The following is a 57,671-nucleotide window of genomic DNA, read 5'->3' on the forward strand; positions in this document are numbered from 1 at the left end:
GCAGAGGAACGAGTAAAAATATTTCGTTTAGCTTGGGATCTAACGATGAGTTCATTTGGAACAAGACAAACCCAGTATGAGCGATACTTTTTTGGAGACCCGATTCGATTATCCAGCGATTTATATAAGAAATATCCAAAAAATGAATATGTAAAGGTAATTAGTAATTTCTTGAATCTTAAAAAAGAAGAGTAATAGAAATTCAATTATTGCCTTAAGTGAATACAGGTTAAATAATTCCTTTTTAGGATCAAAATACTACGCTCAATCTTTTTATACATTGAGCGTCCTGCTATTTTTGCAATGATTCCATGCTATTTTAACGATATTTTAGCTTTCTTTAAATCCTCTAAAACAACATTAAATGCAATATGTTTTTATGAAACGTGGTAAGGGATTTCTGATCCTTCCCTACCTATAACCAATCCAACTCTCTTCTTCTTTAATTCAATAAAGCTGCTCTATTATCTTTCATAAAGTATAAGACCTAATTTTTTATAAAACTCTATTAATACTTGTAAATTTCCTAGTAATAAAAAACTTTCATCTCACGCAAAGGTCTAATATTATTTAATTTTGTTCTTCTATTCTAATCCTTCTTCAACTAACCTGCGCCGTTAGTTTAAGTACATTTCTTCACAATCTTTATAGTTACATTAACATAAATATCCAACAAAAAATCATCTAATCTCTAAGAAATCTACAGAGGAGAGATGATTTTAATCAAACTTTATTACAAATTATCGATCTTTATTATAAATAATCAATCTTTATTACAAAGCACACAAGGTCCCCCCTCAAAATTCAGCGAATTGAGAGATTAACTGCCCGTAAAAGCCCGATTGGTGAAGACCCCAAAGGATTAACGTTTCACTTTATTTAATCTGCTTGAGATGAAAATCGCACTTGAGAAAATAAAGATACCTGTACATAGCCACATCGTAATTCCATTCCATTGACCATTTAATAATGTGATGTTCGTGAGGATGATAATTGCATGAAACAAGTTGCTATATAAAGAGCTAAGGGATAGTTCATGTAACCACCTCCATTTCGAAGTATTCCATTTATTATATGATTCAACAACTATTTTAAAAATCCTTTATATAGAGAACAAAAGTACTGCAATGACTTTTTGCAGTACTTTTAAATCGAGTGGATTAGCTTCCAAATGCAAAAATAAGCTCTGTCTCACAAGCTATTTCTCCGTCAACTGTTGCAATTCCACGGCCTTTACCAATAGCACCCTTTAAGCGTGTAATTTCCACTTCAAGACGCAATTGATCACCAGGTTTAACTTGTTTTTTAAAGCGACAACTATCAATACCTGCCAGTAATCCAAGTCGCCCTTGATTTCCTTCTTTTGTGAGCATAATAATTGCACTTACTTGAGCTAACGCTTCAACAATTAACACACCTGGCATCACTGGATAATTAGGAAAATGTCCATTAAAAAATTCTTCATTGATCGTTACATTTTTAATGGCTACCGCTCTCTTCCCTTCTTCTAATTCCAATACTCTATCCACTAACAGAAAAGGATAACGATGTCTAATAACTTCTTGTATTTGTTGAATATCTAGCATCAAAAAAACCTCCAAAAATATTATCACCTAATTCTATCATTAAATATTAGTAGTTGGTACTATTTTTACGTCGAATTACAAAATATAAGCCACATCAGCTTACATGCGACTAAAATAAATCTTATAATAGAAACAAAAAACTTTCGGATTTCAAGCATTCTACCGTTTATTCACCAAAACCTTCACCAAATTTTATGGAATGTGGTTGTCCTCTAGTTGCCCAATTGTCTCGATCGTTTTCATCAAATATGACCGTAACCCATTCTTCCTTAGTATTTAATGTTCTGACTGCCTCATTAGTCACTGCCTCAACAAATTGTTGTTTTTGTTCACTAGTTCTTCCCTTTGCTAACTTTACAGTAATCACAGGCATAAAAATCCTCCTATCTTAATCCGTTCACTATAATTCAATAACATACAACATTATACAAATATCACCAAATCGTTTTCTAAATTATATAAATAGTTATTTTCGCTTCTTTTCAGTAATTCATTATCGACAGGTATATAGAAGATAGAATATAATATTTCTTGCATTCATTAAGTCAATTTTATTATTCTCTTAACTGAATGATTAGTTTATTAGAATAGGATGAGTAAACATGTTATCTTTTATTGCAATAGTTCTTCTTTTATTTTTAATTCCTGGTCCTGCTGTGATCATTACCATTACGCAAACGCTGAAAGGTGGTAAAAAGAACGGTATTTTCACTGCATTAGGCATTGGACTTGGTGACTTAGTTCATACGTCAGCAGCTGTATTAGGATTATCAGCAATTTTAATGAAATCTGCCACTGCGTTTGAAGTAGTAAAATATATTGGTGTTGCATACCTTGTTTATTTAGGTATTCAAATGCTACTAACGAAGCCACAAAAAATAGAAAAACCAACTGTTGAACAAAGTCCGGCAAGTACTTCGTTCCGCCAAGGTTTTTTAGCGGAAATTTTAAATCCAAAAACAGCATTATTTTTCTTAGCGTTTTTACCGCAGTTTGTTCAACATAATGGCCAATCAATAACTGTACAATTATTGATTTTAGGAATAACTTTTGTTGTGATGAGCGCTTTATATACTATTTTGTTAGCTATTATTACAAGCTTTATTGGTGAAAAAATCTTTACGAAAACATCAAACAACGGTTCACGTTGGCTTGAAAAGGCTGTCGGTTTCGTTTATATTGGTCTAGGCGTTAAATTAGCACTTCAAACTCAAAGTAGATAATAGATAGTTTCTTAGGAGAACACGATAATAACGTGCTCTCCTTTTATATTTCAATCCTCACCCCTATTTCTGCTGCTCGCTTTTTGACCAAAGCCATGAATTTACTCCCAATCCCTTTAAACAGTTTAGTTTTGTGTTGACAATCCACATATTATAAAATACTCATATAGAAATATTACTTATTAATTAAAGAAGGTGTAAATGGATGTATGATATTACAGTTATCGGTTCAGGTGTAAGTAGTGTTTTTTTAGCATATACCTTATCTCGAAGTAATCAAAAGATATTAATTCTTGAAAAAGGAAAATCTCTAGAGGAGAGAAATTGTCCTTTAGATCGAGGCAAAACATGCGATTGTAATATATGCGAGAAATATTTTGGTTTTGCTGGTTTGGGTAAATCAGAAGGAAAGTTCAATTATACAAGTGATTTTGGCGGCGAATTAGAGCAAAAAATAGGTAGAGAGAATCTTCTACAATTAATGGATGAAGTGGACGAAATTTTATGCCGTTTTGGTGGAGACTCGGTTATAAAATATTCCACAGCTAATACAGAACTCTCAAAAAGAGCTCAATTATGTAACTTACAGATGTTAACTACTGAGGTGAGGCACCTAGGTACGTCACTTTCAACAAAAATTTTTCAACAAATTTATAAAGTTTTATCAAGCAAGATAGATATTCAATTTGAGGTAGATGTGCAAGATATAAAAAAAGATAACAATTCTTTTACTTTAATAACAAATAAAGGTGATATCCAATCTCAGCAAGTAGTTTTTGCAACAGGTCGATCCGGAACTGATTGGTTAAAAAAACATTGTTCTAGTCTTGGAGTTAAGCAAGGCAAAACTCGTTTAGATTTGGGTATTAGAGTTGAAATGGCAGAACAACAGCTACGTTCAATTTTGGAAGATACTTTTGAAACAAAACTTGCTTATGCACATGGAGATATCATTTCAAATACTTATTGCATGAACCCTAACGGAAGAATCATTCGTAAATATCAAGAAGGTTTAGTCATGCCAGATGGTCAAAACTTTCGAGAGCAAAAGAATGGAACTTCTAACTTGAATTTTACTTTGTTCACTCCAACGTATTTCCCTACTCTTAAAGAAGCAAATACGTATGCACATAAGGTTATCGGTAAAATAAATAAAGGGACCGATCGTATTGTAGTACAACGATTTGGAGACTTAAGGGAGGGACAGTCTACAACAAAAGAAAATATGGATAATAATCGAATTCAGCCTTCGTTAAAAGCTGAATTTGGGGATTTAACTAAAGAAATTCCTTTGCTATATATTCAAATCTTGCAGGGATTTTTTAACCATTTGGAAAAATTTATTGGTGAAGAAATTGATGAGGATACATTGCTTTATGGTATGGACGGAAAGTTTTATTCGCCATCAATAGAAACTGATGGAAATTTCCAAACAAATATTCAAGGATTATATGTAATTGGAGATTGTTCAGGAGTTACACATTCATTATCACAAGCAGCAGCTAGTGGTATTTTCGTAGGTAAATATTTAGCTAGTAATTGTTAATTTTAAGAATTACTTACTTTATTGCAAAATCGTAAAATTTTTTATGTACATGCTTATAGACCAAAAAGTCTATAAGCTTGATGTTGCCTATTTTTATTTACTGTTTTGGTGTATTTGCGGTAAGTGGATTACTGTTTGCAACTAATTGTACTGGTGTCGTGCCTTGCTGAGCAGACTGTGTCATTTGTTGTGCATTGTTCATTAGCCCAAAGCGTTTCAGTACACCAAAAATAGCCGCGCCGCCTATAATCCCCCATGCTAAAAATCTCACTGATGAAAACCTCCTTTCTCATGCTATATATTTTAAAACAGATTTAGTATTGGGAATCCTATACGGTTTATACTGTGTTAGCTATACAAGCTTTTATTAAATTTACATATTATTTGTAAAAATTGCATCATACAGCGGAATTAAATGGTATGGAATTCGAATGGAGGTAGAACTATGATTATTAAAATTGCATCATTTGAAAATATTGGCGCTATTCACTTGTATGACAAACATGGATTTAATGAAACGAGTCGTTCTATGCGCTTAGAACTTTAAAAATAAGTACGATATTAGAGCCTGCATTAAAATACAGCAGGCTCTTTTATATTAGGTCGAATGTTAACATTTCGCTTGTTAATATTAGCTTGTAACCTTCAATATTAAATAAAATCGTTCCACGTAAAATCAATACTTAAAATACCAATTGGAAGCTCATTAGCTATATAGTTTTTTCCAAAGGCCACTTTTGGTTTTCGAAAACACACAAGATTATTATGATAACCAAAAGCTCGGCAAATAGACGGACGTGCTGAATGGATTCCACACTGGTCATTTATTTCGTCATAAAAAATACAGGTTCCATATAAACGTTGTTGATTTTTTAATTCTAAGCTCATTTTTTTAGGCATCGCTATGATTTTCTTTTTTATTTTCTTTAACTCTTTTTCTGTAATCGGAACAGGCCCACAACACATTCCTCTGCAGCCTTTACATGGTAAATCTTCCATAAAATCATCATCTCCTAGAAAAAAGCAAGTGTTAAATTCGTTTATTGATTTGGATTCTCTAGTTCAGTAACTCAATTAAAGCAAAAAAATAGGACTCTCCTGGCCAGGAGAATCCTATTTTACACTTTAAATTAATAAATGTAAATTATAGCATAAATAAAATATTTTGTCAAATAAAACACGCTCAATCTCTTCTTTATTAATTATATTTGTTCCAAAATAATCTTTCCCTTTAATCAAATAAAAATAGAAAATGGACACAAAGTATTTTATTAAAGAGGAACTATTAAACATTGTTCATGAAAAATTAGCAACACGATTTGAACTACAAACTAAAATGACAATAAACATTTTTATGAATTTTCAAAGGTTATAGATAATTTTTTATATAGTTGGTATTTAGACTACTCAAATTAAATGAGTAGTCTCCTTCCGCTTGTATGCTTGGGAAGCGACTGTTATAGTAAGCCCCCTACCAATTTTTTACATTCTCTAATTTAATTATATATAAAGGTGCGTATATTACAATAAAGCAAGGTTAAAACATCAAAATGAGGGCTAGAATGACCTACTTGTAAGTTATTTCAAACGAACTGTTCCATAAAACTAATCTATGCAACAGTTCTTCTTCAACTAAACCCCTCTATAAACATTGATGCATCAATGGTTTCCAGCACTTCGTGATGAAGAAAAAATAATTTTTCACTTCATTTACAAACAGTGTTTTGAATTTATTGTTTTAATTTACCAGTTAGGTATACGCTTCGCTAAAACTAATGGAAATCATCGGAAATTAGCTCTCTTCTAACAGGTGACCTTGCTGCTAGATTAGTTATATGTAGCCAAGTTATGGGTATTATTCGCATCGTTATAGAACTTTCTATAATATAACTTTATTAATGCGATTTGATATACCAATTCGTATGAAAATTGTTAAAAAGACGCTTTATATCAATAAAAAAGGATATCCAAATCATTTCGATGGTAGTGACCCCTTAAAGTTAGAGTTTTTATTATGCAGCTAATTGGCTGGCATAGGTTCGGTATTTTACTGGACTCATGCCAGCCAGTTTTTGTTTAATATGTTCATTGTTATAGTAGTCGATATACCGTTTGATTTTCTTCTTCAATTCTTCATAGGTGATTAATACTTCATCGTAATACATCTCTTGGTTGAGTATGCTAAAGAAGTTTCTCATCGCCGCATTGTCTGCACACGTCGCTTTGTGAGACATGCTTTGGAAAATATTGTATTGTCTTATTATTTTCACCCATGAATTATGTTGATAATGCCAGCCTTGGTCCGAATGAATCGTTGCACGATATGTAGCTTGGTTCTGAATGATTGGCAGAACTGGATGTAGCGATTCTAATACGAAATCCAATGTTGGGCGTTTGGACATACTAAACCCAATAATTTCTCCGTTATAGAGATTTATAATTGGACTTAAATAAAGTTTTTCATTTTCTGTACACTTGAATTCTGTTACGTCTGTCACCCGTTTTTGTAAAGGTTTGGCGTGTCGAAACGGCGATTCAATCGATTCTTTGCGACTTTACCCTCCTTGCCCTTGTATGATTTATTACGAGATTTACGAACGAATTTCACACACTTTAAACCCAATTCCTTCATGATTCGCTGTACTTTCTTGTGATTGATGACGTATCCCAGCGATTTTAATTCTGCATGGATTCGGCGATAACCATATCTACCTTCATGCTTCTCAAATAGCGCCAAAATCAATGTTTTCCATTCTTGATTAGGATCTTCATTCTTTGATGATGAATATGGTAATGATACGTTGCTTCAGGGATTTCAACGATTTTCAAAAACCCCGTTCTAAATTTAGAACGGGGTTAAAATATAGTTGTTTAATTTTCGATATAAGATACTTCACTATAAATAAAAATATAACAATAAAGTCGTTTGAAAATCTAAGATTTATTCAACAATGGCGCCCGATTGTTGAAGTATGGGCTTAGGAAAGATTTATGAATACACGAGGAGCAGCAGTTATTCGTGGCTTTTCTACATCAATTTTGAAATAAACATTGTTGCAATGCCAAAGTAAATAAGTAAGGATAGTATATCATTTAGTGTTGTAATTAATGGACCAGAGGCCACTGCTGGATCGATGTTGAATTTATATAATAGTAGAGGTATAATGGTCCCAGCTAAGGTCCCAATAATTAGAGTCACAACTAATGAACTTCCAACCACTAATCCTAGAACAGGATTTCCTTGCCAAACAAAAGCTATAATGGAAATTAATATTCCACAGGTAATGCCTATTATCAATCCAACTTTAAGTTCTCGAATAATAAGTCTGAAAATAACTCCTTTATCAATATCATTAGTAATTAGACCTCTTACAACAACAGCTAAAGATTGAGTACCTGTATTTCCAGTCATCCCTGCAATCATCGGCATAAAGAAGGCAAGTGCAACAACTTTGGACAACGTTTCTTCAAAACCACTAATAATAGTTCCAGACACTAATCCGATAAATAAAAGTAAAATAAGCCAAGGGAGTCGGCGATATGCAGCCACATGTGCCTTCGTGTCAAAATCAATTGCTTTACCAGATGCCGAAAGTTTTTCAATATCTTCATTTGCTTCCTTGATCACAACGTCAATAATATCGTCAACTGTTACAATTCCTACTAATTCATTATTTTTTTCAACAACAGGAATTGATAAAAAATCATAACGCTCAATAACACGAGCTACTTCTTCTTGGTCCACATCAGCAGTAACAGAGATCACTCTGCTATACATAATATCTTGAATTTTTTCAAATTCCTCACTTATTATTAAATCACGATATGATACAACACCTACTAATTTTTTATCATCATCAATTACATACAGATAGTTAATCGTTTCCGAGAACTCTGCAAATATTTTAAGTTTATCAACTGATTCACTAACCGTATAATGTTGAGGAATCCACACAAAACGGTTTGTCATTATTCGTCCTGCCGTTTCAGGAGGATAGTTCATGATATTTTGAACAATTTTAGATTCTTCTTGTTTCATACCTGAAAGAAGTTCTTCAATTTTTTCAGGAGATAGGTTCTCTAACAATGAAGCTAAATCATCATTATGCATTAGATTCATTATCTGACCAGATTTTTCGATTCCTAATTTATTTAGAACTTTTAATTGATGTTCTTTTTCAAGTTCTTGAATCAGTTCAGCGATTTGTTCAGGAATAAGAAACAATAAGAAACGTGTATGATGTTTTTCTGGTAGCCCCTCAAAAATTCGTGCAATATCATAAGGTTGGAGTTCCTTTAATATTGCTTGGAACTCTTTCTGTTTTCCTTCTTTTAACGCCTTAATAATTTGAAGCGTTATTTGGTCTTCTGGCATGTTTTTAATCATTTTTAACACCACTACTCCTTCATTGAGGAACAAAAAATATTCCACCAACGATAAAACATTCGTTTCGTTATGAAAGATAATTTAAAATTCCTCATGGATATTCTGTGTATTTAGTTCATTTTTATAATACTTCGAGTCTGGTTCTGAATAGTTATCCATTTTCCTCACCTCACAAAAAAATAAAACACCTTCATAACGAATGAAGGTGTTTACACGGTACTATATACGTACATTGATTGCACAACAAATAAATTGTAGCAAATCTACTCCTCCATTCGTAGAGCTTTAGCACTGTGTGGCATAGGACAAAGCCAGCTACATTAAAAACCACCTTATGTCGATGGTTTCTGTTGACCCATTGGCGTCTTTCGACATTTCTGGGCAGTAGCATATCTCCTACACAGGAGCCTCACCTAACGAGGATATTTAATTTACAAATTCACTCTAAAAGAAAACCTTTTAGAAGTCAATGTTTTTATTTGAATTTTATATTGACACCCTAGCACCTCATTCTCGATTAACCTGCTTAATTAATTGCATTTGGATTCACTTTTTTATAATTCTTTCTCCTATATGGCCCGTTTATTGATCAAGAAAAAATCCTTATAGGTGTCCTTTCTTTTTAACAAAATTTATATGTTCAAATACAAAGCCTGGAAAACTTTACTGTTCGTAAAATTTTCCGGGCTTCTTACTATATTTTACTTTTAATCGAGGTTTTGTCCCAGCCTCGTTCTTTTTTACATTAAAATAGTTTAGTTTTTTATGTCCGTGTTTCATCTCTTGGCTTTAAAAATTTTGGACGTTTACTGTATCCTTCTGATGAAAGAAGCAAAAAGGATTTTTCGAAATTGTGCCAACTCAAATTTGCACCCACACTTAAATATGGATAGCCGTATAACCTAAAGAGTGTTATGCTATCATCAAATCAATATTATTTTTTTTCCCCAAAACTAAACAAACAAAATTAAAAAATCTTTTCTCTGCATATTCGAGTACTAAAGTGGCATTGCAGATTTGTTGGATTTTCATATTTACAACTCCTTTTCTTTAAACTACATTTAGTTTATACTATGTCCAATAGTAATTACATAGATCAAATCAAGTCTTTTAGCGATTTGACTTGAATAATGAAAGAAGTTTCTACATGTTAGATAGTACGGATCTGCGTATTAAAGATGAACTTTCCAAGAACAGTCGTATTACGATGAAGGAATTGGGTGAAAAGGTACATTTGACTGGGCAAGCGGCGTCATCGAGAGTGGCAAGACTTGAAGATAATGGTGTTATTGAGAGCTATACTATTAATGTGAATCCAATAAAATTAGGCAGCAATGTCCATGCATTTATAAATATTTATACAAAAAGTCCTTACCATGAACCTTATCTGTCATTTATAAAAACGCAGCAGCAATTTATTCTTAATAACTTTAAAATCAGTGGAGATAGTTGCTATCTTCTTGAATGCAGATTTTCAATTTTCAACTTTTACATAAACGCTACCGAATAACTTCCCATCAATATAGGCATCCAACTTCCACATGCCGGCTTTTGGGAAAGTCATATTGGTTGGGGCATGGTTATCTGCTCCACTGTTCGGCCCAAGTAACTTAACATCTGTAACCAATTCAACTTCTTTTTGTGTTAACTGTACCCTTTACGCTAAGGTAATCTCCTGTTTTGACGCTCTCTCCCCAAAAGTGCCAGGCGTATTTTCCTGTTTTGCTAACAACTATTTTCCCTTCTTTACTATGCGTAAATCCTAATAATTTTGATTCACCAATGAAGCTTAAATTTTCAGATGTAAAGTACTCGCTTTCTTTCCACTCATTTTCCTTCGCTAGTACCTCTCCAACAATACTCGAACCATTATGCTGTTGGATTCTTTATGTGAGCAACCTACTAATACCCATCCGCAAATTGTGACGAAACCTATAATTCTTTTCACAACCATTTCCCCTTTTTATATGTTTACGATTATTTATCATTTTTCGTTATAAAATTTATCATTGTCATTTCCGTTATATTCTAAGTGTAATTGCACAATCTAAACTGTAACTAAACAATAACGGAGGTTATAGCAATGAAAAAATTCTTATATATCGGTGCAATGTCAGCATTCCTATTAACTGCTTGTTCTTCTCATGACGAAGCTCCAGCTAGTGAACAAGCAGAAGCAAAAGAAAAAACCGTCAATGCTGAAACAAAAGAAAATCTTGAGAAAAGTTTTCTATATGAATCGGAAGATCCGTTTACAAAGTGATTGAAGAAGACAGATAACTAATTAAGGTTATCTGTTCTTTATTGTGATTTTCTAAATACATTCTAATAGAATGAAATTGGCGATTTTTAACACACAATTTAGAAAAGATGACCGAAGAGCGGTCTAAATGAACGGCTCTAGAACAAACTAAAATGCTCCAAAGGATATCTGTTCAAGATTACGATATCGTCTACGTAGTCACTGAAATCTCCTCGTTTCTAAATGATACGTCATGGTTAGACGTTTTTAGAGACTTACTATTGATTCAAGAACCTGACAAAAACAATCAATCTTATCATATGGATTTTGATCAGTCATATGCGTATTTTATGCTCTTTATGGATGGAAACTGGATAGATCTTCGTTTTCGTAGTATTGAAACATTTATGCAGGCGTTCCTATCAATGATGATCAAACTTTTGTATAAAATTGCACCGGACAATTTAAAAACTGCACCTCCAAAAATGGGGTGCAGCTCAATATGAATATACTTATTTCACCATCAATTCACACTTAAATTGCTTTGATTTTTCTTTTTAAGAACAACAAACGATATTGCGGTTCCTTGATTTGGTTTACTATTAATTTGAAGTCCCTCACCGTAATGTTGTTTTAAGCGAAGATCTGTATTAAGCAATCCAATTCCCGTTGATGTCTCCAATTTTCTTACAAGTAAACGTTCCATCGTCGCTTCATCCATGCCAATACCATCATCCGACACAGTGATCTCAATGTACATGTCGTAATTTACAATGCGAAGATGAATATTCCCGCCATTTTCACGCGGCAAAATACCATGTTTCAAAGCATTTTCAATCAATGGTTGAATGGTCAGTGATGGTATCATGACGTCTGTAGAAACTTCCACATCCCACGTTACATTTATCCGCTCCCCAAAACGTTCCTTATGAATATATAGATAGGATCGAACAAGATTTAACTCATCCTCCATTGGAACAAGCTCATCAATATTTTGGAACTTAAATGACTCCCTTAAAAAATCACTCAGTGCTTCAAGTAGCTTACTTGTACGCTCGATATCAATTTCACTTAATGTAATGATTGCATTTAATGTATTGAATAGAAAATGCGGTTGTATTTGAGCCTGAAGCCAAGCTGCCTCCATTCGAAGCCTTTCTTGTGCAGATTGTTTAACGTCGGTAAGTGCTTTTACTCTTGACCTTAACTCCAGAGCATCAACAGGCTTTGTGACGTAATCGTTGGCACCAGATAAAAATCCATTTTCAATGTCTTGAGACTGACTTCTTGCCGTAAGAAGTAACACGGGAAGTTCTGTTATTGAAAATTGCTGACGAATTGTACGTACTAATTCGTAGCCAGACATATTCGGCATCATTACGTCTGAAATGACCAAATCCCACTCTTGAGACATTAGTATATCGAGAGCCTTGCTACCACTTGTAACCATTTCTAAGTCATATTTTTCTATTGAAAGTATTGTTTCGATCACTCTTAAGTTAATTGGATCATCATCGACGACCAAAACTCTAGGTCGATTTGCTTCAATGATTGGATGGTTTTCAGTTTTATCATCGTATGAAGTCGCTACTGTTGATTCTTCCTTCGAGTGCAAAGACTCATTTTCTGTAGCATCTTCCTCATCAGGTAAGTTTGATATTGGTAAGGTAAAATTAAATTCAGACCCTTTCCCTACAACTGAATTTGCCTGTAATGTTCCCCCATGTAGTTCAACTAATCGTTTACTAATATTAAGGCCTAGTCCAAATCCACCTTCAATCATTGCCTTACTAAGGGCACCTTGCTCATAAGGTTCAAATATACGTTGAATGGCGTCCTCATCAATACCAATACCAGTATCCGAAATAACAATTTCCGCCATATCATTTTTCACATGACCTGATATTGTCACTTCACCTTCATTCGTGTATTTCACTGCATTATGAAGTAAATTGAAAACAATTTGAATAACCCTATTTTCATCTGCAACTACTTTTGGGAAATTTTCAGGGATATGATTAATTAACTGAATCTGCTTTCCTTCTTTCATAACATAGTGCATATCTAACACACCCGATACAATCGAGTGAATCGAAAAAGTTTTAAGCTTCAGTTTGGGGTTACTGTCTTTTAAGCTCATAACATCTAGTAAATCATTTAACATTAGTGACATACGACGTCCTACAGAGAGTACTGTTTCTAAATCCTTGACACTTTTGTCACTAAGTACACGTTCTTCTCTTTCCAGAACAGCTTTTGAAATGTTAAGGATTCCATGAAGTGGATTTCGTAATTCATGAGACGTATTGGCAAGAAATTCATTCTTTAACTTATCTGTCTTTTGAAGCTTAATAGCAAGTTCTTTCGTATCCGAATGGACTTTAGCATAACCTTTAAACCATAAAATAGCCAAACAAGCCACTGTCATAATAATATCAAACGGATACATGATCATTTTGATTCCAAAAATGAGAAGTAGTCCATCCCAAATAAGATTATTACCAAATGCTAAAATGGCAAGAAGTAAAAAAATATTACTTTTAATCTCTTTAATAGATTCTCGCATTACAGTTAGAATCGTTATAACAATCGGGATTCCTAAAATCATAATGTTAATACCTTGATTGGTTACTACATAGCGAGTAGGAAGTACGATGGTCAACAATGATGCTATACCACAGAAAATACTAAACAAGCGAATATATTTTCTCACATGTTGAGGTAACCAATGTTTTATGCATTGAAGCAGTGAAAAGCCTATGCCGACCATAGAAAGATGAACTAATTTAAAGGCCCAGTCGTAATTAATCGGAAACCAATAAGATAATAATTTGTCATCGCTTCCTAATAGGAAATAAACCATACTGCTAATCGATAATAGAGAAAAGTAAAGTAATCTTTTTTCTTCCTTGTTTCCTACAAAAAATAAAATAATGGAATAGATAGCATGTAGTAAAAAAACCACTGCTACTAGTTGTTGCATATTTATCGACAATTGAGTTTCCCGAGCTAATATATCTTCTTTTCCTAATTTAATGGAGCGAACAATTCCACCGTCGCGAGGGTCCTTAAAGTTAGAAGCCTGAACAATAATTTCAATCTCTTTGTGACCGTTGGCTTCAAAAGAAGCAGTATATGGAACATTATAGGCAACTGTTTTTTCTGCACTTTCCCCTATTGCACCTGATTTTGCCAGCCGCCTGCCATTTACATATATTTCTGAGGAACTCCGAACACTCGGAACTCGAATACTGTAGGTTATGTTGTCTTCAGGATTGACGAGTAATTTTAAGCGATAAGTACCGTAACCATAAGGGCTTCTCTCTCCCTGTTGTAAAGCAGAACTCCACCCTTTAGGAACCTGTATATATTTAGCATTTTTCGCGGATTCTAAATGCTTTTCTTCACTAATCAACCAATTATAAGGATAAAACTCCCACTCTCCATCTAATGTAATAGCATGACCATCATTAAAATTCCAATTTCTTAAATCCATTTGACCTTTTATAGCATGTGGTTGATCTGTATTAATAAATACCTTCAGCCATAAAATTCGTGAGCCTGTTAGAAATATAATAAACAAGCTAATGATGAGAGCAATTTTTCTCTTTTTCATTAAAAATAATTGTCAAAAGGAAGTTTGTGTTTTTCTGTTTTTAACACAAGTCCCTTAGGCCAAACTACACCTCCTACGATATAATATCCTATCATGGTTATAATTACTTTTAAATCTAATTATCTATACAAGACCCAAATTTTACATTGTGCAACATTTAATTTTCCAAAAATATACTTATTCTCTTGAAATTCAAAGTACCCCTTTACAAAAATCACTAAGGCTCAATTTGAGGACCTGATGATTTCAAACTATAGACAAACGCTACTTTGTTTTCATAAAACTGTAGGTTACGGACACCGACATTTGCATTTTGTAAGGAGCGCCGAAACTGTCACGCTTTCAGTTTATGTGAGAGGCTAGTTTGTAGTGAATATTTTAATCATAGCTATAATGCTAGTCTAGTTACTTCCTCATCTTGGGGTAACTTTATTAGAGAATAATTGACAAAAAGGCCAGGTTCTCAATTATTTTGAATACCTGGACCTGCTGTGTGTATGTAACTTACTTACATATAATCAGTAATCTCGGAACAATTTCTGAAAAATACTTCCTACTGTCCCAAGAAGACAATTAAACGATGATCTTTAGTGTTTAATTAGAGAAAAAATATTAGTGTCATACGCAACACCGTTTTGGTGCATATAATTTTTTAATATTCCTTCTTTTTCAAAACCTAACTTTGTTAATAGCATGTTTGAAGCTTCATTTTCGGTAAAAACAATTGCTCCTATACGCATTAAATCCATTTCTTGAAAGCCAAATGATAGTACTCTATTTACGGCCTCCTTTGCATACCCTTTTCCCCAGCTCTCAGGAAAAAGTGCATAGCTGATGTCAGCTCTTTTATGCTCAGTGGACCACTCTTGAAAACCAATAGTACCGATAATACCTTCTTGCCCTTTTAATGTAATTCCCCATTTAATTCCACGTTTTTCATCATAATTCTTTGAAAAATTTTTAATTATTTGTTTAACCTGCTCTATACTTGTTAATGGATTCTGCCCATAATGGCGTAATACATCTGCATTAGAAAAGCAATTTAAAATATCTTGGGCGTCATATTCAGTAAGTTCTCTTAACACTAATCGTTCAGTATCTAAAATAGGAAACAACTTCTTCACTCCACTTCCAAATTAGGTATATGTTAGATTCTATATTAAAAGCGTGTGAGTTACATCACTTATTTTTTTATTATTGGAAACAAAAAGTTTATTCAACACATTAAATAGAGAATGGTAGACTAGCTTCATCACGTTAATAGTCTTATTTCAAACTTTTAGACGGTATATTTTGTAATATAATGGTCTTCATTCCAAACAGCTTATCTATATGACATACGTTTTAACAAAATGTCATCCCAACTTGCAGTGATGAAACAATTTATCATAAATTCAGGATTTAATCCCTCCATACATAAGGTAATTGGCCCTGAGTTCTTTACTTAGTACAACATACTATAAAGATAAAAAGGAAGTTTCATGTGTTTGTGTTTGTGGTTGTGGTTGTAATATTAATTTGCCACAACCATTGTTCCAATAGCACCTTATTCTCTATTTCATCAATGATCTAGTGCGCACCTGAAGGCAGGTCTTAAAAAAATTGTAGCTATCAGTCATTACTTGTGGCGCTTGATTATATGGGACTTGTCGAAGTGGGAAATACCGCATTCGAACGTTTAGAAATTAATTTCAAATGTTCGAAAAGGAAAACTATGTAGAAATAGATGCCTGTAAATGTGAACCACACTTTGAAATAACATTAGAAAATCGACATTAATCCCGTCTTCTCATTGCCCATAGCTGTATTTTATCAATAAAAAGGAAATGTATTATAAAGGATGTGGCATATTGTAACAACCTTTAGTAAAATGTATTACTTTTCCTTTCTTCAAATAATCCTGCTATAAATTTTTATAAGGAGGGGATTGTTTTGAGTTATCCATCTAATGGACTAAATACACCAGGTACAAATTTTGCCTTTGCTATTGTTTTATTCGTTCTATTGATTATTGCCGGTCTTGGCTTGTTTTATTTATTAAGAACTTTAGTATGGACCGGTGTGTAGTAATATCCTAAATGCTCAGAATATAGTCTGTTGAACTACTTATTAACTTGTTTTTGGAAAACAAATTGGTCACCTTAATTTAAGTAGTGTAGTATAGTTTTAATTAATCAAAGCATTAAAACGGGCTGAATTTGACGCTATGTTTGGCTCCATTCTAGGGCTTGCGTAGTATATTAACGGAAGTCCTTTTTTCATGTTTTTACATACTCATATTCACTCTTAAATCCGAAGTATGTTTTTTACTTTTCCCTGATATTATCCTAACTATATAAATGGTTTTATGACAATCCAATAAATATCCTCATACTTAATCGCCTTTTAATTAGTTTATTTAACGATCTACTCAAATAATTATTTAAAATTGATACCCCTTAAATATCTAATTTCATTTTTCTACTTACGCTTTTCATATCAAAATGTTTATAAAAATCAACTGCTTTCTTATTAAATTCCCAAACATTTAATTCGACTGTGTCGACTTCCTTTTCTTTAGACCAAGTTATACAAGCATTAAATAGCATTTTTCCAATTCCTTTTCTTTGTAAATCTGCTTTTACACCAAAATCGTGTATGTAAGCATATTTCCGTTGAACAAGCGACTCAAAAGGTGGAGTAGCCTCAACACTTATGACTGCGAAACCCACTACAATTTCATCTTCCTTCGCAATTAGAACCTCACTCTCTTCGTTGTTCAATAATTCTTTATAATAGGATTCGGGCATTACAGACTCCACACTTTTAAATATCGTTGGTTCCTCCATCACATGCTCTTCATGCCCTTCTTTTACAATCTCATTTACAACAAAATAATCTTCCTCTGCTGCGATAAAAATCTCGATTGTCATCATTTTAACCTCCTCACGCTAATCGCCTATTTTTATGCTTACTAAATATCAGGATATTCTCCCCCATATTATACAAACAAATAAGAGGTTGTGGAATAATACACCAATTTTGTATTATCTTTCTAAGAATCTTATTATTCATGAATATAGTTGTTCTATAGATCTGCTTTTCAACAAAAAATTGGACAAGTAAAGGTCATAAAAACGTGATAGTACAAGGGAAAATGGAATTTTTAGCGAATTAATCTTATATTTACTAATATTCATATTTGGAGGTAGAATTTATGAATCCTATAAAGTCGGAACAATTTTTATTCCTGTTAGTAGTATTGAAAAATCACGAAATTGGTACTGTGACATATTAGGGTTACCAGCAGATGGTGAGATATTATTTGGTCATTTATTTATAATACCTATGAATGGAACGGGAATTGTATTAGATAGCAAGATTTATTCAGAGGAAAATAAATTCAAAACCCCAAAGCGGACTATTAATAATATTAAACAACGAATTAACATTATTGATTTTTTAAATAAAAAATTTTAATTTTCATTATTTACATTTCCGATTCCTCATTATATAATCGAATCAACTAAAAGGAAGGGATTTCATTATGGCTTATAAAGTAATCACAAATTGTCCTGTCTGCAGTAAAACATTAAAAATTACAAAGTTACAGTGCTCTCATTGTCACACTACGATTGAAAATGAGTTTGAATTATCTAAGATAGCATCCTTATCAAAGGATCAGCTTCATTTTGTGGAAGTATTTTTAACATGTAGAGGGAATATCAAAGAAGTTGAAAAAGAACTAGGGATTTCGTATCCAACGGTTCGAGGCAAGCTAACAGACATCATTTCATCCCTTGGCTATGTGCAGAAGAAGAAAAATGAAGTAGACGAGAAAAATGTTGTCACCATGTTGGAAAATGGCGAAATTACACCAGAAGAAGCGATTAAGCTCTTAAAAGAGGAATAGGGAGGAATTTATCATGAAAGAGGAAATTTCAAGAGTGTTAACAATGGTTCAAGAAGGAAAGATTGATGCTGAAAAGGCATCAGAGCTGATTCAAGTATTAAAAGAGAAAGAAGAAACAGCTAAAAAGCTTTCTGAAGAGCCGACTAAATATTTAGATAAAACATTAAAAATTCGTGTTGTCTCAGCTGAAAATGATAACGTCACGGTCAATTTGCCTTTAAAACTTGTCAAGGTAGTATTAATGGCTGGACACAGCATCGCAGCGAGTATTCCTCAATCGGAAAAATACGTTAAAGATATAGACATAAACCTTATTATTGAAGCAATCGAAAACGAATTAGATGGCCAAATTGTTGATATTAAATCGGCAAACGGGGATACCGTTTCGGTCATCATTGAATAGTGATTCGCTTATGATGCATGTAAAAGTGAAAGCAAAAGACGTTCGGTTTACAATCCCAATTCCATATGCTTTTTTAAACATCGCTATTTCAATTTTGTCTTCAAATTTTTTACAGAAACATGTAAACAAATGGACAAAAGAGCAGTTCGAAAGAAAAAATCTGGACTTTACTTTTCTGCTAATAGAGAAAAAAACGCTAAAGCCTATTGTCAAGGAACTGAGAAATTATAAGGGCATCGTGCTAGTAGATGTCAAAGCTAAGGACGGCACTGAGGTTAAGGTTAGACTATAGCTGATGATAGAATACACCGACCGCTAACTGATATTTTGTAGAAAAAGCCTAATTTCCAACTTGCAATAACTAGAAAATTAATAGAAGCTCAAACAAGCATAACCCCGTTCTAAATTAGGACGGGGTTAAAAATATGATGAAAAATGAATCCTAGTATTAGCTAACACCTACTTACTTACCCACGACCAGCTTGGAATTCAGGATATAAAGTCATTCCACCATCCGCAAATAGAGTAATTCCTGTCACATAACTAGCCTGTGATGAAGCTAGCCATACTGCGACTGCGGCAATTTCCTCTGGTTTTCCGATATACCCCATCGGGACCATGCTTTCCACATCTGCACGTTTTGCTGGATCTGCAAATTTCTCAGCATTTATAGGCGTATTGATCGCTCCAGGTCCGATGTTATTAACACGAATTCCTTTTGGAGCATATTCTAACGCTAATGTTTCTGTCATTAACTTAATGCCCCCTTTACTAGCGGCATAATGCACGAATAAAGGCCAAGGAATTTTCTCATGAACACTGGACATATTGATAACAGTACCTTTAATATCGTTCTCCACGAAGTATTTAATCGCTTCTCGACTTCCTAAAAACGCACCTGTTAAATTTGTATTGATGACTCTATTCCAATCGCTTAACGGCATTTCATGAGAAGCTACTGGATTTTCTATACCCGCATTATTAATCATTACATCGAGTGTCCCAAACTCTTTTATAGCTGTTTGAACGAGATTGATGACATCCGCTTCAACTGTAACATCACCTTGTACAGCAATGGCCTCCCCACCGGCTTTTTTAACCTCTTCCACTACAGCATTTACATCCGCTTCATTGGAACGATAATTTATCACTACTTTCGCTTTTTCTGCTGCGAAACGCATGCCCATTGCTTTACCTAGTCCAGTTGCAGCACCTGTAATTACAACAACTTTTCCTTCTAAATCCGGATACATACAAGGCCCTCCTTTTTATCTTTTCGCAATCCCTAACATAATCCCAGCAGCTACTATAAAAACAATCCCAATGATAATTGCTATGAATTGCTTTTTTGTTTTTTTCTCACCTAATATAAAAATTCCACCTAAAGTAGCAATGACTATCCCCATTTGGGAAAGAGAAAAACTCGTTGCGACCCCTACACGAGGCTGAGATATAAATAAAAACATGTTTCCGGCAGCCCAGATTAAACCCGGTATAATATTACGAATCGCATATTTATTAAATGGTTTATGCTTAAACGTTAATAAAACCCCACCTATTACCATCCCGATTGCTTGTGGCAATAATGCAGACCATCCACTTACATTAAATAAGCGTATAATAACCACATATACTAAATATCCAAAAGTAGAAACAAGTAAAATTAAAATTCCTTTTTTCAAATTGCTTCCGTGTTCTTCTTGTTTCTCTTCTGGATTAGGTAGTGATGTGAGAACAATACCAATGATGATACTAATAAGTGCAAGAACACCTAATATAACCGACATTGTTGTCGACCATTCATGAAACACGATCACGCCAAATAAAGTTGTTGATACCAATTGTAGCCCTGTCGAAATGGGCATTGTTTTGGAAACCCCTATTAAATCAATACTTTTCAATTGGTTTACCTGACCTAATGCCCAAAAAAGACCTGATACAATTCCGACTCCAAACACTATAGGAGATAACTCGGGCTTTACAAAAAAGTAAATACCTATAGAGAAAATAAGTGCACCAAATGTTGTTCCCAGTACTTGGCTGTAGGGTCCACCACCGAGCTTGACGTTAAATAATACAATACTTCCCCAAAAGAGAGCTGGTAATAACGCTAGGATGATATCCATTTTTTAAACCTTTCACCTCTCTAAATGCTTTATCTGATTCTAATTAGTCACTCGATACAAAACATCCATAATACTTTTTTATGATGCACTAAAGGAAATTTTTTATACTTTTAGTTTAAAATCACTTTTTGAATTTCTTATGTAGAACTTTCACTTTCGTAACACAAAAAAATAACCAAGACGGCATTTAAGCTATCTTGGTCCTTCCTATTTTAAATCACCGATTGAAGGTGAACTATTTATAATTTTAAATTCTTTACTAAGACATTCCACTCTACAAAAGTAGTAATCTCTTCATAATATATATTAAGCTAATCTTTTAGCTACACCGCCTTGAATTGTTACTAAGGGTCACTTCCATACGGTGGCCCTTTTTTATTTCTCTAAGTACGTTAAGGTATTAATTATATTCCAAAATTTCTAATTCTAAGGTACTTTTTGTTGGATAAATACCTTTCCCACTTTCTATAACGATACATATTATAGGTATAGAAAGGAGGAATATTTCATGGGATGCTTCGGAAATGTAGGCAATTACAACAACAATTGTTGCTACGGAGGTTATAGCTATGGAGGTGGCAATAACGGTTCAACATTTGTTCTAATTGTTGTTCTGTTCATTCTTTTAATTATTGTCGGCGCTACTTTCATAAAATACTAATAAACAGGGTGAAATATTTTAGCCTAACACCTGTTCATTCAAGGTCACTTCCACAGAGTGACCTTTTTCAACTCTATTTATTACATAGCCCTTTAAAAAATGACTTTGCCCTATAATCTAGCCTCTTTAAATTTTCCAACAAAACATCCAATGAAAGCTTATCATAAACTAGTGCTAACAAATATTCATTCTCTATATTTTATTTATAAATATTGTCGGCACTAGCCTCATGCTATTCATACATAATATTCAATACCACACTTTGAGGCTCATTTATAGGGTAAACTAAGTTATCCCTACCTCCAAAAATTATTAGCAAGGATCATTTTCCTCCTATGACCCCTTCTATATATAAGCCTTCATGAACAATAGTCGCTTCTGGATATTGTAAGTTTTAATTTAGTCATCTTTTTACACTTTTATAAGATAAAGCATGCCATTTGTTCCCGGTTATAATAATTATTTATATGAACTGGAACGACCGACTTTTATAAAGACATTGTCGTTTCTTTTTTAAAGGTATATTAGTAATAGCGTGGGTTCGTATGTTGGTGATGGTGGTGGTGCGGATGGCGATGATGTGATGGATGTGATGGATATGATGTATGTGTTGGGTAGTAATGCATTGGGTAGTAATGATGGGTTGGATAGTGATGGGTTGGATAGTGTTGAGTCGGATAAAAATGAGTTGGAGAAGTTACCGGGTAATATGGATGTCTCCCACCTTGTTGTCCTCCATGGCCACCATGCCCGTAATCGTATCGCATAATTTTTCCTCCTTTCGATTTCGATATAGGTTATGCTATAAAAGCAATAACAGTCTACGCAAATGCCCATAAGCTAGTCAAATTGCCCCCTCTTCACACCTACAAACAAAAGAACAATCACCATTCCAACTATTTTTCCTTTGTTCAATCTAATACGTATAAATTGAGCAGGTTTATTTCATTGTTTAAGTTTGTTATAAAACATAATGGATGTTTTATTAGTTCCTGAAATTGGAAATAAAGGAATTTGGCACATTAACTTCGAATATTAAAGATGTACAAGTCTTTGTGAAAAACATCTGACAGATAAACAAATTCAACTGACAAAATTGAGTTTTTGATTTAGTAAAAGGGAGATTTTAATGAATATAGTGATCAAAAGAACCAGTGAAATTGAAGCTCCAATTCTTTTAGAAATACAGAAAGAAGCATTTGAAGATGATTTTAGAAAGTATGAAGACCACGATACAAGTCCAGTAAATGAACCGATTGAACGATTACTTTGAAAAATTGAACTCTTTATACACTATACCATATGGCACAATAATGAGATTATTGGGGGTATAGATGTGCGTGATTTAAAAGATAACAAATATCGAATCAATGATGCCTCGGCATAATTGCGTCCGGAATCGGCTTTGTGCTTGCACAAAGAACTCCTTTCCGATTCCTGTGACATCCGCCGGAGGCTTTAACTTCTTTCAGCGGATGTTTGAACACCCGCTGAAAGAAGTTAAACAGAATATTCATATCAAAAAAATATCAAAACAAAGGACTTGGTAGCCAGATAATGAAATTGGTAGAAGGAGAATTTCCTTTAGCAGTTGAATGGGTTTTAGATACACCACATTTAAATAGTAGAAATCATCACTTCTACGAAAAAATTGGCTATAAAAAAATCGGTCAACATCAAATAAACGAAAAGCTTATTTTAATTGATTATACAAAAAAGATTAAATAATATTAGATTATGTAAAAATAGTAAATGCGCTATTTAATATTAAAACGACTGTCTGTAATTCAGTTTATGATAGTGAGAGTATATAACAAACAAAAATGACTACTCATCACAGAGTAGTCCATTTTTGTTTGTTTTTTAAAATTGTAAATTCGCATTTTCCTGACGCTTCATCATATTAGATTTTCGTTGTATAAACCATTCTGCAACGATTAAATTGGGTACCCAACATAACCAGGCGATTATAGAGTAGCTAAGATTAAAATGTTCAAATCCAAATAGTACAGTAAACAAAACTAGCCAAATTCTTAATGTGACAGCTGCAAAGGTTAAAGAATAATTTCTTATCATCCACTTTTGATGATCAAGAACTTTTTTATATTTAATTTTAGCAAGAGCTTGAAATGCGGTTATCAGCCAAAATATAGATAAGAAACCAAACCCCAACTGAGACACCAATCCTCCAGTAGCATAAAAGGCTAAATAAAGCCCTGAAACACTGCCTAATAAAATACCTATCATATAGATTTTCCCCATTATACGATGACGTTTAATATTTTTTTCTCTAAACCTCGAAAATAATGTAAAGGGACCAATGACTAAAGCCACTATACCAAATAGGATATGCAAATAAAGCATTATGTACCAAAACGAACTCAATGTTGAATTTAACATAAGCTTCAATTTAACAAACCCTGCTTGATGCGCATCCATGAAAAAATATTGAACAACGGAATAACCAGATATTAAAATAGCTAAACAAATCAATATAAGCCAAGTTTTTTTATGCACCTTTCTACCTCCTAAATTTTATTGTCGGATTTTACTTTCTTCTTACATAAAAGAATCCCCATACTACTTCTAAACCTATATGCTGTTTGATTTGTGCTTATTTGTTTTTTATGATTTCTTTCCTGTTCATACTGTAACATTTAATTTCACGACTTCTCCTTTCCATCTAATAAGTGGTAAAAAAATGTGTGTAAGAGGTTTTATATTTTTAATGAAATTTGAACCATATAGAATCTTTTGATATTTCTTAGATTTGCCATACCTTCTCCCCCCTACAATACCATAAATTGGGTCGGTTTATTGTTCTAACTTTCATTGAAAGAATGATCATAAGTAGAATACAAAAATTGTAAAGTTGATATATATTTCGAATTTTAGTATAATTCAATTAATTATTTAAGAACGTGGAAGTAGTTTGAAAGGAGGTATAAGGCAGTGGATAAATTACGTTTACACTCTTCAAAATAAAATTTTGAGGAGGAAGTAAAATGACAATTGTATTTAAAGAAGAAAAGTATATTGATATGAACGATTTAAAAGCACTATATGAGGATGTAGAATGGTATGCCTATACAAAGGATTTAGACCAATTACAGCAAGCATTGTTAAACTCTATCTATGTATTATCTGCATGGGAAAATGATCAATTAATTGGTTTAACAAGAGTTGTAGGTGATGGTCTTACAATCCTTTATATACAGGATATTTTAGTATTGAATAGCCATCAAAATCGAGGCATCGCGACTGATATGATGAATCATATTTTAGAAAAATATAAAGATGTTCGTCAAAAGGTTCTTTTAACAGAAGAAGCACCTGATGTCCGTCATTTTTATGAAAAGAATGGTTTCCAATCTTGTGACAAAGGAACACTTGTAGCTTTTGCAAAAATGAATTAATGATGTGCGAATGATACACTTTTAATCCGACGAAACAATAAATGAATTTTGATATATCCAATATTCTAGAGGCTGGGACAAAAGTGTTTCAGCCAACAAAAATACCGAACTATCCAATGAAACGCTCATGAAGTGTTTCGGAATAGTTCGGTTTTTCTATTTATCGTGTTTTGTTAATTTAGAGATTATTCGGCTTTATGAAGGAACCATTTAGTTATGTCCCAGCCTCTTTGTTATCTACCACATGTTCATAGGGACGCCCCATTTGTACATAGCTTTGTATCCCTCTGAAAAGCCAATACTTGAAGACCGAAAGAGCAAACACTAGAATGATTTTGCTTATCAATATCGCTTACCTGTTATCACCTGTCATGGCTTCTATCACATTTTTGCTTCTTACTTGCTGTCTATAGGAAACACCTACCCACGAACAAAAGGCTCAGGTCAGTAACATTACATAGTACTATTATATTACTCAACTAATTCAACAGTAAGTGTAGTAATTACCATTGGTGCTGTATATTGGACTGTTCCATCATAACCGACTTTTACCTTATCACCAACCTTAAATGTTTCGTCGGGATTCTTCGCTAGATTTACATAAATAATTCCGTAAACCGCATCATTTTCAGCTTTAGTTACATAAACAAAAGCTGCCCGATCGTTTATCACCTCTTCAATCACACCTACAAAAGTTGCTTTAACTTCACTTTTACACATAAACAATAAACAACAGCATATAAGAACTATAAATAGCAAACTAAATGCCTTCTTCAAAATATAATCCCCCTAAATCTTACGTTTGTCCTTCAGATCCATAATACCTCATTCCATTCAAATATTTCCATTTACACATGGCATATAGAGCCAATGGAAGGAAACTGGACGTGCCTGTTAGCTTTGTTCTCCACAGAAGATGCAGATAACAAATACAAAAACCACCCATTTCTGAGCGGTCTACTGTAATCTGATTTAATTTGTACCCATTGTTTTGAATCACGTTTGTTTAATTCTACGGGGAATTCTAAATCCTAAAGCTATAGCTGCACCTATACAGCTAGATAGACATCCTATTATCAAATAAATTGAAAGCGGTGATTCTCCAATTAGAACAGAGGCTAAACCTCCAATTACCGGAAATAAAGCGACCATGTACCCGCTTTTGGCAGCACCTATTCTTTCAACAAGCTTTAAATAAAATAGCCATGCTAGGAAAGAGGCTATCAATGTTAAGTACAATAAAGCTGTTATGTATGTTATGGATGTAGGAATGACAATCTTTTGTCCTTGTAACAAGACAATGATTGACATTAAAATACTTCCTACAGTAAAACCAATAGCATTAGAATAAATAGGGTCAATCTTTACTCTGGCGTTCCTTGCAGAACTTGCATCACCAATTGCTGTAAGCACTGTACCTAAAAGAGCAATCATTATGCCTTTTAAAACAGAAAAGCTAGAAAAATTACTTAAAGAAGGATAAATGAGAACACAAACACCAAACACCCCTAGAAGTCCGCCCAATAATACACGAGGATGTAGTTGCTCTTTTAAGAATATACGAAGAGCTAGCGGCGTCAATATCACTTTTAATGAAAAGATTAATGTGACAATTGCTGCTGAGCTTAATATCGTTGCGTAATATAGGCATAAATAACTTAAAGCAAAGTTACATACACCAAACACAATGATAAACGGTATATCTTTCCTTATAGGTACTCCTTTTGGCTTAAGAAACAATACTAGGGCAATAAATAAAAATGCAGTAATAACTAGCCGATAAGTCAAGGATAATTCTAAGCTTACTGGCGTTCCTTGAATTTTCACTGCAATAAAATTAAGCCCCCACACTATTAAACAAAACACATACATTAGATTAGTCACTGTATTTACTATACCTTCTGTCGTTCTTTAATTAACGAAAGATCTAAAGAGAATATTCATTAGTTCTAGGAAAGAATTCTCTCCACTTGCAATCATCGCCTAATACATAATATCATCGCCTATCAAGTTTGTAAAAAGGTTTTTCCATAACCTGCCTTAACTTTGTAGATTTCTGAAAGCAATAAAATCTAGCCATTTTATGTTCTTATTCATTTTCCAAAGTCATTTAAAATCTCTTCATTACTAAAAACTTGTCCCCTACTTTGTAGATTGCAATACTCTAAACCTGTTCAAGTGAAAAACACTGATCCATTCAAATTATTGAATAGATCAGTGTTTTGTGCGTAATCGACACATCCTATTTTTCAGAAAAAAATCTTAAAGAAACCATGTATTGAACAAATACCTATTTACAAAATTAAACAATCATTGTACAGTTGGTTACACAAGTATACAACCATACAATCAACATGAGCAAAACTGAGGCAAAGAAAGGAGTGTTCTTGTTGAAGCCAATATTAGATGATTCACTACCCATCTTTCAGCAAATTGCACAAATCGTAATAAACGACATTGTTGAAGGACACTTAAAAGAAGGAGAAAAAGTTCCATCTGAAAATGAACTATCAAATTTTTATAACATCAACAGGGCAACTGTAAGAAAAGGACTACAGACTTTGGTCGATGAAGAAATCATATATAAAAAACGTGGGATTGGGATGTTTGTTATGGAAGGAGCTAAAACAAAATTATTAGACGAAAGGAAAAAACAGTATCGAAATGAATATATATTGCCACTCCTAGAAGAAGCAAAGCGATTGGGAATGAGTGTTGTGACAGTAGTGAAATTAATAAAAGAGGAGGAGAAAAATTGATTCGAGTTGAGAATGTAACCTATGGATACGGTGAGGAATCAATACTTAAGGATATTTCTTTCAAAGAAAAGGAAAATGGGATTACCGCAGTTTGGGGGCGAAATGGAGCTGGAAAAACGACACTTATGAAACTTCTTGCTGGGCATGACAAGCCAAAGAAAGGAATTGTTGAGATCATGGGAACGGCCCCCTATAATCGCGCAGAGGTTGTTCAATCTGTATGTTATATGCAAGAGGATCATCCATTTAGTTCCATCTGGAATGTAAAGGATTCTTTGCGATTTGGACAGTATTATTATTCTAATTGGAATATGGATATGGCTAATCGACTCTTAAAGATCTTTAGGCTGGATGAAAAGAAGAAAATATCAAAGTTATCAAAAGGGATGAAATCTGCTTTACAGTTTATCATTGGAATTTCTAGCAATGCGAAAATCACGATTCTGGATGAACCTAGTAATGGATTAGACGCAAATATGCGGAAGAAAATGTATAAAATTATACGAGAAAGTCAGGAACAGCATCCAAGATTGTTTTTAGTGTCTACCCATCATATTGAAGAAATTCAACAGATCTGTGATTCAATTCTTGTTATTCATGATAAAGAAGTATTCATACATGAACCGATAGATGAAATTAGAGAATGCGGAATCTGGTTGGTAGGTGACAAAAATAAGATCGAAAAAGTGACGGATGGACAATATGTAATAGAAGCAAGTGAATTAGGATCTAGGTTAAAAGTGATGGTTGATGTACCTTTTAACGAAAAATGGAAAGAAATTGCATCTTTACATGGACTATCAATCGAAAAAGTAAAATTACAAGATTATTTGTTAAATAAGACTGAGGAGGCCGAATAAGGATGAATTCTTTATATGGAACATTTCGTTTAGTCTCAGAGGAGGCCTTATTTTATTTAGGTAAATTAATGTTTCTCTACATTACTATTCCGTTGACGGTGTTGTGGGTCCTTATTGGCTATATATTTGGGCTTGGAGATGATGTAGTTGCCTCAATTTCAGGTCCCGCTTATGTCTTCATTGCATTATTTGGAATAAATGGATATAGATCAATGTATCCAGTTGCGGTTGGGATGGGAAGTACGAGGGTACAATTGCTCAAAGTCTATTATGGTGTGGGTATTTTAGCAGTTGTTATAAGCATTATATTGCTAAATGTATTGCAATATATTTTAAAAACTTTATATCTTCACTGGGAAATCGGAGCGAACATTTTACATCCTGGATTATTTTTAATAGATGGATATCATTTCTTTGCTTATTTATGGATTGATCTTATGTTTGGACTCTTTTTGTTCGGGGTGTCTTTTCTACTATATAGCATTAACTTTCGTTTAGGAATGCAGAAAAGTATCATTATTCTTATGTTGTTGTCAGTTATTTTCATGGTTTTATATTATGGTAACTATTTAAGCGTTAGTATGGAATGGTTTTCAGGATTAGATTTAGATGCTTCGGGAATGACATTGATGACTTTATTAGGCTTATGTAGTGTTGGAGCATTATTATTATCATATCCTATTATGCGAAATGCTCCGTTAAAACCAAAGTCTAGAAAGGATTAAACTGGTAATGTTAATTTCAATATTTGCTCACTTAAGAAATGATAAAAACAGCCTGCAAATCACATGATAGATGCACACTATTGATAGACTGCAAAAAGATAAGGCGAGTGACCTTTTCGATGACCTATGAAAATCACTTTGGTCTCTTTTGGTCTCTCGCCTTATTTTGACAAAGCCTTGATACCCTTACTCTTGGATTGCTGCTTCTAACGCTACAACGATCATATCATTGAATGTAGTTTGACGTTCTTCTGATGTTGTTACTTCACCAGTTAGAATGTGGTCACTTACTGTTAGGATAGAAAGTGCTTTACGACCGTATTTTGCAGCTAATGTGTAAAGTGCTGCAGATTCCATTTCTACAGCAAGTACGCCGTATTGAGCTAATTTTTCGTTTTGGTGCTCATCAGAATAGAACAAATCTGCTGTGAAGATATTACCTACTTGTAAGTTTAAATCAGCATCTTTACCTGCATTGTATGCTTTTAATAATAAATCAAAGTCAGAGATTGGTGCGAAGTCGATAGCGCCACCCCAAATGATTTGGTTCATACGTGTATCAGATGTTGCTGCTTGCGCTAAAATTACGTCACGAACTTTTACATCTTTTTGAATTGCACCACAAGTACCTACGCGGATTAATTTTTGAACATCATATTCTTGCATTAATTCTGTAGCGTAAATCGAGATTGAAGGCACGCCCATACCAGTACCTTGTACAGAAATACGTTTACCTTTGTACGTACCTGTATAACCAAACATATTACGGACTTCGTTATAGCAAGTAACATCTTCTAAAAACGTTTCAGCAATATACTTTGCACGTAATGGATCTCCTGGAAGTAAAATTGTGTCAGCGATTTCGCCTTTTTTTGCATTAATATGAATACTCATACTGCAATCCCTCTTTTCTGTCAGTTATCACTATAAATAATACTGTGTTTCTCATATTTTCGCAATGCTAGACGTCTAGCAACTTAAAATAAATTATCTTGTTTCAACTTATATCATGCTTGATCTACATATAATGCCCACAACTCATCAAATACTTCTATTTTCAAGTTGTCAGTAGCATATGATTCAACATATGAAGAAAGCTCATCAAAGTCTGTGCTCTGCTTCGGAAAATTATGTTCGTGGAACATTCCCTCCGCAAATCGCACCTTCGAGTCTGACCAATCCCCGCCTCTGAATGTTAGTACATACAAATAAAAGCTCTTTTTCATTCTTGAAATCCCCTCTTTATTCTTCTGCTTTCCGCTAGTTTATCAAAAAATACCTTCTTCGTCACAAAAATATCTATTAAGCATTTTCTCCTACTTTTATTAATAGAACAATTTTCGTGAGTTCCTTAGACTTTCGTCACAGAAAAATAATATGCACGTTTTGTCTGAAAAATGAAAATTATTAGAAAAAACGATAGAAATACCTAGAAAATTAAGGTAAAATTTAAATCAACTATTCAAAAATAGGAAGGTGATGGCGATGAAAAACTCTCATAAATCCAGGAACTCCGTACAGAAACGCCCGTCTCTCTTTAAAACTAGCTTTTCAAAAAAGAAAGCAAATAAAGTACAAGACGATAGGCATAATCTCCCTCCTACTAAAGAAAAACGACAACGTTTTTACCATTTAATTCGAGGCAAAGTGCTTATTATATTTTCTCTCATTATTGTTATTAATGGCACAATGGGTTTATTATCGTATATCAATATACAGAACCTGCAAAGACAAATGAAGGATTTTACTGAGAAAAACGTTCAGGAACAATTAACTGTCAACCAACTTGCGTATGAAATTGCGAGGCTCACTAATTTAGAACAAGCCTATTTAATTACCGGGAACGGGAGCTTTGCTACTTCATATAATATGAAAATTGATTCCATCGATAAAAAAATAAAATCCTTAGAAGAACAGTTTACAAAAAGAGAACTAGAATTAGGTCATATACTGGCGATCGATCAATATTATAAAAATTACCTTGAATACTCTAAAAAGGTCATGACAATGCGTGATGAACTTGGTCTCGAACAAGCTCGTAAACTCGTGATTGGCGGTACTGGAGAAACAATGAAGGTGTATATTGATAAAAATATCGAGTCCATTAATTCGGTTATGGATGATGCTAACAAAGCAAAATTAGATAAGCTTAACAAGCAAGTAACACTATCTATTACTTCTTTCTTCTTCATTTCAATACTTGGATTTATTGCAATTATTATTTTTGGTTATATGTTATTTAAATCACTAAGAAACAATACAAAGGCTATTAACCATTCCATTCTCGATATTGCACAGGCTGGTGGCGATTTGACCCGACGTGTTCAAGTTCGTAATCATGATGAATTCTCAACTATTGCCGCTTCAACCAATACGCTTATTGATTCTATATCTAATTTGATTAAACGTGTCAGTAATCTGGCGGACCATGTTTCAAGCAGTAGCCAGGAGCTAATGTCATTAGCCGATGAAAATGCCCATACAATACAGAATATTGCAGATGCTACAGCAGATATCGCGAGTGATAGTGAGAATACCATTTCCAGTATGACTAGCGCGCAACAAAAAATGAGTGATCTTGAGCATTCTGTACACCAGTTAAATGAGCAAGCAAATGCTGTTCAGCGTGCATCATTGGCTATGCAGCAAGCGGCTGATGAAGGCAGTCGCTCCGTTCAACAATCTTCAATAGTCATACAATCTATAGAAGAAACGATGGCCTCTACGACTACCACAGTCGAAGCACTTGGTCGAAAATCCGCCGACATCACATCTATTATCGGCACAATTACTGCTATTTCAGAGCAAACAAATTTACTGGCCCTAAATGCGGCAATTGAGGCAGCACGCGCTGGTGATCACGGACGAGGCTTTGCGGTTGTCGCTGATGAAGTTCGAAAGCTTGCTGTGCAATCACAAAATGCCGCAAACGAAGTAACATCCATTGTAACGTCCATTCAAGACGAAGTAACATCCATCATCTCTCAAAACCACGAGGGTGTATCGTCCGTTATTCGTGGCGTTGAAGTAACGAATGAAACAAATCAATCTTTAACCAATATTTTAACGCATACGAAAGAAACGACGACAATTATCGCGACTATGGTGGAGAAAATTGCTTTAACACTTGATTATAGCAATGCTGTAGCGAATGATTTTGTCCATGTGAATGCCTATGCTGAACAATCAGCTACCAACACAGTCACTTCTGCTGCTGCGGCAACTCAAGGATCTGCATCCATGCAGGAAATTAATGCCGCTGCCACAGAGCTTGCTCAACAAGCCGATAGTCTGCGAAATCTTGTCAGTGAATTTAAAGTTTAAAGTGTCTCAGAATCACTACTAGTGTAGTTTAAAAAATAATAAAATCTTTTAAAAGATGTTCATTATTAATGGAGCAGATACATGATCTGGCGTCAAAGAATGAGCATTTTAAAATAATTCATTCATGGCGATCGTAGTGTTTAAAAACAATAGGTTCAGATTTGGAGAGGACAATGTTAACGAATTTAAATCATTACTTAAAAGAATTAATGGTGTATATTCCTGAAGGAGAAATTCGCCTACGAGATTTTCGAAACGAGCAAAAATGGATTAGTTCAAACTATAAATTTGGAATGCCGGGTATAAGAAAAAATTTAAAGGAAGTTAATTGGAATGTTGAGATACAGCCATTTTATCTTGCCAAATATACTGTGACAGAAGAACTTTATGCGATGATTATGGGGAAGGAATTTTTAACAACAATAAATGATCGAAAACCAATTGTTAATGTTTCATGGATAGAGGCAGTAAATTTTTGTAATTCATTGTCTGACGCTCTCGGCTATGACAAGTTTTATGATTGTGATCAGAAAAGTAAATCAGTTGTCTGCAATCATAGTTCAAATGGATTTCGATTACCGACAGATGCTGAATGGCAATATGCATGTCAAGCAAAATCAAATGGATATCGGTATGGCGAAATTGATGAAATCGCTTGGTATAAAGACAATTCTAACGAACATGTACACAATGTTGGAGCAAAAATGCCTAATGAATGGGGCTTGCACGACATGATAGGAAATGTTTGGGAGTGGTGCTGGGACTTATACGATGAAGAGATATTTGGCAATTACCGAATAATTCGAGGAGGAAGTTGGGCAGAGGAAGAACGTGGATGTGGAGCTACCTGTCGCCGTAAGAGTATGCCTGGTTTCTTTATTGATGATATCGGATTTAGAATTGCTAGGTCGATCATTTAATATTTATTAAATTGTGATGGATATAGGTCGTATTTTAACAGATTAAATTAAATGGCTTTATTGTTTCTAGACCATTTTGATGGGACTATCCGTCGTTTTGATTGTCTTATCCGTCACTTCGAAGAGTCTATCCGTCGCTTGATAGTTGATCCATCTCTTTAAAATAAATTTTGATTAAATTAAAGCCAATAAGCTTGATATACGACTAAATAGAAAGAGCTTGTTTTGAAAAAAGTTTGATCAAAACATATACTAATTTAATGCAATTAACGAGCTTCTTATAAAATAGATCGATCATTTTTGTGATTCTTCTTCAACTAGGGGTGATGGATTGATAAAAACAGACACTAGAAAAATCTAGTGTCTGTTTAAATATTTATATTTAGATTTCAAACAAAAATAACGAGTAATCAGTTTGACAACCTGAATACCCTAATTGTCTAAGCATTGCTGTAAGGTTACCTCTATGATAAGTTCCATGGTTTACAATGTGATTAACAATGTCAATATAAGAGAACTTAGCATAACCAAAATGAACATTTACCTCACCATCTAGATTATCAATGTTTTCAATTTCATCTAGAATTTCTAAATGTAAGGAATGATATAGCTCTCGTAATTCCTTAAGACTCTTACCATTTGTAGTATCCGCGAGGTTTTTCACTTTTTTTGCCAGTTCCTCTATATCTTTGTCTTCTTGACCTTTAATAGCATCAAGCCAGCCAAGGTCTGTTACATAGATGTGTACTAAAACATCTTTTAAAGTAGGAAAAACACTCATAATTTCCTTAGTAAGAACTGAGGATGGCAAAGAACTTAAATGTTCAAAAACCTTATTATTGCTCCATCCATTATATTCAAACATCTTTATTCTCGAATCTCTCATGTTAAAAACTCCTCTTTGTTATTTAAGAGAAGAATTCATAGTTTTTGGGTCAATAGATGGTCCTTCTCTTAAAATTAAAACTTTACGACCCCTTTTTTTAGTGTACTCATGTTAAACTCCTCCTTTTCAATAATTAATTATATACCAAATTCCCTAAATTAGTCAGATTATTTTCAAAATATTCTTTCAAGCATTAGAAGTTAAACTGAAATCCAGTGCAATAAAAGGTTCATCTTTTTTACAAACGGTTAAACTTTTTTCAAAACGGTACGACTTTTTAAAAACAGTACAACTTTATTTTATAACAACATTGATCCATCTCTTCGATGGCTCTATCCGTCGCTACCGATTCAAAAAAACATTTTAAAACCATAAAAAAACTCCTAGCACGATCTATCCTGCTAGGAGTTGTTGTTATTTAAATAATGAAAGGTATTCTGCATAGCCTTCTTTTTCTAAATCCTCTTTTGGTACAAAGCGGAGTGCTGCGGAGTTAATACAATAGCGTAAGCCTCCAAGTTCACTTGGTCCATCTGGGAAGACATGTCCTAAATGGGAATCAGCCTCTTTGCTTCGAACCTCTACGCGCCGCATCCCGTGAGATGTATCGAAATGCTCAGCTACTTCTTCCTTTTCAATTGGCTTTGCAAATGCTGGCCAGCCACAGCCTGAATCGAATTTATCTAATGAGCTAAATAACGGCTTACCTGAAACGATATCTACATAAATACCCTCTTCAAAATGCTTATCAAATTCATTGCGGAACGGTGGCTCTGTTCCACTTTCCTGTGTTACATAATATTGCATGTCCGTTAACTCTTTTAAACGTTGTTCTTTATTCATTTTTCAGCCCCCCAGTTTGTCTCCTGAAATGCTTTACGACCAGACCCGACCGCATAACGCTCGTAGTGCATTGGATTTTTCTTATAATAATATTGATGATAGTCTTCAGCTGAATAAAACGAACTTGCCGATAAAATTTTCACTGCGATTGGCTTATCGAATTTACCAGATGCTTGTAAATCTGCCTTAGAACGTTCAGCCAAATCACGCTGCTCATCATTGTGGTAAAAAATCGCGGTTGTGTAGGACTCTCCACGATCATAAAATTGTCCTCCAGCGTCAGTTGGATCTATTAAAGTCCAAAATGTCGCGAGTAATTGCTCGTAAGAATATATCTCATCATCAAACGTAATTTGAACCGCTTCAACATGCCCTGTCGTTTCAGAGCATACTTGTTCATATGTTGGATTGACAACATGTCCACCCGTATAGCCGGAAATTACTGATTCAATGCCAGGTGTTTCGTCAAAAGGCTTGACCATACACCAAAAACAACCACCTGCAAATGTTGCATATTGCTTTGCCATTTATCTCACTCCTTATGCACCAGGAACAATAACTTCCAGTAAAATCTTATCCTTTGGTAAGTCTAATTCTTTTGCTTTGATACGAGATCCTGAAGCAATGTTAATGCGCGATAAATCAATATAGATTTCTGCCTTATTTGGATCGATTGAAATCCAAGAAGGGAAGTCCACCGTGTCTCGCATAATTTTCATCGTTGTCTCAGGCGGAATATTCAACAGCCCAACATTCATTCCTGTCTGTTTTAAAATAATATTCCCTTTCTCATCGACTATCGGTTCGAAGTTCATAGAAATATCGATTTCTGTATAGAAAACCTTTAAAGTACTTTTCAATTGAATATCGTCACCGATCGTAAAGTCCAACGGTAATGGTGACCCCGCATCCTTTAAATACTTCTTCGATATAGATTCCAATTCCTTTCTTGTTGTTTGCACAACAAGTACATTTCCTTTTACTTCATTTTCACCTTTTGAACTCTCCGCAAAATTTACTCCATCTACTGGTCTAGTTGCTAAAAAAACGACGAGGAGGATTGCAAAAAGCACTGTGCCTGCTAAGGCAAAAAATGCAAATTTCCATTTATTCATTTCGTCACTCCTCGAAGCCTATTTCCTTGTTAATCTTTTGTTCCATGTTACATTTCTCCATTGCTTTTAAAATTCGATTTGTCATTTTGTCATAGCCTTTTGCATTTGGGTGGAAGAAATCCGTATGATAAACGAGCTCTTTATTTGAATCAAACAAGTCCTCCACTGATACATAGCACGCATTAGTATCTTTCTTTGCTATGTCTTCAATGACTTTATTCCACTCGGTAATAATTGTATCAAATTCATTCGCTTCATTTGTCACGATTGAAAATGGGTTGTAAAAACCGATAAGTAATAAAGGCACTGTTGGATTTTTTGCTCGTATACCTTCAATAATTTTACTATAGCGTTTCTTATATGCCCGCAATTCTTTATCAAAAGCATCGCGTTTCAAATTAAACAGATCGTGTTTAACAATCTTCATGACATCATTTCCACCCATAGTAATTGAAATGAGCTGTGCTTTTTGCAACTCTTCATCATAATGCCCTTTTTCCACTAATTTTAATAGCTGATCACTACGTCTTCCTCTTTTTCCTCGATTATCGACTTCAACATCTGAAATCGAGGGCCAAGCTCCCAATGAATCTGTTAATCTTCCAACAAAACCGTCTTTACTATACTCATCACCAACACCGGCTGTTAAAGAATCTCCGAGTGCTAAGTATTGTAGTTGCTTTGCGTTTTTATCATCAATTTTCCGTAAATCCTCTGGTGATGGCTCAAAAAAATGTTCAAAAATTTGCGTCAATACATTCTTTGAGGTTTTTTCCTCATTTTCTGTTTGTTGCTCATCCTGTTTCATATCTTGCTCCGTCCCTGCGTGCTCCCCTTCTGGTTCGGCTTGCGGATTCGGTTCATCTATTGATATTGCACAACCACTTAGTACTATGACGGTCAAACATGACAAAACTATCATTCGCCAAATGCTCATTTGACCACCTTCCATCATTTGCTTACTTCTATTATAGAATAGTTCGTACTGCAATGAAAAGTGGCTATACCTAGGTATTCTTTAAAAAGTGGAGTTTACAACATTTTTCTGATTGTATAAATAGGTATTTACCTTTCAATAATAAAAAGCCACTACAATTATTTATGTAGTAGCTCTCATATATTATTCTGCAAAATAAATAAAACCGATTGCACCTGGGCCCGTATGTGTCGAGATGATTGGTGAAGTAAAGGCAATTTCTACTTCATTAAAACCTGTTCCCTCAATTAATTCTTTTAATGGTCCACCCATCGTTGTTAGTCCCTCAGCGTGAGAAATTCCAACTGCCTTTACTGTTTTTCCAGCAGTATCCGCTTGGAATTGTTTAAATAAGTAGTTCACAACCTGTTTATGACTACGTACTTTAGATACAGGATTGTAAGCGCCACCTTCTAAGTTTGCAATGACCTTTATGTTCAGCAATGAACCGATAAAACCTGTACCTTTCCCAATTCGTCCGCCTTTAATTAAGTTTTCAAGTGTGTCGACAACAACATACAAATACGTATTTTCGCGAACCTTGTCCAGACGTGCAATAATCTCTTCGACAGTAGCACCTGCATCACGCATTTTAATTGCCTCACGTAATTGAAAAGCTAGACCAAAGGCGATAAAACGTGAATCAATAACAGTTACATCTGCATCCGCCATTTGCGCTGCTTGACGAGCCGATTCAACTGTTCCACTCATACCACCAGTCATATGAATCGAAATAATTTGATCTCCGTCTTTACCTAGCTCATCGTATAATTCTTTAAATTTCCCCGGTGCAGGTTGTGAGCTTTTCGGTAAATTTTCGGCATTTTTCATTGTCCCTAAAAAAGATTGTGGCTCTATATCAACACCATCTGTATATGTTTTTCCATCAATTTGAATCGTTAAAGGCACAATATGTATACCGTGCTGTGCTATTTCTTCCTTTGTTAAATCACAAGTTGAGTCCGTTACTATATGAATTCGTCCCACTTCGACACATCCTTTTACTTCATTAAAATTTATTATATAGACTAATGAATCATTATGTAAACATGACATTTGTCATTAGATTTCACTCGTTTCAGTCCATTTGTATTCGCTCCTTGGATACTATAGCGCTTTGTCGATTCCTTGTCTAACAAAGTCCCTCAAGCATTTCAACATTTATATGACACTTTTGATGTTGAAAACATGACAAATGTAAATACCAGGATGAAAATTATTGGGGTATAGTAAACATATGCACGAAAGGAGTGTTCGATATGATAGATTCTTTTGACTACAAAACATGGAAGGAAGAATTGTGGAATGCCATTACACATGGCATTGGATTTATCGCAAGTATACCAGCGTTAGTTGTTCTAATTTTAGCAGCTGTACAAACCGGAAGTGCGCTCCAAATTACTACGTTTTCTATTTTTGGTGCCTCTGTGATCATTTTATTTTTAATGTCAACATTGCTACATAGTATGCCAGAAAAATATAAGCACTTTTTCGCTATTCTTGACCATTCCTCTATTTACATTTTAATTGCAGGAACGTATACACCTTTTCTATTAATCGCAATTGGTGGCACGCTGGGCATTACTTTATTATGTATAATTTGGTCACTTGCGATACTAGGCGTTATTTTTAAATGCTTTTTTATTAATCGATTTGAGAAACTTTCTTTAATTTTTTACATCGGTATGGGCTGGCTGATTATTTTTGCTGTAAAACCTGTCTATCTTTTCTTAGGTTTTCATGGTTTTGCTTTACTGTTAGCGGGCGGGCTTTTCTATACGATTGGAGCTCTCTTTTATGCATGGCGCTCACTTCCCTACAATCATACAATTTGGCATTTGTTTGTGTTAGCTGGTTGTGGTGCGATGTATGCTTGTGTTTATTTTTACTTATAAAAATTAAACAAAAAAAATCGCCCTACACATACCTAGGAGCGATTTTTTTGTTATTGGGTGTTACCTCTTAGTTCCTCCGCTAATGCCTTTATTGCCCACATCATTTCTTGCTTATTTTCTTCATTATTCATGTTATTCCTCGCATGAAGTAGAACGGGTCGAATCGATTCTACTGAACGTCCAAATTCGTACATCCATTCGTAGCGCGGCACCATCCACGTATGAAAATGGTGTGTCGTATCTTCATTATAAAAATAATAAACATACTCTATCCCCAAAACGTCCCTTTGAGCCTTTCTGATTTTTGATAAAAGGTTTATATAATCTATTTTTTCCTCATCGTTTAGTTCGTCAAAGTATTTAATATGGCGCTTAGAAGCCAAGATGATTAATCCTTTTATCGGATAAGCAACATCTTGATGGGCATGAAAATAATCCGTTTCAATGACTACGCCCCCATCCAGTTCAATGCGTCCACTCGTTATTGCACAGCTCAAACATTCAACTTCTATCGTTTCTCCATTTGATAAGGTTATTTTTCTCACAGATGCTCCCCTTCTCATATTTTATCCGTCGCTACGGGCGGTCTTTCCGTCGCTTTGGTGGCTCTTTCCGTCACTTTGACGTTTCTTTCCATCAACTGCGATGGACTTATCGAATTTTACGTGCCCAATCAGAACGTAAATCAACCCCACGTTATGCTGATGAGCCTTACAATCATTTATTCTACAAATATTTCCAAACACCTTTATTTAGTAACAAAAAAAGCACAGTCATTCTTAACCGTGCTTCTACCTATTTTCTTTAGTTCTTACGTTCAAAAATCTCATATTGGAATGTGTAACCCTCTGGTGCTGTTTCTGGTGCATCTGAGGATACTTGTACATAATCCTGCTCATATTTCGGGAAGTATGTATCCCCATTAAACGAATGATTGATTTTTGTAATGTACAAGCGATCTGCTATATCCATGCATAAGCGGAAAATTTGCTCGCCGCCAATAATCATAATTTCTGGAACATCCCCAGCAAGGGCGAGGGCACCCTCTAAGCTTGTCACTACTTCAATCCCATCCGCATGGTAACTATCGTCGCGAGTAATCACAATATTACGTCGACCAGGAAGCGGTCTACCGATGGATTCGAATGTTTTACGCCCCATAATCATTGGCTTCCCCATCGTTTTCTCCTTAAAATATTTTAAATCCCCAGGCAAATGCCACGGCATGCCATTTTCATAGCCAATCACATAATTATTATCATGTGCCACAATTAAAGAAATCATATTGTCCCTCCAAATACTATCGTTCATTATATTATAAACATAATTTTACTTTACAATCAGATTATTTCTGCTTAGAAATTAAATTATTTTCTTTTCTGATTCTAAATCCTAGTATTTTTATAAGAATAGTTTATAATAAGGTTAACAAAAGAAATTTAAAGGATTGATGAAGATGACAAAATTAAGAGATGAAGCGATCCATTATATAAAAGCAAGTGAATCTTCTAAACAGTACTATGAATTAACACCACAAGAAGCGAGAGCCGTTCGAATAGTGCCAAAATGTACGTTACCAAATAGCCCGCAGCTCGCGGCAATTGACAATAGAAAAATAACAGTTCGAGATGGTGCACAAATTAATGTGCGTATTTATAGACCTACTTTAGACGAAAAACTTCCAGTCATTGTTTATTATCATGGAGGCGGTTGGGTATTTGGAAATATAGACTCTACGGATGCAGGCTGTCAGCTATTAGCAGAAAAAGCGCAAGCAATCGTTGTATCGGTTGATTATCGCCTAGCACCAGAATATCCATTCCCTACCCCGCTCTACGATGCTTATGACAGTTTCGTATGGGTTTACGAAAACATCGGAAATTTCGGTGGAGATACCGCAAATCTTACAGTCGCTGGTGATAGCGCAGGCGGAAACTTAGCAACAGTTGTCGCCTACTTAGCTGCGACATTAAATGGACCTGCGATTAAAGCACAGGCACTTATTTATCCTGTAGTCAATGTTGATTTTACAACGACTTCTTACAATGCTTACGGGGAACACTTCGGCTTAGACAAACAAGGGATGCAGTGGTTTGCAGGTCATTACACAGATCAACCAAACTATATGGATCCTCTTGTTTCCCCACTTCAGATTGAGGATTTAAGTGTTTTACCGAAAACGATCATTATTGCTGCAGAGGCAGATGTCCTTTACGATGAAGGTCTTGCATACGCACAAAAGCTTACGGATGCCGGAGTGACTGTTGAGCATGTAAATATGACTGGTTTAATCCATAGCTACTTTAGTAAAATGAATTTTTTCGAACAAGCAACGATCGAAACAGCTGAAAAAATTGCTAATTTCGTGAAATAAGTTTGTCTATCAGCATAAAATAGTGCGATAATAGAGCAAAATGTTTTTTAAAGGATGACAACATGACACAAACTACTGCTTTACAAATTAACAATCCCTTTTCTGATCAATTAAAAAAAGGCTATCCTCTCATTTCAAAAGATGCAGTTGATGCACGCCATCTTCCTAAAGAAGAAGGTGCACTTCTAAGACTTATGGACAATCATAACCGTTTTATTGGCACAGGATACTATGGCTTACAAAACAAAGGTATTGGTTGGGTGCTAACAAACGATGCGAACGAAAAAATAGACAAAGCCTTTTTTATGAAAAAATTTAAAAAGGCCATTCAAAATCGAGAAGCATTTTTCAACGATTCTCAAACAACAGCCTTTCGAATCTTTAATGGCGAAGGTGATGGCATAGGCGGTATGACAATCGACTTTTTCGATTCTTACTATATGATAAGCTGGTATAGCGCAGGCATTTACTCATTTAAAGAAAAGGTATATGAAGCACTAGCAGAGACAGTAGATTACAAAGCCATTTATGAGAAAAAACGTTTCGATACTAAAGGACAGTATATGGAACAGGACGATTTCGTCATGGGAACACCCGGCGAATTTCCGATTATCGTAACGGAAAATAGTATGAAATACGCTGTCAATTTAAATGATGGAGCCATGACAGGTATTTTCCTTGATCAACGAGAAGTGAGACTTGCCATTCGTGATCGTTATTCGGACGGTAAAAATATGCTAAATACGTTCTCTTATACGGGAGCATTTTCTGTCGCAGCGGCACTTGGAGGAGCAATAAAAACAACTAGTGTAGATGTAGCCAAGCGTAGTTTAGCTAAAACAATTGAGCAATTTAGCGTCAACAGTATTGACTACGAATCACAGGATATTAAAGTAATGGATGTCTTCAACTATTTTAAATATGCTCAGCGCCATAATTTAAAATTTGACCTTGTCGTTTTAGATCCACCTAGCTTTGCACGTACGAAGGAAAGAACGTTCTCAACTGCGAAAGATTATCCTAAATTACTCGTAGATACAATCGCCATTACGGAGAAAAACGGTGTCATTGTTGCTTCAACGAACAATGCAAGCTTTGGGATGAAAAAGTTCAAGAGCTTTATTGACCAAGCATTTAAAGAAACTAAAACAGCCTATAAAATTGTTGAAGAATTTAGCTTACCAAAGGATTTCCGTGCCCCACGTGAATACCCAGAATTCAATTACTTAAAGGTTGTTTTTATTCAAAAACTCAACTAATTGAACTAGACAGAATCACTTCCAGGTGATTCTGTCTTTTTGTTTGGGAAGAATAAACAGAAAAACTCTTTCATGTATTGTTAGAATTTTCTGTATGCCATATAATGTAATTTATAATTATAGTCCTATCACCATAACGTAGGGTTGATTTCCGTTCCGTTTGGGCGCTTTGCCGCTTCGCTTCGCTGCAGGGTCTCGGGCCAACACGATGTTGGTCACGAAGGCGTTATCACAGGATGTGATGGTTTTAGCCTTCGTTCCTCTATCGCTGATCCCCAAGGAGTCGCCCAGTCGAAACGAAGATCAACTTATCTCATGGCATACGTTTTAACATTTGGCATTCTTAATTTTGGTGATTTTCATTTTATAAAATATTGATAAATGGAGATGATTGAATGAGATATGTTCGTGAAAAGTTAATGATTACTACAGAAAGACTCGTTCTTAGACTATTTCAAAAATCCGATGCAGAAACGGTTACAAAGCTTTGCAATAATTATAATATTTATAAAAGCACCATGTACCTACCTTATCCCTATAGCTTAAATGATGCATTATCATGGATAGAACATCATTACGATTATTTTATGGAGGATATTTCGTACGAGTTTGCTGTTACAGATAAGGAAACTGGCGAATTATATGGTGCCATTGCGTTATCGAATAATAAACATTTTAATCAAGGTGAAATAGCCTATTGGATTGGCGAGGAGTATTGGGGAAAAGGCTATGCCACGGAGGCAGCGCAATCGATTGTACAATTTGCTTTTGAAGAAAAGAAACTGCATAAAGTGTTTGCTCGATATTTTTCTACGAACCCTGCTTCAGGAAAAGTAATGGAGAAGATTGGCATGAAACAAGAAGGAATTTTAAAGGAACATATTATTAAAGACGGTAAATACGAGGATTTAGTATATTATGGAATAATTAATAAATAGCCTAGTTTCTCAAAAAGATGTTTCCGACTATTTAGTTCCTTTACCTTAATTCTTCTTTTGATAAGGCTGTTTTCTAAAAGATTGTTGTTGAAATGATTCGGTAGGCTTTACCCGGACCTAATACAGGAATATTACCACAAGTATGAAAAAATTAAAAAGATGTTCAAAAAGGAGAGCCTTTTTGAACATCTTTACTTTATTTCAATGGAATATTCAGTTCAATATTTTTTCCAATAGGATTGAAGTAATAGCTAATATATAATTTTGCTTTGCCATCATAATTTTCAAAGTTCTCCGTTGCATATAGGTACTGCTCATCATCTGAGTAAGAGCCACCTGTAAATTCTAACGGTGTGCCATCTGCTTTTACAGCACTATTTAGAAACGAATGTCGCACTCTATCATCCCATTTCTTTGCAGCAACGGATACACCTTGCTGCAAAGAAATATCCCAATCCAAATATTCGGGCTTCGTGAGTACTTCTTTTGTGCCAAAATCAACTTCGATAAAATCCTCGCCCTTTGGAACGGCATGAACAGCTCCAATTAATATTTTGAGTGAATCTGAATCATGGAAATAGTTACTTTGTAAATTTAGTGTGAATTTGCCGTCGCGAATATTTCGGCTTATATACATGGCATTTTTAACGACCGCTTCTCTTCGCTCCCCATTTTCCGTCTCGACCGCAATATCATCAAGCGCTAAAATTTGCATCGTATTCGCTTCATCTAATTCAATATCGATTGCCGTTCTTAGTGGAGAACGGCGAATTTGTGTAATCGTAAATTTCTGACCACCTACGTCTACAATACGATTCGCAGTAATAATTTTTTCCTTTGCGATTTCGTTTTGTAGTGAAAACGGTATCGTCATTTCAATGTTCCCCTTATCTTTATCATAAAAACGAAAAACCGCTTTAAAATCCTTTGATGTATAAGCGAAAGGCTCTGAAAAACTATAATCTACCGAAGAAGAGATGCGTGTTTGATGTGATGAATTGCTTGTAAATGAACCCCCTTTAATTTCTTCGTTCCCTTGAAACAAATGAACTTCCTCCAAGTGTAATTCCGAAATATCAAATGAGGCATCGGCGTCATAGTAAAGTACTAATCCTGAATTATCTGCAATCACGCCTTGCAATGTAAGCGATAGTCCATTTTTAGACTGCGTCGCATTGATTTCTTCATAGTAGTCATTGTCCACAATATCTTTTATCCCTTTATCTCTTACAACCGCAGATACAATTGCTTGAAAGCCAGGTATTTTTGCAACATGGCTAGCAATAGTAGGAGAAACACGAATTGAAAATAAAAAGCTTAAGCAAAACAAAAAGGCTATTGAAACCGAAACAATGCGCTTCTTTGCTCTTTTTTCTCGTTGAACTTTACGAAACATATCCATCCGTACTTGTTGAAGTTTCTCTTTTGGAACGTTAATCGGTAGTTTACTCATAGCCAGTCCTCCTTTTCTCCAGCGAAGTTTCTAAGCTTTTTTAGTATGTGATGAAGCTTAGACTTTACAGTACCCTCCGGAATTTGATTTAACTCGGCAATTTCTTTGTTTTTTAGTTGCTGAAAATATTTCATATAGACGAGTTGCTGCTCCGACAAGGATAAGTGTTCCAATAACCTCTCCATATCAGAGTAGATGACCCATTCAACTTGGTGATGTTCCTGAATTGAAACGGTTGGTTGACGTTTTCGTAAATGGTCTTTACAACAATTGATTAAGACGCGCACGAGCCATGTTCTGGCATATTCTTGCTGTTTAACGGTATGCATTTTTTTCAGTGCCTTGTAAACTAGGTCCTGCATCACGTCTAAAGCGTCTTCCTCATTTTTCAGATATGTAAAAGCCATGCGATATAAAATATCTTCATCCATTTCAATAAGTGAAAGTATCGCTTGATGATCCCCACGAATAGCACGCTGCACGATTTCAAATTCCATCCTTTTCGCCTCCTTCCTCCATTAGACGGAGCGATGCTTCATTTCGTTCAAAAATTTTAAAATTATTTAGGAAACCGTCTATGGATTTGCCTTTACTCTTTGCGTCAAAGATGTTCCTTTGAAGATATTTTTATTTCCTTCTTCAACGAACCTGCGCCGTTAGTTGAAGAGTAGCAATCTTTACGAAAACAGCTTTTGTTAAACAAGGCATGTAAAAATAATAGGTGGCAAAAGGAGTATTTTCACTTCTTTTGCCACCTATATTTATTTTATAGATATTTCACAAACCAATCCCTAATATATTCTAGTCTATTGATTCGTAACGTTGGTTTTCCGCTTCTAGAAAGTTCGTGATTGGATTCAGGGAAGCGAACAAATTTAGTTTCTTTTTTACGATGTTTTAAGGCAATAAATAATTGCTCTGCTTGTTCAATCGGACAGCGATAGTCTTTTTCGCTGTGTAAAATCAACAGTGGCGTCTCCACATTGTCTACATATTTAAGTGGCGAATGATTCCATAGCTTCTCTATATCGTCAAGTCCCGCTTGGATTTGCCAGTCATTGAAGTAATAGCCGATATCACTTACGCCGTAAAAGCTAATCCAGTTAGAAATGCAACGTTGCGTAACAGCAGCTTTAAAGCGATTTGTATGACCGACAATCCAGTTTGTCATGAAGCCCCCATAGCTCCCACCTGTCACCCCGAGACGGTTTTTGTCAATGAAATCATAATGCTCCAATGCATAGTCAACAGCGGCCATTAGATCATTATAATCATTGCCGCCATAATCACCACGAACCGCATCCACAAATTTTTGACCGTAGCCATGGCTTCCGCGAGGATTCGTAAAGAGAACCGCATAACCTTGTGCAGCAAGAATTTGGAATTCGTTAAAATATGAATTGGCATACATAGCGTGAGGTCCACCATGGATTTCAAGAATAAGTGGGTACTTTTCTCCTTCTTCATAGCCAATAGGCTTCATCATCCAACCGCTTACTTTCCAGCCATCTGCCCCTTCATATTCAATTGCTTCTGGAACAGATAATTCTTTCGTCTTTAAAAATTCTTCATTAACTGTAGTAAGCTGTTCCTTTTCACCGGTATTTAAATTTACGTAAAATAGATCACCAGGGTTTGTAGTCGTGCTGATTGCGACTACTGCTTTATCATTTTTATGATCAAGCGTAAAACCATAGACATACTGATCATCATGAATAGCTGGATATAATTCTCCAGATAGATTGCCAAAATAAATCGCTGTATTTCCATGATCCGTCACTTGGAAGTAAAAGCTTTTGTTATCATCCAACCATTGGATACGCGGAGCAACGACACCTTGCAGGAAATCACCGACGACAAAATCACCGACTGACGCGTCAAATTCACTCGTTACACATGTCGTATTGTTATTTTCCAAATCATAAATCCATAGCTTTGCTTGTGTCGCATTTTCAAATTCTCTTTCACTTCCAATATAAGCTACGTAACGGCTATTCGGTGACCATGATGTTTGGTAAAACACCCCTGTTCCTTCCGTTAACTTGCGACCATGTTTCGTTTCTAAATCCAATAAGTAAATATCACACACGAATGAAAAATCTTGATCCTCTGTTAAGTCAGCAATGTAAGAAAGATATTTTCCGTTTGGAGACCATGTACCAAGTTGTAAATTATGTTTTCCTTCCGTAACTAGCTCTAATTCTCCAGATTCCAGATTGACGATGGCAATTTGAGAAAATTGCTCCATATCAATAAACCCAGCAGCATCTGACTTATATTTCATCTTTTCTATTTCAAGTGGTTTAAGTTCTTTATCCTCTTTCTTATCTTTTTCAGCTTTATCATAAACGCTTTCATTTTTACCTAAATTTGCCGAGAATGCTATATTCTTACCACACGGAGACCAAACAGGCGATGTCGCACCATTTTTACAATTAGTAACTTGTTTCGCTTCCCCACCTGCTTTAGAAAGCACAAAAATCTGTGGTTTGCCATTTCTCGTTGATACAAACGCTATTTTACTGCCATCAGGAGACCAAACAGGTGAATTCGTTTTATCTTCACCAAATGTCCATTGTTGAGGCTTTTTTTCATGCAAGTTTATGTAAAACAAATTAGACACGTAGTCCTTTTTCTTCTCATCAATATGCGTCTCTACATACACAACTTCTGTTCCGTCAGGTGATACTTGTGGATCTGCCACAGATTTTAATTGATATAGATCTTCTGGTTGAATCCCTTGTTTCAAAGTCATATTTTAAATCCCCTTTGTGTTGAATTTTCATTACTTAGTAGAATATTTCGACGCCCTAAGTATTATTCCTGCTTTTAAGGAGAAATTGTTTTTTTATCCCAGAGAGGATTTTACAGTGGTGAGAATTCCAACGGGTGACCCGAATATTATTGAGCAAGACATCTATATTGTTCACCGTATTGAACTAGGAATTAATTATAGTTGATTAACAACCAAATAAAATTTCTTGCTTTCATAATTCGATTAAGTCTTACTTTTTAACATCTTCCAATAATCAGCAGATTTTGTTCTGCTATAAAATTTATAAAAAGGTTCATTTGGACGTGCATGTTCCTTATAGAGACTGATGATTTGCTTTAAAAAATCTTCAATATGCTCCACGCCTACCCTTTTTGCAAATAGAGCTCCGGCTTGTGCATTCGCCCCCATTGGTACTGCTCCTAAATAGACGTCAAAGCTATCCTTTTGATAGACAAGCCCAATATCATCATACACCGCATTATAACAGGCAGAGGCACAGCCATTGACGTTTACACGTAATCTTGTAGGGACCGTTATTCCTTCTAATGAATGATATAGCTGTTCAGTAATCGGTGCTGCCTCCATCTTATCCCCATCACAAAAATCACAGGCCTTCATCGCCACAATCGGTCCTTGCTTTGCCACATACAGACCAGCATCTTCTAGATCCTCAATCGTATTTGCTACATCTATTGTTGGAATAGATAATAATATGCTGTAAGAGGCTGAATATTTGATAGCACCAGTTTCCCCTACAACCTTAGCTATTGTTTTAAATTGTACAGGAGTATAATGCTTATTAATAATGCCGGGACTTACGGCAAGACGAGTAAAATCTCCATTACTGTTTAGCTTTTCAAAGGTTTTATCCGGTATATTTGTACGGAATGCACTCATTTATTCCTCTCCTTATAAAAAAAGAGCTAGCAAAACGCTAGCCCAGATTTTTTCTAGTTTTTAAAGCTTTCAGGATAGAAGCCTTTTGCTAATACTTGAATAGCTTCTGCAGCACGAACTCCTTCTGACGCAGCAGAAAGCGGTAAGATCACAAAGCGTTCATTTTTTACTGCTTCCGTTTCTTTTAGGGCTGGATCATTTTTTAAGAAATTTATTTTTTCTTCCGCTGTAGTTTCTCCGTAATCAACGACTACAACAACTTCTGGATTTCGTTCTACTACATCCTCTTTTGATACCGTAGTCCATCCTGATTCTACATCACCAAAAATATTTTTACCGCCAGCCATAGTGACTAGCTCATTCATAAAGTTCTGTCCAGCAGTAAAGACATCTTTATCTCCACTATCAAACACTAAAACGCGCATTTCTTTCCCATCTTGCGGTAATTTTGCTCGAACTGCCTCGACATCCTTTGTCATTTTCTCAATTAAAGCTTCTCCACGATCCTCAACGCGGAAAATTTTTGCGATATTTCGAATATCTGTGAAAATATCGTCTAAAGTAGGTTTCGTCATGTTTGAGGCAGTATGTAAATAGGTGTGAATCCCCAATGTCTCAAGCTCCTCCTGCGTACCAACACCTTTCTCTCCAAAGGCACTTTTCCAACCACCGTATAAAAAGTCTGCTTCAGCATTAATAACCTGCTCCTTTGAAGGATACTGTTCAGCTAACACAGGCACTTTATCGTAGGCAGCTTGCAGGGGCTCGTAAATTTTATCATCTAAGTATGCCGTCCCTACCATGGAATCTTCTAAACCTAAAGCCAGCATAATTTCTGTCACGTGCTGATTTAAGCTAATCGCTTTTTTGGGTGCTTCCTTATATACTTGTGTTGTTCCATTATTTTCAATGGTTACTTCTGTCGTTTCAGCTTGTGAAGGCTCTATTTTCTCACCCTTCGCTGCAGATTCTGGTTTGTCCTTTGCGTTACACGCGCCCAATATAGCGATCAATGCTATTGCAAAGACAAGCCATAATTGTTTCCATTTCTTCATGTCCTCTTCTCCTTTGATGTTAAATATATAGAAAGAAATCATTAGACTTCTTTGCTACCAAGTTCGTATTACAAGAAGTTAAAAAGGGCATAAAAAAATCCCCTTGTTTCCAAGAGGTTAGCATAGCGAAAGAAAGGTTCTTCAACCTGTTCACTATCTCCATCCTCGTGGTTTAAGTAAAAAATATATATTGGCAGGTATCCTGGCTTAGGTTCATCATCTATACGCCTTCCCATAGCGTGGCTACAGTGGCATCTCGTATAGACTCCCCATTTACAGTTGCGGGACAGCATCGGATTTGCACCGATTTCCCTTTTAAGCAAATGACAAAATCATTTGCACCAATACGTCGTTTTTATTTTGTTGTAAATAATCAGATACACAATCTTACAAATAAATCATAATCATAAATATATTAACACTATTGCGACATAAACTCTACACGAAATATTTTTTCACCCATTTCTGTTACAATGTTGATATGAATTAATAGAAACGAGGATTTTTTATGAATGTAACAATTGGAGTACTTGCTCACGTTGATGCAGGAAAAACAACATTTTCTGAGCAGTTACTATTTCATACAAACAGTATTCAAGCCCGTGGTCGAGTAGATCACCAGGACACATTTCTAGATAATCATGAGCTAGAGCGTCAGCGAGGCATTACGATTTTTGCAGAGCAAGGTCGCATGACGATTGGAAATGATACATATACGTTAATCGATACACCTGGACACGTCGATTTCTCGCCAGAGATGGAGCGTGCAATTCGGGTTATGGATTATGCCATTATTATTGTTAGTGCGGTTGAAGGACTACAAGGTCATACGGAAACAGTGTGGCAACTTTTACGCCAATATCACGTTCCAACCTTTTTCTTTATCAACAAAATTGACCGTGAAGGAGCGGATGTTGGAGCCGTAATGGCACAGCTTCAAAAGGACTGCTCTCAGGATGTACTATTAGTAGATGAACCGCTCCGTTCGGACTATGTTTCAACTCACATGATGGAGTGGCTTGCTGAACGTGATGAGCAGCTTCTCGATGCTTTTCTTAATGAGACATTGGATAGCTCTAGCTGCCTTACTCACTTACAAACGATGGTTAAACAGGAAAAGGCCTTTCTATGTTTTTCTGGCTCTGCCTTGAAAGATATTGGGATAAAGGAATTCCTAGCACAGCTTCCCCTACTTACAGAAACACATTTAAATAACAATGCCCCGTTCCAAGGTGAAGTGTTTAAAATTCGTCATGATGGGCATCAACGCTTAACTTTTTTAAAGGCACAACAAGGAACGTTACATGTGCGTGATGAATTTTCCTTTGGAGATGTAACAGAAAAAGTGACTGAGATTCGACTATACAATGGCAGTCGTTATGTAACAGTTCAAGAGGTCGAGGCCGGGGAGATTTTCGCTGTTAAAGGAATTAGTCAAGCAAACATCGGAGATATCATTGGTAATTCAGGTAACCCGCAGCCTTATGAATTAGTACCGACATTACAGGCGAAAGTACAATATGAAGGCGATCAACATATAAAGGATGTATTAAAAATTTTCCGCACACTCGAAGCGGAAGAACCATCATTACGTGTGCTGTGGCATGAAAAATTTCAAGAAATTCATGTACATATTATGGGTGTCATCCAACTCGAGGTTCTTGTCGACGTGCTTAATAAACGCTTCTCACTAGACATTTCATTTAGCGAACCCCAGATTTTATATATGGAAACGATCGCAACAACGGTGACAGGCTATGGTCATTTTGAGCCATTAAAGCATTATGCAGAAGTACATTTATTGATGGAGCCAAATACACGCGGTACTGGTAATACATTTGTCAATGCATGTCATGCGGATGATTTATCGGTAGGGCATCAACGACTCATTGAAAAACATTTATTCGAGCGCGCTCATCATGGGCTGTTAACAGGATTCCCTGTGACAGATGTTCGCTTCACTCTTTTAACGGGACGCGCACATATTAAACATACTGATGGTGGCGACTTCCGTGAGGCATCATTTCGAGCATTACGGCAAGGGCTAGAGCAAGCAGAAAATGTATTACTAGAGCCGTATTATCGCTTTAAGCTAAAAGCTCCTAGTGATTTTATCGGCCGCATGATGACCGATATTCAACAAGCTGCTGGTACATTTGAAGCGCCAATCTTAACTGAACATGATGCGATTTTAACCGGTCGAGCCCCTGTCGCAACATTTATGAGCTACAGTACAACCTTTGCTGCCTATACTAATGGTAAGGGCGTACTTTCTCTACAATTTGATGGTTATGATGTGTGTCACAATACGGAAGACATCATTGCACAAATTGGCTACGATAAAAACGCCGACCCCGAGTATACATCCTCTAGTATTTTTTGTACAAAAGGCAAGGGCTACTCCGTTCCTTGGCAAGAAGCAGAAGCAGCTATGCATTGTATTGACTGAATTCATAAAAACAGGACATGATTTTATATCATCGTCCTGTTTATTATGTTTCGTGGGGATTTACTATGCTATTGCGGGTAATCTTGCTTTGCGCGAGTACTTGCTCTCCTTTCGCGGGTATTTACTGTGCATCCGCGGGTATTCTGCCTTTGCGCGGGTATTTACCTTGCTTCCGCGGGTATTTACCCTGCTTTCGCGGGTATTCTTCTTCACCCAGCACGACTATTTTTATAAAGCTTGTACTGTTTTCTATGCTTGTTTAAAAATGCGATATGAAGGTTCCACAACGTGGCTATGGGAAGTAGAAAAATCGATTAAAATCTTGCCAGGTCGGCTTCTCAAAAGTTGCAAATTATCAATTAATTCTAGCAATAGTTCATGACCGTTACCACGTGGATGCCAGTTTAAATGATAATCATTAAGTTCCTTCACAGCTTCTAAAAATTGATGATACTCTCGCTCTACAAAATTAATCAGTTTTTTGTCTTTATGAGCTACCTGTGATAGATCCTCGAAATATGTTTCATAAAAGCGCATTACGATCGAGCACAATAAATCATTGACCCGAGCAGCACTTAATATTGGATTAGGATCTTGGGAAAGTCGCTCTAAATTTGGTTTTGCACGCGTCGAATCTATGCGTGTAATTAAATGATAATGCTCACCATTCACCTCATACACAATTGGATTTGTCGGCATATACATCATAAAACTATTTGTTTTTGTTTTAAGCTGATCTGTTATATCCGCCTTTGCAAAAAGGTGCCCTTTAATATTTTCATTTTGAATCCAAATAATATCTTTGTTATATAAAATTTGCTCAAATAATCGTTCATTACTAATAAGATTGCTAGCTATTAATTGATCAACAAGTGATTCTACAACCATTCTTGTTGTAGCTTTCTTAGTAACTTCAGTGCGTGGCTGCTTACAAATTTTCATATCTAAAGATTGTGGTTGCTGTGCTGTATATACATGAATATTCGTCATACTGCATCCTCTTTTCGTACATATTTTCAAAACGGAAGTCATCAGTAAAAAAAGGATTTCCTATTAACGCGAGGAAATCCTTCATTCTATCTTTTTCGTTCATCATATAATGTCAAACAATGCCCAAATATGAAAGAATTAGCTCGACAGCAAATACCTTCTTTTATCTTGGGCGTTTGACGTACAGTGACGAACAGAGCATTCTGTTTTGTCAACATGCCACCTCCTATTCCTCGTAGGGTTATGGTGTGTACTCATAATAGGCAGGTATCCTGACTCATGATCATCACTACTTTTCCCCTTCCCGTCGTTAAACAGTGGTCTATGAAAAGTCGCTCACATTTACAGTTGCGGGACAGTGTCGGATTTGCACCGACTTCCCATTTAAGTAAATCGCACGCAATTTACACCTATTACTCCACGCTATTCAGTTGTAAAGAAATTGGAAAATACCAGATTTCTTACTATTAATAGTAAAGTACTGTATTTTTAAAGTCAATTGAGGCAGTTAGATATTTTAAAACTACTCACTCAACTTCGGAGCTTTTCGTAATTTAGTTGCTTGCTCAAATGAAAATGCGAGTTTTATTAGAACATCTTCACTAAATGCAGTTCCTGCGAAAGTTATACCAAACGGTCTCCCATTTTCCATATACCCTGCTGGGACGGCAATAGACGGATATCCAGCTTTCGCACTTATTGTCGAACCTATATATGATGGAAAAATAATCGCATCTAATTCATATTTTTTTAATGTATAGTCGATTCCTTGTTCTTGAGAAAAATACAAATCCTCTAGTTTTGCATGTAAATAGTCAGAATCTCTTAACGTGTTCGATAATTTCTCTCTCGATTCCAATTTATCCTGCCCATATTTCAACGACTTTCCTTTTGAACGTTTATTAAATTGAATTAACTCAGAGATAGAATGGACAGGCATGTGAGAAGGTAGATTAACAAGGAAATTATTTAAACTATGCTTTAATTCATATTGCGGTACTCCCCATTTCCAGTCTCTATGAAAAGAAGGGATTTCGATTCCTTCTATAATTTCGGCTCCTTGCTCTCTTAAAACCTGAATGGCATTATTAAAAAGTGTTTCATCATATTCCCCTGAGTCATAATAAGCTTTTGAGGCATTATTATAAACACCAATTCTAGCACCATTTAATCCCGTTACATCTAAAAACTTGGTGTAATCCTTATATAATCTTCTTTCACTTTTATATGTAGCGACGTCGTCTTGATCTACTCCTGTTAATACGCCCAATAAAATAGCTGCATCTGTTACTGTTCTAGCCATTGGCCCTGCTGTGTCTTGAGAGTATGTAAACGGAATAATGCCTTGTCGACTAATGAGCCCAACAGTCGGTTTTATGCCGACTACTGAATTTTGAATAGCAGGACTTAAAATCGAGGCGTCTGTCTCAGTTCCAATTGATAAAACAGAAAAATTCGATGCTACCGCTACTGCTGACCCCGAACTAGATCCTCCCACAAAAAGTTCTGGATCACCATAAGGATTAAGTGTTTGACCACCTCGAGAACTATAACCTGCCCACATCGTACTCGACATACCATTTGCTAATTCAGTCATATTTGTTTTCCCTAAAATAACTGCCCCTGCTTCACGGAGCTTTTTTACTAGAAATGCATCCTGCTTAGCTAAATAATTTTCTAATGCAATTACGCCTGCACTAGTGTGCATAAAATCTTTCGTTTCGATATTATCTTTTAAAACTACCGGAATTCCGTGTAGAGGCCCTCTAGCCCCTTTTGTTAGTCTTTCCTCATCTAATGCTTCGGCAATAAATATCGCTTCTGGATTAATTTCAAGCATAGAATTAATCTTCTGTCCACCTTGATCATACTTAGCAATTCTGTGTAAATAATACATAGTTATTTCTTTTGATGTTATATCACCTTGTACCATAGCTGTCTGAATATCGATTACTGACAATTCTTCTTTAAAAAAGCTATTAAAATTTATCCCCATTCATACCCCCTACCTTTCTTTCAATATTATACCAATAAAATCAAATAATACCTAAATCATAATTTCATCTTTTAGTGTTTTTAAATAAATTTCAAAGTCTCCCCATGCTCCCGCACTCGAATACTCGTGTATGCATATAACCGGTACTTCCGTTTGTCGTACACTCTCCAATTAATTACCAAATAATGATCTGCTGTGCTACACTCTCTATACAGATAAAATTTTCAGTTAGTTTAGAAAAGGGTGGGATTCGGGATCATATGAAGAAGCTTAGAGGCATTTGGGTGTCACAATGTGCATATATGGCGCGTCTTTATATATCAAATATTTTCAAAAAGTCAGTGAAGGGTGGAATATAACTCTTCATGTTTTATCAGGAAGTTTATGTATTATAGAAATTAAATAATCTAGAGTTACTACCTCTTTCGTTTAGTTAAGAAAAGATCAGGTTGTGAGGTGAATGAAATTGAATAATATTAATATCGAATTTGGAACACTAATGCTTTTTCTAATTGTGCTTGTTTTAGTAATTAGTACTTTTGAATTTGTCATTAGAAGGCTGTTAGGTGTCGAAAGAAAGAAATGGTTTTCTTATAATCACATTAACGAAAGACATAAAAAACTAGATTGGTCTGTACGAATAATTTTTATGATTCTATTTTTAATTAGTTCGTATCAAACAATTCACTATGATAAAGTTGGAATTTTTCGGTATTCAGAACCGTGGTTTATCATGATTGTCTTTTTAATAGCATCTGAAATGTTACGAGCATTTATGGAATGGAGATATGCGGAAAATAAAAGAGATTTTGTTGCTACTCTCGCAGAAATGTTGTTTATGATTAGCATAGTATTTTTGACGATAAAAACGGATTTTTTCGGCTTATTTAATATTTTATTTCGAAGCTATTAAGTAAAGGAATCGGCTCTACGCTATCACTAGTAACAAAGATTAATCAATCCGCCTCATATAAAATAAAAAAGGTTATTTCGCAGAAAAAATTTATTCCTGCAAAATAGCCTTTTTTAATGAATACTATATTTCTTTCAATTAGTGTCTACTAAATCTCTGTGTCAGCTTTTGTAAATTTTCAGCCTGTGCACATAAGTCTTGTGACACTACCATGTTGACTGCTTGCATGGAGGCACTTTGCTCATCAACTGACTGCAGAACGACCTCTGTAGAATTAGACAAACTATCCATTCCATTAGCGATTGTCGATACTAATTTTGTCACCTCATTCGCACTACTTGAAAGTTCTTCAGCCGTTGCGGATATATCCTCTAGCTGGTTCGTCATTTTGCTAACATGCTGAGAGATCGTACCAAACGACTTTGTAGCCTCATCAATAACATAGACGCCCTGTTGAACATTTTTCAAGTCCTCTTCGACAGAAGTAGCTACTTGTTTTGTATCACTTTCAATGCCCACTACTAGCTCGACAATTTGAATAGCCGAATGCTTAGATTGCTCAGCCAATTTTCGAACTTCCTCTGCTACTACTGCAAAGCCTTTACCATGCTCTCCAGCACGAGCCGCTTCAATCGCTGCATTTAATGCAAGCAAATTCGTTTGATCCGTAATAGCCGTAATCATGTCTGTCATAGATTTGATATCCGTCATTTTTCCAGATAATTGCTGCATTAATTCACTTGTTTTTTCAGTAGAAGTCGAAATAAATTCCATCTGATTTTTAGCCACATGTAAAATTTCCGCACCGTTGCCTGCAATGTCATTTGCTTCTTTTGCATGATCAAATACATCTTGCGTTGCCACGGTAATACGTTCAATGCCATCAGCAGTTTCTTGCATAGCAATAGCACTTTCATTTGCAGACTGTGCTGCTTTCTTAAGACCCTCAGTCGTATTCTCCATTTGTGAATCAACTTCGTTAACTGCATTTGTAATTTCATTTGTACTTGCTGATAACTCCTCTATGCTCGCTGATAAATCTGTAGAACTACTGGCAATTTTTTGTGTCATCGTATGTAATTGTTCTTTCATCTCTATAAACGCTTTAGCTAAGTCTGAAATCTCATCATTGGAATTTATTTCAATCGGAGCAGTATGCAAATCTCCATC

At 35.2% G+C, this 57,671-nt stretch carries 59 protein-coding genes, 1 pseudogene and 3 riboswitches (1 of these 63 running past the window's edge); of the genes and pseudogenes, 26 read left to right on the top strand and 34 right to left on the bottom strand.

Going from position 1 to position 57,671, the window contains the following annotated elements; all coding sequences use genetic code 11:
* The coding region (locus ACIQLB_RS16460; protein WP_400727929.1) for a 4-hydroxyphenylacetate 3-hydroxylase C-terminal domain-containing protein at positions 1-195 on the top strand (195 nt) is incomplete at its 5' end.
* A 965-nt stretch (positions 196-1,160) separates the two neighbouring features.
* On the opposite strand, the gene fabZ is transcribed toward ACIQLB_RS16460, so the two are convergent.
* Both fabZ and ACIQLB_RS16470 read right to left on the bottom strand, forming a co-directional pair.
* Complete coding sequence (gene fabZ, locus ACIQLB_RS16465; RefSeq protein WP_400727931.1) at positions 1,161-1,586, bottom strand: 3-hydroxyacyl-ACP dehydratase FabZ; 426 nt, start codon at positions 1,584-1,586, stop codon at positions 1,161-1,163.
* Positions 1,587-1,752: 166 nt separating this feature from the next.
* The gene (locus ACIQLB_RS16470; RefSeq protein ID WP_400727934.1) at positions 1,753-1,959 is read right to left on the bottom strand and encodes a tautomerase family protein; all 207 of its coding nucleotides are present in this window, start codon (positions 1,957-1,959) and stop codon (positions 1,753-1,755) included.
* A 229-nt stretch (positions 1,960-2,188) separates the two neighbouring features.
* On the opposite strand from ACIQLB_RS16470, the gene ACIQLB_RS16475 reads away from it, so the two are divergent.
* Positions 2,189-2,809 carry a LysE family translocator gene (locus ACIQLB_RS16475; RefSeq protein WP_400727937.1) on the top strand — a complete coding sequence of 207 codons (621 nt, stop codon included), beginning with the start codon at positions 2,189-2,191 and terminating at the stop codon, positions 2,807-2,809.
* Positions 2,810-3,014: 205 nt separating this feature from the next.
* The gene (locus ACIQLB_RS16480) at positions 3,015-4,355 is read left to right on the top strand and encodes an NAD(P)/FAD-dependent oxidoreductase (protein WP_400727940.1); all 1,341 of its coding nucleotides are present in this window, start codon (positions 3,015-3,017) and stop codon (positions 4,353-4,355) included.
* A 97-nt stretch (positions 4,356-4,452) separates the two neighbouring features.
* Here the strand turns inward: ACIQLB_RS16480 and ACIQLB_RS16485 are convergent, their stop codons facing one another.
* The 5 genes from ACIQLB_RS16485 to mgtE all read right to left on the bottom strand — a co-directional run bounded on the left by ACIQLB_RS16485 (position 4,453) and on the right by mgtE (position 8,742).
* Complete coding sequence (locus tag ACIQLB_RS16485; protein ID WP_400727943.1) at positions 4,453-4,626, bottom strand: hypothetical protein; 174 nt, start codon at positions 4,624-4,626, stop codon at positions 4,453-4,455.
* Between the two features lie 380 nt (positions 4,627-5,006).
* A complete protein-coding gene (locus ACIQLB_RS16490; protein ID WP_400727945.1) occupies positions 5,007-5,354 on the bottom strand; it encodes a YkgJ family cysteine cluster protein in 348 nt (115 codons plus the stop codon).
* A gap of 1,013 nt (positions 5,355-6,367) precedes the next feature.
* Positions 6,368-6,895: an IS3 family transposase gene (locus ACIQLB_RS16495; RefSeq protein WP_400728321.1), complete on the bottom strand. Its 528-nt coding sequence runs from the start codon at positions 6,893-6,895 to the stop codon at positions 6,368-6,370.
* Complete coding sequence (locus tag ACIQLB_RS16500) at positions 6,850-7,098, bottom strand: IS3 family transposase (RefSeq protein ID WP_400727948.1); 249 nt, start codon at positions 7,096-7,098, stop codon at positions 6,850-6,852. The genes ACIQLB_RS16495 and ACIQLB_RS16500 overlap by 46 nt, the downstream gene beginning before the upstream one ends.
* Positions 7,099-7,383: 285 nt before the next feature.
* Positions 7,384-8,742, bottom strand: coding sequence for a magnesium transporter (gene mgtE, locus ACIQLB_RS16505; protein ID WP_400728324.1), 1,359 nt, complete (start codon positions 8,740-8,742; stop codon positions 7,384-7,386).
* 262 nt (positions 8,743-9,004) lie between these two features.
* A riboswitch (M-box (ykoK) riboswitch) is annotated at positions 9,005-9,170 on the bottom strand.
* Between the two features lie 719 nt (positions 9,171-9,889).
* Between mgtE and ACIQLB_RS16510 the strand changes: the two genes are divergently transcribed.
* The 3 genes from ACIQLB_RS16510 to ACIQLB_RS16520 all read left to right on the top strand — a co-directional run bounded on the left by ACIQLB_RS16510 (position 9,890) and on the right by ACIQLB_RS16520 (position 11,490).
* Entirely contained in the window at positions 9,890-10,252 is a 363-nt protein-coding gene (locus ACIQLB_RS16510) for an Lrp/AsnC family transcriptional regulator (protein WP_400727950.1), read from the top strand.
* Positions 10,253-10,825: 573 nt separating this feature from the next.
* Complete coding sequence (locus ACIQLB_RS16515; RefSeq protein WP_400727953.1) at positions 10,826-11,005, top strand: hypothetical protein; 180 nt, start codon at positions 10,826-10,828, stop codon at positions 11,003-11,005.
* A 152-nt stretch (positions 11,006-11,157) separates the two neighbouring features.
* Positions 11,158-11,490, top strand: a complete 333-nt coding sequence (locus tag ACIQLB_RS16520) for an aminoglycoside 6-adenylyltransferase (RefSeq protein WP_400727956.1) — start codon at positions 11,158-11,160, stop codon at positions 11,488-11,490.
* 17 nt (positions 11,491-11,507) lie between these two features.
* Here ACIQLB_RS16520 and ACIQLB_RS16525 read toward each other — a convergent pair whose 3' ends face one another.
* The gene (locus ACIQLB_RS16525) at positions 11,508-14,600 is read right to left on the bottom strand and encodes a hybrid sensor histidine kinase/response regulator (protein WP_400727959.1); all 3,093 of its coding nucleotides are present in this window, start codon (positions 14,598-14,600) and stop codon (positions 11,508-11,510) included.
* 587 nt (positions 14,601-15,187) lie between these two features.
* On the bottom strand, positions 15,188-15,715 hold the full coding sequence (locus tag ACIQLB_RS16530; RefSeq protein ID WP_400727962.1) for a GNAT family N-acetyltransferase: 528 nt from the start codon (positions 15,713-15,715) through the stop codon (positions 15,188-15,190).
* Positions 15,716-16,532: 817 nt separating this feature from the next.
* Here ACIQLB_RS16530 and ACIQLB_RS16535 point away from each other — a divergent pair.
* On the top strand, positions 16,533-16,667 hold the full coding sequence (locus tag ACIQLB_RS16535; RefSeq protein ID WP_400727965.1) for a hypothetical protein: 135 nt from the start codon (positions 16,533-16,535) through the stop codon (positions 16,665-16,667).
* 371 nt (positions 16,668-17,038) lie between these two features.
* On the opposite strand, the gene ACIQLB_RS16540 is transcribed toward ACIQLB_RS16535, so the two are convergent.
* Entirely contained in the window at positions 17,039-17,512 is a 474-nt protein-coding gene (locus ACIQLB_RS16540) for a GNAT family N-acetyltransferase (RefSeq protein WP_400727968.1), read from the bottom strand.
* Positions 17,513-17,792: 280 nt separating this feature from the next.
* Between ACIQLB_RS16540 and ACIQLB_RS16545 the strand changes: the two are divergent.
* The 4 genes and pseudogenes from ACIQLB_RS16545 to ACIQLB_RS16560 form a co-directional block, all read left to right on the top strand.
* A pseudogene (locus ACIQLB_RS16545) lies at positions 17,793-18,008 on the top strand (VOC family protein); the annotation flags it as partial.
* Positions 18,009-18,126: 118 nt separating this feature from the next.
* A complete protein-coding gene (locus ACIQLB_RS16550) occupies positions 18,127-18,492 on the top strand; it encodes a DUF2089 domain-containing protein (RefSeq protein ID WP_400727970.1) in 366 nt (121 codons plus the stop codon).
* Between the two features lie 13 nt (positions 18,493-18,505).
* Complete coding sequence (locus tag ACIQLB_RS16555) at positions 18,506-18,895, top strand: SHOCT-like domain-containing protein (RefSeq protein ID WP_400727973.1); 390 nt, start codon at positions 18,506-18,508, stop codon at positions 18,893-18,895.
* A gap of 10 nt (positions 18,896-18,905) precedes the next feature.
* Positions 18,906-19,187: a hypothetical protein gene (locus ACIQLB_RS16560; protein WP_400727975.1), complete on the top strand. Its 282-nt coding sequence runs from the start codon at positions 18,906-18,908 to the stop codon at positions 19,185-19,187.
* A gap of 175 nt (positions 19,188-19,362) precedes the next feature.
* Here the strand turns inward: ACIQLB_RS16560 and gdh are convergent, their stop codons facing one another.
* Positions 19,363-20,148: a glucose 1-dehydrogenase gene (gene gdh, locus ACIQLB_RS16565; protein WP_400727978.1), complete on the bottom strand. Its 786-nt coding sequence runs from the start codon at positions 20,146-20,148 to the stop codon at positions 19,363-19,365.
* A 15-nt stretch (positions 20,149-20,163) separates the two neighbouring features.
* Positions 20,164-21,021 carry a RhaT/GlcU family sugar-proton symporter gene (locus ACIQLB_RS16570; RefSeq protein ID WP_400727981.1) on the bottom strand — a complete coding sequence of 286 codons (858 nt, stop codon included), beginning with the start codon at positions 21,019-21,021 and terminating at the stop codon, positions 20,164-20,166.
* Between the two features lie 508 nt (positions 21,022-21,529).
* On the opposite strand from ACIQLB_RS16570, the gene ACIQLB_RS16575 reads away from it, so the two are divergent.
* Positions 21,530-21,682: a YjcZ family sporulation protein gene (locus ACIQLB_RS16575; RefSeq protein WP_400727984.1), complete on the top strand. Its 153-nt coding sequence runs from the start codon at positions 21,530-21,532 to the stop codon at positions 21,680-21,682.
* A 524-nt stretch (positions 21,683-22,206) separates the two neighbouring features.
* Here the strand turns inward: ACIQLB_RS16575 and ACIQLB_RS16580 are convergent.
* Positions 22,207-22,449, bottom strand: coding sequence for a hypothetical protein (locus tag ACIQLB_RS16580; protein ID WP_400727986.1), 243 nt, complete (start codon positions 22,447-22,449; stop codon positions 22,207-22,209).
* Positions 22,450-22,811: 362 nt separating this feature from the next.
* On the opposite strand from ACIQLB_RS16580, the gene ACIQLB_RS16585 reads away from it, so the two are divergent.
* Both ACIQLB_RS16585 and ACIQLB_RS16590 read left to right on the top strand, forming a co-directional pair.
* On the top strand, positions 22,812-22,955 hold the full coding sequence (locus ACIQLB_RS16585) for a hypothetical protein (RefSeq protein ID WP_400727988.1): 144 nt from the start codon (positions 22,812-22,814) through the stop codon (positions 22,953-22,955).
* A 236-nt stretch (positions 22,956-23,191) separates the two neighbouring features.
* Positions 23,192-23,410 carry a GNAT family N-acetyltransferase gene (locus tag ACIQLB_RS16590; protein WP_400728327.1) on the top strand — a complete coding sequence of 73 codons (219 nt, stop codon included), beginning with the start codon at positions 23,192-23,194 and terminating at the stop codon, positions 23,408-23,410.
* A gap of 135 nt (positions 23,411-23,545) precedes the next feature.
* Here ACIQLB_RS16590 and ACIQLB_RS16595 read toward each other — a convergent pair whose 3' ends face one another.
* The gene (locus tag ACIQLB_RS16595) at positions 23,546-24,199 is read right to left on the bottom strand and encodes a DUF2306 domain-containing protein (RefSeq protein ID WP_400727991.1); all 654 of its coding nucleotides are present in this window, start codon (positions 24,197-24,199) and stop codon (positions 23,546-23,548) included.
* 488 nt (positions 24,200-24,687) lie between these two features.
* Between ACIQLB_RS16595 and ACIQLB_RS16600 the strand changes: the two genes are divergently transcribed.
* On the top strand, positions 24,688-25,098 hold the full coding sequence (locus ACIQLB_RS16600) for a GNAT family N-acetyltransferase (protein WP_400727993.1): 411 nt from the start codon (positions 24,688-24,690) through the stop codon (positions 25,096-25,098).
* Positions 25,099-25,569: 471 nt separating this feature from the next.
* On the opposite strand, the gene ACIQLB_RS16605 is transcribed toward ACIQLB_RS16600, so the two are convergent.
* Entirely contained in the window at positions 25,570-25,875 is a 306-nt protein-coding gene (locus ACIQLB_RS16605) for a hypothetical protein (RefSeq protein ID WP_400727996.1), read from the bottom strand.
* 219 nt (positions 25,876-26,094) lie between these two features.
* Positions 26,095-26,982: a DMT family transporter gene (locus tag ACIQLB_RS16610; RefSeq protein WP_400727999.1), complete on the bottom strand. Its 888-nt coding sequence runs from the start codon at positions 26,980-26,982 to the stop codon at positions 26,095-26,097.
* Between the two features lie 506 nt (positions 26,983-27,488).
* On the opposite strand from ACIQLB_RS16610, the gene ACIQLB_RS16615 reads away from it, so the two are divergent.
* Genes ACIQLB_RS16615 through ACIQLB_RS16625 form a run of 3 tightly spaced genes read left to right on the top strand, consistent with a single transcriptional unit; the run spans position 27,489 to position 29,442 of the window.
* A complete protein-coding gene (locus ACIQLB_RS16615) occupies positions 27,489-27,857 on the top strand; it encodes a GntR family transcriptional regulator (RefSeq protein ID WP_400728002.1) in 369 nt (122 codons plus the stop codon).
* Positions 27,854-28,717 (top strand): ATP-binding cassette domain-containing protein, encoded by an 864-nt coding sequence (locus tag ACIQLB_RS16620; protein ID WP_400728005.1) that lies wholly within the window; start codon positions 27,854-27,856, stop codon positions 28,715-28,717. The genes ACIQLB_RS16615 and ACIQLB_RS16620 overlap by 4 nt, the downstream gene beginning before the upstream one ends.
* Positions 28,718-28,719: 2 nt before the next feature.
* Positions 28,720-29,442 carry a hypothetical protein gene (locus ACIQLB_RS16625; RefSeq protein WP_400728008.1) on the top strand — a complete coding sequence of 241 codons (723 nt, stop codon included), beginning with the start codon at positions 28,720-28,722 and terminating at the stop codon, positions 29,440-29,442.
* A 186-nt stretch (positions 29,443-29,628) separates the two neighbouring features.
* Here the strand turns inward: ACIQLB_RS16625 and deoD are convergent, their stop codons facing one another.
* Positions 29,629-30,336, bottom strand: coding sequence for a purine-nucleoside phosphorylase (gene deoD / locus ACIQLB_RS16630; protein WP_400728011.1), 708 nt, complete (start codon positions 30,334-30,336; stop codon positions 29,629-29,631).
* Between the two features lie 113 nt (positions 30,337-30,449).
* Entirely contained in the window at positions 30,450-30,668 is a 219-nt protein-coding gene (locus ACIQLB_RS16635; protein ID WP_400728014.1) for a YozE family protein, read from the bottom strand.
* A 259-nt stretch (positions 30,669-30,927) separates the two neighbouring features.
* On the opposite strand from ACIQLB_RS16635, the gene ACIQLB_RS16640 reads away from it, so the two are divergent.
* Both ACIQLB_RS16640 and ACIQLB_RS16645 read left to right on the top strand, forming a co-directional pair.
* A complete protein-coding gene (locus ACIQLB_RS16640) occupies positions 30,928-32,766 on the top strand; it encodes a methyl-accepting chemotaxis protein (protein ID WP_400728017.1) in 1,839 nt (612 codons plus the stop codon).
* A gap of 173 nt (positions 32,767-32,939) precedes the next feature.
* Entirely contained in the window at positions 32,940-33,686 is a 747-nt protein-coding gene (locus ACIQLB_RS16645) for a formylglycine-generating enzyme family protein (protein ID WP_400728020.1), read from the top strand.
* Positions 33,687-34,068: 382 nt separating this feature from the next.
* Here ACIQLB_RS16645 and ACIQLB_RS16650 read toward each other — a convergent pair whose 3' ends face one another.
* The 6 genes from ACIQLB_RS16650 to ACIQLB_RS16675 all read right to left on the bottom strand — a co-directional run bounded on the left by ACIQLB_RS16650 (position 34,069) and on the right by ACIQLB_RS16675 (position 38,493).
* A complete protein-coding gene (locus tag ACIQLB_RS16650; protein ID WP_400728023.1) occupies positions 34,069-34,572 on the bottom strand; it encodes a DinB family protein in 504 nt (167 codons plus the stop codon).
* 414 nt (positions 34,573-34,986) lie between these two features.
* Entirely contained in the window at positions 34,987-35,415 is a 429-nt protein-coding gene (gene msrB / locus ACIQLB_RS16655) for a peptide-methionine (R)-S-oxide reductase MsrB (protein ID WP_400728026.1), read from the bottom strand.
* Positions 35,412-35,942 carry a peptide-methionine (S)-S-oxide reductase MsrA gene (gene msrA, locus ACIQLB_RS16660; protein ID WP_400728029.1) on the bottom strand — a complete coding sequence of 177 codons (531 nt, stop codon included), beginning with the start codon at positions 35,940-35,942 and terminating at the stop codon, positions 35,412-35,414. Before msrA ends, msrB begins: the two co-directional genes overlap by 4 nt.
* 12 nt (positions 35,943-35,954) lie before the next feature.
* A complete protein-coding gene (locus ACIQLB_RS16665; protein WP_400728032.1) occupies positions 35,955-36,530 on the bottom strand; it encodes a YpmS family protein in 576 nt (191 codons plus the stop codon).
* Between the two features lie 4 nt (positions 36,531-36,534).
* The gene (locus ACIQLB_RS16670) at positions 36,535-37,467 is read right to left on the bottom strand and encodes a GDSL-type esterase/lipase family protein (protein WP_400728035.1); all 933 of its coding nucleotides are present in this window, start codon (positions 37,465-37,467) and stop codon (positions 36,535-36,537) included.
* Between the two features lie 183 nt (positions 37,468-37,650).
* Complete coding sequence (locus ACIQLB_RS16675) at positions 37,651-38,493, bottom strand: DegV family protein (RefSeq protein ID WP_400728038.1); 843 nt, start codon at positions 38,491-38,493, stop codon at positions 37,651-37,653.
* Between the two features lie 272 nt (positions 38,494-38,765).
* Between ACIQLB_RS16675 and trhA the strand changes: the two genes are divergently transcribed.
* Entirely contained in the window at positions 38,766-39,401 is a 636-nt protein-coding gene (gene trhA / locus ACIQLB_RS16680; RefSeq protein ID WP_400728040.1) for a PAQR family membrane homeostasis protein TrhA, read from the top strand.
* A gap of 50 nt (positions 39,402-39,451) precedes the next feature.
* On the opposite strand, the gene ACIQLB_RS16685 is transcribed toward trhA, so the two are convergent.
* On the bottom strand, positions 39,452-39,946 hold the full coding sequence (locus ACIQLB_RS16685; protein ID WP_400728043.1) for an HIT family protein: 495 nt from the start codon (positions 39,944-39,946) through the stop codon (positions 39,452-39,454).
* Between the two features lie 259 nt (positions 39,947-40,205).
* Positions 40,206-40,685 carry a dihydrofolate reductase gene (locus ACIQLB_RS16690; protein ID WP_400728046.1) on the bottom strand — a complete coding sequence of 160 codons (480 nt, stop codon included), beginning with the start codon at positions 40,683-40,685 and terminating at the stop codon, positions 40,206-40,208.
* Positions 40,686-40,857: 172 nt separating this feature from the next.
* Between ACIQLB_RS16690 and ACIQLB_RS16695 the strand changes: the two genes are divergently transcribed.
* From ACIQLB_RS16695 to ACIQLB_RS16705, 3 genes are all read left to right on the top strand, one after another.
* Complete coding sequence (locus ACIQLB_RS16695; protein ID WP_400728049.1) at positions 40,858-41,775, top strand: alpha/beta hydrolase; 918 nt, start codon at positions 40,858-40,860, stop codon at positions 41,773-41,775.
* Positions 41,776-41,837: 62 nt separating this feature from the next.
* Complete coding sequence (locus ACIQLB_RS16700) at positions 41,838-43,034, top strand: class I SAM-dependent rRNA methyltransferase (RefSeq protein ID WP_400728052.1); 1,197 nt, start codon at positions 41,838-41,840, stop codon at positions 43,032-43,034.
* Positions 43,035-43,429: 395 nt separating this feature from the next.
* The gene (locus ACIQLB_RS16705) at positions 43,430-43,972 is read left to right on the top strand and encodes a GNAT family N-acetyltransferase (RefSeq protein ID WP_400728055.1); all 543 of its coding nucleotides are present in this window, start codon (positions 43,430-43,432) and stop codon (positions 43,970-43,972) included.
* 196 nt (positions 43,973-44,168) lie between these two features.
* On the opposite strand, the gene ACIQLB_RS16710 is transcribed toward ACIQLB_RS16705, so the two are convergent.
* The 5 genes from ACIQLB_RS16710 to ACIQLB_RS16730 form a co-directional block, all read right to left on the bottom strand.
* Positions 44,169-45,425: a DUF4179 domain-containing protein gene (locus ACIQLB_RS16710; RefSeq protein WP_400728058.1), complete on the bottom strand. Its 1,257-nt coding sequence runs from the start codon at positions 45,423-45,425 to the stop codon at positions 44,169-44,171.
* Positions 45,422-45,922 carry a sigma-70 family RNA polymerase sigma factor gene (locus ACIQLB_RS16715; RefSeq protein ID WP_400728061.1) on the bottom strand — a complete coding sequence of 167 codons (501 nt, stop codon included), beginning with the start codon at positions 45,920-45,922 and terminating at the stop codon, positions 45,422-45,424. Before ACIQLB_RS16715 ends, ACIQLB_RS16710 begins: the two co-directional genes overlap by 4 nt.
* Positions 45,923-46,191: 269 nt before the next feature.
* Entirely contained in the window at positions 46,192-48,180 is a 1,989-nt protein-coding gene (locus ACIQLB_RS16720) for a S9 family peptidase (protein WP_400728064.1), read from the bottom strand.
* Between the two features lie 243 nt (positions 48,181-48,423).
* Positions 48,424-49,098 carry a precorrin-3B methylase gene (locus tag ACIQLB_RS16725; RefSeq protein ID WP_400728067.1) on the bottom strand — a complete coding sequence of 225 codons (675 nt, stop codon included), beginning with the start codon at positions 49,096-49,098 and terminating at the stop codon, positions 48,424-48,426.
* A gap of 53 nt (positions 49,099-49,151) precedes the next feature.
* Positions 49,152-50,153, bottom strand: a complete 1,002-nt coding sequence (locus tag ACIQLB_RS16730; protein ID WP_400728070.1) for an ABC transporter substrate-binding protein — start codon at positions 50,151-50,153, stop codon at positions 49,152-49,154.
* Positions 50,154-50,328: 175 nt separating this feature from the next.
* Positions 50,329-50,514, bottom strand: a riboswitch (cobalamin riboswitch).
* Between the two features lie 147 nt (positions 50,515-50,661).
* Between ACIQLB_RS16730 and ACIQLB_RS16735 the strand changes: the two genes are divergently transcribed.
* Positions 50,662-52,602, top strand: coding sequence for a GTP-binding protein (locus tag ACIQLB_RS16735; protein WP_400728073.1), 1,941 nt, complete (start codon positions 50,662-50,664; stop codon positions 52,600-52,602).
* Between the two features lie 249 nt (positions 52,603-52,851).
* Here ACIQLB_RS16735 and ACIQLB_RS16740 read toward each other — a convergent pair whose 3' ends face one another.
* Together ACIQLB_RS16740 and ACIQLB_RS16745 are read right to left on the bottom strand one after the other, a co-directional pair.
* Positions 52,852-53,592 (bottom strand): hypothetical protein, encoded by a 741-nt coding sequence (locus ACIQLB_RS16740; protein ID WP_400728076.1) that lies wholly within the window; start codon positions 53,590-53,592, stop codon positions 52,852-52,854.
* A 245-nt stretch (positions 53,593-53,837) separates the two neighbouring features.
* Positions 53,838-54,021: riboswitch (cobalamin riboswitch) on the bottom strand.
* Positions 54,022-54,115: 94 nt separating this feature from the next.
* Positions 54,116-55,588 (bottom strand): amidase family protein, encoded by a 1,473-nt coding sequence (locus ACIQLB_RS16745; protein WP_400728079.1) that lies wholly within the window; start codon positions 55,586-55,588, stop codon positions 54,116-54,118.
* A 460-nt stretch (positions 55,589-56,048) separates the two neighbouring features.
* Here ACIQLB_RS16745 and ACIQLB_RS16750 point away from each other — a divergent pair, with 460 nt between their 5' ends.
* Positions 56,049-56,501, top strand: coding sequence for a DUF4181 domain-containing protein (locus ACIQLB_RS16750; RefSeq protein WP_400728083.1), 453 nt, complete (start codon positions 56,049-56,051; stop codon positions 56,499-56,501).
* A gap of 138 nt (positions 56,502-56,639) precedes the next feature.
* Here the strand turns inward: ACIQLB_RS16750 and ACIQLB_RS16755 are convergent, their stop codons facing one another.
* A protein-coding gene (locus tag ACIQLB_RS16755) for a methyl-accepting chemotaxis protein (RefSeq protein ID WP_400728086.1) crosses the window boundary here: on the bottom strand, positions 56,640-57,671 show its 3' portion. It continues 219 nt past the right edge of the window; only the last 1,032 of its 1,251 coding nucleotides appear in the window; its start codon lies beyond the right edge, outside the window; the stop codon is at positions 56,640-56,642.

Source organism: Lysinibacillus sp. NPDC092081 (assembly GCF_044755845.1).
Classification (GTDB): Bacteria; Bacillota; Bacilli; order Bacillales_A; family Planococcaceae; genus Lysinibacillus.

Bases quoted from the DNA above. Each gene is read 5' to 3' on its own strand.
- ACIQLB_RS16740 (WP_400728076.1), bottom strand. From the start codon at position 53,592: ATGACGAATATTCATGTATATACAGCACAGCAACCACAATCTTTAGAT.
- ACIQLB_RS16715 (WP_400728061.1), bottom strand. From the start codon at position 45,922: ATGGAATTTGAAATCGTGCAGCGTGCTATTCGTGGGGATCATCAAGCG.
- ACIQLB_RS16490 (WP_400727945.1), bottom strand. From the start codon at position 5,354: ATGGAAGATTTACCATGTAAAGGCTGCAGAGGAATGTGTTGTGGGCCT.
- gdh (WP_400727978.1), bottom strand. From the start codon at position 20,148: ATGTATCCGGATTTAGAAGGAAAAGTTGTTGTAATTACAGGTGCTGCA.
- msrB (WP_400728026.1), bottom strand. From the start codon at position 35,415: ATGAATAAAGAACAACGTTTAAAAGAGTTAACGGACATGCAATATTAT.
- trhA (WP_400728040.1), top strand. From the start codon at position 38,766: ATGATAGATTCTTTTGACTACAAAACATGGAAGGAAGAATTGTGGAAT.
- ACIQLB_RS16555 (WP_400727973.1), top strand. From the start codon at position 18,506: ATGAAAGAGGAAATTTCAAGAGTGTTAACAATGGTTCAAGAAGGAAAG.
- msrA (WP_400728029.1), bottom strand. From the start codon at position 35,942: ATGGCAAAGCAATATGCAACATTTGCAGGTGGTTGTTTTTGGTGTATG.
- mgtE (WP_400728324.1), bottom strand. From the start codon at position 8,742: ATGATTAAAAACATGCCAGAAGACCAAATAACGCTTCAAATTATTAAG.
- ACIQLB_RS16520 (WP_400727956.1), top strand. From the start codon at position 11,158: ATGCTCCAAAGGATATCTGTTCAAGATTACGATATCGTCTACGTAGTC.
- ACIQLB_RS16745 (WP_400728079.1), bottom strand. From the start codon at position 55,588: ATGGGGATAAATTTTAATAGCTTTTTTAAAGAAGAATTGTCAGTAATC.
- ACIQLB_RS16665 (WP_400728032.1), bottom strand. From the start codon at position 36,530: ATGAATAAATGGAAATTTGCATTTTTTGCCTTAGCAGGCACAGTGCTT.
- ACIQLB_RS16570 (WP_400727981.1), bottom strand. From the start codon at position 21,021: ATGGATATCATCCTAGCGTTATTACCAGCTCTCTTTTGGGGAAGTATT.
- ACIQLB_RS16585 (WP_400727988.1), top strand. From the start codon at position 22,812: ATGAATATAGTGATCAAAAGAACCAGTGAAATTGAAGCTCCAATTCTT.
- ACIQLB_RS16510 (WP_400727950.1), top strand. From the start codon at position 9,890: ATGTTAGATAGTACGGATCTGCGTATTAAAGATGAACTTTCCAAGAAC.
- ACIQLB_RS16550 (WP_400727970.1), top strand. From the start codon at position 18,127: ATGGCTTATAAAGTAATCACAAATTGTCCTGTCTGCAGTAAAACATTA.
- ACIQLB_RS16700 (WP_400728052.1), top strand. From the start codon at position 41,838: ATGACACAAACTACTGCTTTACAAATTAACAATCCCTTTTCTGATCAA.
- ACIQLB_RS16580 (WP_400727986.1), bottom strand. From the start codon at position 22,449: ATGCGATACGATTACGGGCATGGTGGCCATGGAGGACAACAAGGTGGG.
- ACIQLB_RS16600 (WP_400727993.1), top strand. From the start codon at position 24,688: ATGACAATTGTATTTAAAGAAGAAAAGTATATTGATATGAACGATTTA.
- ACIQLB_RS16725 (WP_400728067.1), bottom strand. From the start codon at position 49,098: ATGAGTGCATTCCGTACAAATATACCGGATAAAACCTTTGAAAAGCTA.
- ACIQLB_RS16720 (WP_400728064.1), bottom strand. From the start codon at position 48,180: ATGACTTTGAAACAAGGGATTCAACCAGAAGATCTATATCAATTAAAA.
- ACIQLB_RS16735 (WP_400728073.1), top strand. From the start codon at position 50,662: ATGAATGTAACAATTGGAGTACTTGCTCACGTTGATGCAGGAAAAACA.
- ACIQLB_RS16650 (WP_400728023.1), bottom strand. From the start codon at position 34,572: ATGAGAGATTCGAGAATAAAGATGTTTGAATATAATGGATGGAGCAAT.
- ACIQLB_RS16475 (WP_400727937.1), top strand. From the start codon at position 2,189: ATGTTATCTTTTATTGCAATAGTTCTTCTTTTATTTTTAATTCCTGGT.
- ACIQLB_RS16560 (WP_400727975.1), top strand. From the start codon at position 18,906: ATGATGCATGTAAAAGTGAAAGCAAAAGACGTTCGGTTTACAATCCCA.
- ACIQLB_RS16705 (WP_400728055.1), top strand. From the start codon at position 43,430: ATGAGATATGTTCGTGAAAAGTTAATGATTACTACAGAAAGACTCGTT.
- deoD (WP_400728011.1), bottom strand. From the start codon at position 30,336: ATGAGTATTCATATTAATGCAAAAAAAGGCGAAATCGCTGACACAATT.
- ACIQLB_RS16690 (WP_400728046.1), bottom strand. From the start codon at position 40,685: ATGATTTCTTTAATTGTGGCACATGATAATAATTATGTGATTGGCTAT.
- ACIQLB_RS16515 (WP_400727953.1), top strand. From the start codon at position 10,826: ATGAAAAAATTCTTATATATCGGTGCAATGTCAGCATTCCTATTAACT.
- ACIQLB_RS16710 (WP_400728058.1), bottom strand. From the start codon at position 45,425: ATGAGTAAACTACCGATTAACGTTCCAAAAGAGAAACTTCAACAAGTA.
- ACIQLB_RS16635 (WP_400728014.1), bottom strand. From the start codon at position 30,668: ATGAAAAAGAGCTTTTATTTGTATGTACTAACATTCAGAGGCGGGGAT.
- ACIQLB_RS16695 (WP_400728049.1), top strand. From the start codon at position 40,858: ATGACAAAATTAAGAGATGAAGCGATCCATTATATAAAAGCAAGTGAA.
- fabZ (WP_400727931.1), bottom strand. From the start codon at position 1,586: ATGCTAGATATTCAACAAATACAAGAAGTTATTAGACATCGTTATCCT.
- ACIQLB_RS16645 (WP_400728020.1), top strand. From the start codon at position 32,940: ATGTTAACGAATTTAAATCATTACTTAAAAGAATTAATGGTGTATATT.
- ACIQLB_RS16625 (WP_400728008.1), top strand. From the start codon at position 28,720: ATGAATTCTTTATATGGAACATTTCGTTTAGTCTCAGAGGAGGCCTTA.
- ACIQLB_RS16480 (WP_400727940.1), top strand. From the start codon at position 3,015: ATGTATGATATTACAGTTATCGGTTCAGGTGTAAGTAGTGTTTTTTTA.
- ACIQLB_RS16525 (WP_400727959.1), bottom strand. From the start codon at position 14,600: ATGAAAAAGAGAAAAATTGCTCTCATCATTAGCTTGTTTATTATATTT.
- ACIQLB_RS16750 (WP_400728083.1), top strand. From the start codon at position 56,049: ATGAAATTGAATAATATTAATATCGAATTTGGAACACTAATGCTTTTT.
- ACIQLB_RS16540 (WP_400727968.1), bottom strand. From the start codon at position 17,512: ATGACAATCGAGATTTTTATCGCAGCAGAGGAAGATTATTTTGTTGTA.
- ACIQLB_RS16470 (WP_400727934.1), bottom strand. From the start codon at position 1,959: ATGCCTGTGATTACTGTAAAGTTAGCAAAGGGAAGAACTAGTGAACAA.
- ACIQLB_RS16730 (WP_400728070.1), bottom strand. From the start codon at position 50,153: ATGAAGAAATGGAAACAATTATGGCTTGTCTTTGCAATAGCATTGATC.
- ACIQLB_RS16575 (WP_400727984.1), top strand. From the start codon at position 21,530: ATGGGATGCTTCGGAAATGTAGGCAATTACAACAACAATTGTTGCTAC.
- ACIQLB_RS16640 (WP_400728017.1), top strand. From the start codon at position 30,928: ATGAAAAACTCTCATAAATCCAGGAACTCCGTACAGAAACGCCCGTCT.
- ACIQLB_RS16670 (WP_400728035.1), bottom strand. From the start codon at position 37,467: ATGAGCATTTGGCGAATGATAGTTTTGTCATGTTTGACCGTCATAGTA.